The sequence below is a fragment of the Streptomyces sp. CB02400 genome (assembly GCF_001905725.1).
GTDB lineage: Bacteria > Actinomycetota > Actinomycetes > Streptomycetales > Streptomycetaceae > Streptomyces > Streptomyces atrovirens.
In genome coordinates this window covers 225134-280724 of sequence record NZ_LIWB01000011.1, presented here as the reverse complement: position 1 = coordinate 280724, position 55591 = coordinate 225134, and the positions used below count along the sequence as shown (strand labels likewise).

Here is a 55591-nt window from a genome sequence, read left to right as displayed (position 1 = left end):
AGTCTCCCCGGACGACCGGGACGGTTTCCACGAGTGGTACCGGGGCGATGAGTTCCGCGAGGTGACGGGGTACGACCCGTCACCGGAGTGCTCGCCGGTTCCGGGACCACCCAGGCCGCCGACGTCGTGAAGGACTGCGCCTACGCACGGATCCGGTAGATCCGGCGTGCGGCGGCCACGGGGGGCGGGCCTCATCGTGAGGCCCGCCCCCCGTGCCACTGACTCGCTTCGGAATCAGGACTTGGCGTAACGCTGCTTCAGAGCGCTGCGCTTGTTGGAGCCCTCGGCGTTCTTGCCCTTCTCGATGATCACCAGGTTGTGGTAAAAGTGCACGCCGACCACGTTGCGGTCCGTGTAGGTCGGCTCGTAGCTCTCGTCCACGAACTCCTCGTAGTTCAGCCCGTCCGTCAGACGCTTCAGCAACCCCATGCTGGTGTCCTTCGCGTCGAGGTCCTCGCTGCCCATCCATTCGGGCCAGTACGACGACTGCGTGTCCTCGACGGCGTAGATGCCACCGTCCTTGAGCAGGGGGAAGAGCGTCTCGAACGTCGTGATCACGTGCGGGCTGCGGTGGCTGCCGTCGTCGATGATGACGTCGATCTCGCCGATCTTCTCGGCGATGGCCTTCAGGGAATCGGGGTCGGACTGGTCACCGATGAAGGTCGTGATGCGGTCCTCGTCGACAAACGACTTGTCCTGGATGTCCATTCCGAAGATCTGCGCGTTAGGGAAGAAGGCCTTCCACATACGCAGCGATGCCCCGCCCTGGCCGGCCCGGTTGTATCCGCCGATCCCGATTTCCAGAAGGTTGAACTTCTTGTTCTTCAGGTGCTGGAGATGGCGCTGGTAGTGCCGCGTGTAACGGTGCGTCCCCCATTTGTCCGTCTTGAAGTGCACAGCCAGTTTGTTGAGGTCGTGGGAGATCGCGGCCAGTCCGGTCGGCTTGACCGGCGCGGCCGGCTTGCCCGTGATCTGCCGCTTCAACTGGCGCAGAACCCGCACGTTCTTCTCGCCCAACGCGGACTTCACCATTGGCCTGATCGACATCGCGAGACGTTCCTTTCACTGGGACAGCTCTTTGCGGATGAGGGGGAGTGCTTCCTGCTGGGCGGACTTCCGGTCCCGCACCGGTGGCGGGCCGTACGCGCCGTCGTCAAGGCGGGCTCCGAGGCCGGCTGTGCGCTCGGCGGCGTCCGCGCTCCGGGTGGGCTGCCCGCGCTGGTCGTCGAGGACGTCGACGGTGGGGCGGCGGGATTCGAGACTGATCATCGTCCGCACGAAGTTAGTGCCGTGGAGCCCGTAGAGCCAAGGGGTACGCACCACCGCGATCACATCGGGCAGTCCCTCCGTCACGGCCCGCTCACCGGAAAGCCCGGAGCGGCTGCAGGCGGTGCGCGGGTCGGTGGGGTGGTCCCGGTGCCGGGCGACGGCCTCGGCGGAGTCGTGGCGCGGGCGGTGGCCGAGTTCGTCGCGGGCCTTGGTCCGGTCGGCGGAGCAGCACGGGTCGTGGCCGTCGCCGTGCGTCGACTCCGGCCGGAGGTGGCCGAGTTCGAGGTCGTCGAGGGTGCCGACGCCGGTGAGCGCGTCCAGCGTGGTGCTCCTCGGCGCGCCGGACGCGGGCAGCGTGCGGGCGCAGCGGTCGGCCCCCAGCGGGTCGGCGATGTTGCCGGTGTCCTTCCGGTAACCCTGGATGGCCGTGCGGCGCACGTCGGCGCGGGGGGCGACCGGATACCGGACGGCGGGGGCGGTCAGCACCGCGTGGGCCGGTCCCGGAGGGTTTCCCCGGGGAATGCGGGCGGCCCGCGGACAGGATTTCGATCCGTCACCGACCGCGTCCGCGGGGGACTCTAAACCGTGGAAGGGCACGGGCTTGTCGGCCACGGGCACCAATTGCCCGGCCGAGGTGTGGGTGATCGGCCTCAGCCGGGTTCCGGCACCGCCGGACAGCACGAGAGCCTTCATTCGGCTCACCATAGTCGTGTTCCGGCGGTTGGAACATCATTTGCTTTACTCGTGCATCATGAAATCCCGCGAGAGGAGCGATGAGCCGCCCGGACGCGGTCTAATCATCGCCCCTTACGATGTTTCCCTCCACACTCGTGTTCGGGGTGGTGGAGGTGGTACCGCGGTCCACGGCGGGGAGGCAGGTGCGCAGCGGGTCCTTGCCGCGCAGTCGCCGGGCTCGCGCCCAGCCGGTCTCCGCCCGGCGGGGTCGGGGCTGGTCAGTGGTCTCCGAGGTCACGACTCATCATCTTCCTTCTGTCCGCTGCCCTCCGGGTCCCCGGCGTCGCGCCGGACAAACACCCGCCCGCCGTACAGGCTTCCGCCCCCTCGACGCCCCGGCCCGGTCGGGGAGTTCCCGTCCGGGCCGGCGTCCTCGTCAGGTGTTGGGCCGAGCCACGCTGATGTCGCCCAGGGCGGACTCCGGGTCACGCTCCATGGCGGTGTCGCCCAGCGAGACGACGCCGACGGGGCGTCCGTCCTCGACGACCGGGACGCGGCGCACGGCGTGTTCGCGCATCAGCCGCACCGCGTGGTCCAGGTCGTCGTCCGGTGCCACGGTCACCAGGTCGTCGCTGCACGCGCCGGCCACGGTGATGTCCTCGGGATCGCCGCCCCGGGAGACCGACCGCACCACCAGATCGCGGTCAGTGACCAGACCGCGCAGCCGGTCGCCGTCGGTCACCAGGACGGACCCGAGGTCGCGGTCGCGCATGATGCGGGCGACCTCCGCGACGGAGGTCTGCGGCCCGACGGTCACCGGCGCGCCGGTCATGATGTCGCGCACGTGCTGTGCCATGACGTTCCCTCTCTCCTGTCTCTCGGTGGCGTCCCGGGTACCCGGCGGGGCGGTACGGTCACCGGGCGCGGGCGTTCCCGGCCGGCGGACCCGGCGGCCGTCAGGGCCGCAGCACGAACTCCGCCCACACCTGCTTGCCCCCGCTGACCGGAAGGGTTCCCCAGGCGGCCGACACGGCCTCGACGAGGAGGATGCCGCGGCCTCCGGTGGCCTCCCAGCCGATGCTGGTGGGCTTCACGGGGGTGCGGGGCGAGGCGTCGGCGACCGCGAGGCGCAGCCGGTCGTTGACCAGGGAGATGTCGAGGCGGACCGGCCCTTCGGTGTGCACCAGGGCGTTGGTGACCAGTTCGGAGACGGCGAGCAGGGCGCCGTCGACGTCCGCGGTCACCCCCCAGGAGCGCAGGGTGCGCCGGGTGAAGCGGCGGGCGTGCCCGACCGCCTGGGGCACCCGCCACACCGTCCAGCTCTCCCGCAGCGGGCGGGAGGCCATGCCGTCGTAGCGCATCAGCAGCAGGGCGACGTCGTCGCTGCGCGGGGCCTTGCCGAGCAGGGCGTCCGCGACGGGCCCGAGGTGGGCGGGGTCGGCGGCGGACAGTTGCCGGGCGAAGCGGTCCATGCCCTCGTCGATGTCGGAGTCCGGGGATTCGACCAGGCCGTCCGTGGTGAGCGCGACCATCGTGCCGGGCCCCAGCCTGAGCGGGCTCATGGGGAAGTCGCTCTGCCGCACCACGCCGAGCGGGGGCCCGCCCTCGGCCTCCGCGATCTCCGTGCGGCCGTCCGGGTGGCGCAGCACCGGCGGCAGATGGCCGGCTCGGACGCACCAGGCGAAGCCCTCCTCCAAGTCGACGTCGACATAGCAGCAGGTGGCGAAGAGGTCGGTCTCCATGTCCATGAGGAGCCGGTTGGCGTGGGAGACCACCACGTCCGGGGGGTGTCCCTCGACGGCGTAGGCGCGCAGCGCGGTGCGCATCTGGCCCATGAGGGTGGCGGCGCCGGCGCTGTGACCCTGGACGTCGCCGATGACGAGGGCGACGTGGTTGTCCGGCAGCGGGATCACGTCGTACCAGTCGCCGCCGAGCTCCAGGCCGGCGGTGCTGGGCAGATAGCGGGCGACGGCGACCGCGCCGGGCAGCCGGGGCAGGCGGCGCGGCAGCAGCTGGCGCTGGAGCATGCCGACCAGTTCGTGCTCGGCGTCGAAGGCGCGGGCCCGCATCAGGGCCTGTCCGGCGAGGCCGGCGGCGGCGGTGAGCAGGGCGCGTTCGTCGGGGCCGAAGTCGTGCGGGGTGTCCCAGCCGATCAGGCAGGCGCCGGCTATCCGGTTCCCGGCGGGCAGCGGCAGCATGGCCAGGCCGCCGGGGCCGACCTCGGCGAGGGCGGTCTCCAGCGGTGAGCCCGCCGGCCAGATCCGGGCGCGTCCCTCGCGCAGGGCGGCGGCGAGGGTGGGCATGGTGCGCACGGGTGCGTCGGGCCACTCGGTGCGCCACTCCGCGCGCCACAGCTCCGGCCACGCCTCCGGCTCCGGCGGGTCCAGGACGGTGACGACGAGCCGTTCGTTCTCCAGCTCGGCGAGCGCGATGCGGTCGGCCCGCAACGGCCTGCGCAGCGCGGCGACCACGGCCTTGCCGACGTCGCGGACGGTGACCGCGGTGGCGAGCGCGGCGGCGAGGCGCTGGATCCGGGCCACGTCCGTGATGTCGGAGCGCAGTGTGGAGGCGTCGGCGACGGAGCCCACCAGCCGGGCGGGACGCTCCTCACCGCCCTGCACCAGCCGGCCGCGCAGCCGCAGCCACTTGGGCGGGCCGGTGGGCTGGAGCACCCGGAACTCCAGTTCGCGGTCGCCGATCGTCATGTGGTCGGCCTCGACGACGGACATCAGTGAGGGCAGGTCCTCCGGCACCGTCAGGCCCAGCAGGGTCTCCACCCGCCCGTCGAAGTCGTCCGGGTCGAGGCCGAACAGCTCCAGGATGTCCTCGCCGACCCGGACCCGCCCGGTGTCCATGGCGAGGCTGAAGCCGCCGGGCCGCAGGTCGGCACCCTCGGCGGTGACGGCCGGCGCGGGAAGGGCGAGGGCGTCGGCGACGAGGCCGAGGCAGAAGCGGTCGTCGGCGTCGAAGCCGTCGGCGCGCTCGCCGACCGCGAGCAGGCAGCCGCCGCCGTCCCCGCGCACGGGCAGCGCCGCCAGGAAGAAGTCGCGGCTGGGCACGCGCCGTGACTCGGCCTGCGCGGCGAGGTCGTCCGGGCCCAGCCACACCGGCCGCCCGCGGTGGGCCTCGGCCACCGGTGCGCGCCCGGCGACGGGGTAGCCGTCCCGCACCCCGCACAGGGTTCGCGGCACTCCGACGGACTCCGCCAGATACAGCAGTTCGCCGTCCGCACTGGGCCGGTACACGGCGGCGAACGCGGCACCGGCGAAGACGAGGGCCTGCTCCAGGATCCTGCGCACCCGGTCGGGCGACTCGGGGTCGGCCGCGATCGCCGTCAGGGCACCTTCCGCACGCAGCGTTCTCGTGCTGCGTCCCGCAGCGCCCTCACTGACCACGTTGGCCATTACAGCGCTTATGGGACACCCGCGCAGCCCCTGTGCGCGTTCGGCGGCCCCCGGAGTGCGCGGGGCGCGCACTGCCTCGGGCGGCCCTACGGACCGGGGTCCGGGGTATACGGAGGGTGCGCGGCCCCGCGGGGCGTACGGTCCCTTTCCCGTCGCTCGTCGTGCGCGACGGCCCGGCAGGGTGGAGATTGGGTCCCGGGGTCGGTGGCGCGGCCGTGCGAGGAGGTGGTCGGCGTGTCCGAGGGGCAGTCGTCCGGGCGGACACCGACGGGCGGGCGGGCGCCGGTCGGCCGTCCGCTGCTGTCCCTGACGCTGGCCTCGATGATGGACGAGGTGCACGCCCACTCCGGGGCCGTGTACCTGCTCTCGCCGGACCATCCGGTGCTGGAGATGGCGGTGATGGCGGGGCTGCCCCGCGCCTTCGCGGCCCCGTGGGAACGGGTGGGGCTGAGCGCGCCGATCCCGGTCTCCGACGCGGTGCGCGAACGACGGCTGGTGTGGGTGGGCGGCGAGGAGGAGATGGCCCGCCACTATCCCCGTATCGCCATGGTGCTGCCGTATCCCTTCTCGCTGGCCGCGCTGCCGGTGGCGACGGGGACGAAGGCGTACGGCGCGGTCTTCGTGACCTGGCCCGGCACGCATCCGCAGGAGCTGTCCGACTGGGAGCGCGATCATCTGACCGCCGCCTGCGACCGGCTCGCGGTGCGGCTGGAGCGGGCCGCCGAGCAGAGCCTGCCGCTGGCACCGGAGCCGGATCTGCTGGCGGCGCCGCTGGTGGGCGGCATGGCCGGCACGCTCGGCACGGTGGAGGCGGCACGGATGGTGTCCCGGCTGCCGTACGGCCTGTGCTCGCTCGATCTGCACGGGCGGGTCGGCTTCGCCAACGCCGCCGCCGCGGAGCTGCTGGGCGTTCCGGCGAACCGGCTGCTCGGGGCCCAGATGTGGGCGTCGGTGCCGTGGCTGAACGACCCCGTGTACGAGGACCGGTACCGGGCGGCGCTGTTCAGCCAGCACGTCACCTCGTTCGTCGCGCTGCGCCCTCCGGACGAGTGGCTGTCGTTCCGGCTGTATCCGAGCACCACCGGACTCAGTGTGCGGATCAGCCGGGCGCGGGCGGTGGCGGAGATGAACCGCGCGGCGCCGCGGTCCGGACAGGGGCAGCCGCGGCTGGTCACCATCACCCAGGTGCTGGGCCTGGCCGGGGCGCTGACCGAGGCGGTCGGGGTGCAGGACGTGGTGCAGCTGGTCGCGGACGAGATCGTGCCGGCGGTCGGCAGCCAGGGGCTGGTGATGCTCGGGTCCCGGGCGGGCCGGCTGCGCATCCTCGGCCACCAGGGGTACGCGGACGCGCGGGTGGTGGAGCGGTTCGACGGGATGCCGCTGTCGGAGCCGACTCCCGGCAGCCAGGTGCTGCGGTCCGGTGTGCCCGCCTTCTTCGAGAGCCGGGAGGAGGTCGAGCGCCTGTATCCGGCGCTGCTGGTGAACCCGTCCGAGTTCACGGCGTGGGCGTATCTGCCGCTGATCGCCTCGGGGCGCCCGGTGGGGACGTGCGTGCTGTCGTACGCGGCGCCGCACCACTTCACGACGGAGGAGCGGGCGGTGCTGACCAATCTGGCGGGGCTGATCGCCCAGGCGCTGGAGCGGGCCATGCTCTACGACGCCAAGCACCGGCTCGCGCACGGGCTGCAGGAGGCGCTGCTGCCGCACACGCTGCCGTCGCTGGCGGGGATCGAGGCGGCGGCCCGCTATCTGCCGGCCACCCAGGGCATGGAGATCGGGGGCGACTTCTACGACCTGGTGCCGACACAGGGGATGGCTGCGGCGGTGATCGGGGACGTGCAGGGGCACAACGTGACGGCGGCCGGGCTGATGGGACAGGTCCGTACGGCGGTACGCGCGTACACGGCCGTCGGGCAGGCGCCCGAGGAGGTGATGCGCAGCACCAACCGGCTGCTGCTGGACCTGGGTTCGGACCTGTTCGCCAGCTGTCTGTACCTGCGGCTCGATCCCGCGCACGGGCGGGCCGTGATGTCCCGGGCGGGTCATCCGCCGCCGCTGCTGCGCAGACCGGACGGGCGGGTGCGGGTGCTGGACCTGGCCGGGGGCCCGCTGCTGGGCATCGACGGCTCGGCGGCGTACCCGTCGACCGAGGTCGACCTCTCCCCCGGTTCGCTGCTCGTCCTCTACACCGACGGTCTGGTGGAATCCCCCGGCACCGACTTCGAGGACGCCGTCGCCGACCTGTGCCGCCGTCTCACCGACCTCGGCGACCTGCCCCTGGACGACCTCGCCGACGCCCTGGTCCAGCACGGCGCGGACGCGGAGAACCGGCTGGACGACATCGCCCTGCTCCTCCTACGGGCCCTCCCGCCCGACTGACCCGGCCCACCCGGTGCGACGACCGGGGACACGCCCCCCCGCACACGCCCCGACAGCCGCAGGCCCCCACGGCCGACGGCCTGCCACCGAAGCCCCGCCCGGCAGGACCACGGGCGTGCACCCCGGTCCCGCCCCCGGCGAACCGCTGGAGACACGCAACCCGGCCCGACCACTCCAGGGGCGCGGGGAACTGCGCACGGGGGTCTGGGGGCAGAGCCCCCAGGGACGGGACGGGACGGGACGGGGCGGCGGGGGCGAGAAAGGGCTCGGGAGCCCAGGGCGACACGGGCCGCGGAACCACGGGGGACGCCCCGACGGCGTGGCAGGCCCCGGCCCCGGCCCGCCACGTGGGTGGCGGGCCGGGGCCGGGGCCGCGCTCGGGGCGAGGGTGCGTCAGTGGGTTTCGCCCAGGCCGGAGCCGTCCTGGGCGCCCTGGCCCGCGGCGTCACCGGCGCCCGCACCGGCGCCGTCGCCGGTCTGGTCTCCCGCTCCGGCCTCTTCGCCGCCGATCTCCTGGCCGTCGGCCTCCTCACCGGCGGCGCCCGCGGCGCCGAGGGTCGCGCCGACCGCCGCCAGGGCCGTGGTGACCGGCTGGAAGAACGTCTCGCCGCCCGAGGTGCAGTCGCCGCTGCCGCCCGAGGTCAGGCCGACGGCGAGGCCGTCCCGGGTGAACATCGAGCCGCCGCTGTCGCCGGGCTCGGCGCAGACGTTCGTCTGGATGAGGCCGGTGACCGTGCCCTCCGGATAGTTCACGGTGGCGTTCAGACCGAGCACCTGACCGTCGGCGAGCCCGGTGGTGCTGCCCATCCGGAACACCTCCTGGCCGACGGTGGCCTCCGCGGCCCGGGAGATCGGGAGGGTCTGGTCACCGAGGTTGACCTCGCTCGGCGCGACGGTCGCGGGATCGTCGTACCGGACGAGCGCGAAGTCGCCCTCGCCGGGGAAGACCGCCTGGTCGACCGTGGCGATCGGCTGCCCGCCCTGCGCGTCGGACCACTGCTCGGCCGCGACACCGCAGTGACCGGCCGTCAGGAACGCCGGAGAGCCGTCGCCCGCGGTGACGTTGAAGCCGAGCGAGCAGCGCGCCCCGCCCGAGAAGATGGCGTCGCCGCCGGAGGCGAACGTCCTGAACGTGCCCGCGGACTTCTTGATGGTCGCCATGCCGGAGCCGAGGCTCTCGACGGTGGACTCCAGTCTGTTCCACTTGTCGCCGGTCACCGTGCTGTCCGCGGTGACGAGGATCTTGTTGGTGCGCGGGTCGACGGCCCAGGAGGTGCCCGGGATGGTCGCCTCCGACTTCAGCGTCCGCGCTCCGGCCTCCAGTTCGGTCATGCTGTTGTCGACCTCGCGGACGGCCGCGCCCGCCTTCTTGGCCTGCACGATCACGTTGTTGTTGTCACCCGGTACGACGTTGACGACGAGCTGCTTGTTGTCGCCGTCGTAGTAGGAGCCGGCGAACGCGTCGCCGAGGAGTCCGGCGAGCTGCGAGGCGAGATCCGAGGCATCGCCCGCCTTCAGGGTCTTCGGCGCCGCCGCGGCACCGTCCGACGCGCCGTCCTGGGACGCGTTCGCGTGGGGGAGCAGGATCGCGGCGGCGCCGAGCGCCACCACACCGCCCACCGCCATCGCGGCCTTGCGCTTCGGAATTCGCTTGTGACTCAAACTTCTCGACCTCCTGGGGGGACCGGAGTCGCGCCGGTGTTCGGCGTCTGTGGGGCGCCCGGACGGCTGTTGGTACGCACGGGCCGCGAGGGGCGTTCAATCCCGTCCGGTCGATCACGCTCGGCGACCGGACGTGAGCGGTCGGTGGCGATCACGTAGCGGAATCCCGGCTTCAGTGAATCTGCACATCGAATGCCCAAGCCGGTCACCGGAGCCGGGATTCGTCCACAGGCCGGCGGACCGGACCACGCCTTTGGGGCCGGTGTGCCGGATTCCGGCCACCGGGGCGCAAGTGGCCGGATGAGTCGATGCGGTGGGGCATGTGAAGAAGTCGCCGCCGAGCCGTGCCCGCGTCTGCACGCCTGTACCCCCGCGGAGCACAAGTTGCCTGGTGAGACGTTTGATTGATTGGAAGGCCGCGCCCGCCGCGTGCTTTGATCCATCGCACCGCAAGGCCGCTTCGGGCTCCCGGCGACGGGCGTTCGGCGCCCGCGGTCGCGGCCTTCATCTGTCACCGGAGGGGGCCGCTCCCCCCTTGTGAAATATCCATACGAAGGGAAGTTCCATCATGAACTCCACCCCCCAGGTCGAGACCGCCGAGATCTCCGACACCGACCTCGACAACGTCTCCGGCGGTCTGTCCGTGAACGCCGTGAACGCCCTCACGGGCGCGGTGGACGGCATCGCCCCGGTCTCCGGCCTGGTCGACACGGCCGTCGGCACCGTCGAGGGTGTCACCGGCCTGAACACCGCCCCGGTCACGAACCTGGTCGCCGGTCTCTGATCGCGCCTTTGTGCCGCCGAGTCCCGGAGCCGCCCGCCGGCTCCGGGACTTCGCGGTGCCTCCACGGTCCACGCGTCACGTCGCACAGTTCACTCAGGTGAGGGAAGACCCGTGCAGTTCCGCCAACAGGCCCTCGCCAGGCTCCAGTCACCGGAGGAGCTCGACCTGCCGGTGCGTTTCGCGCGCCCGCAGGGCTGGCTGGTGCTGTCCGTGACGGTGGTCGCGATGGCGGCCGCGTCGGTGTGGGCGGTGACCGGCTCGGTGTCCTCCACGGTCGGCGCGCCCGCCGTCCTCACGTACGGGCAGGGCAGTTACGTCCTGCAGAGCCCCGTCGCCGGCCAGGTCACCGCCGTCCTCGCGAAGGAGGGCGAGCGGCTGCCCGCCGGCTCCCCCGTCCTGGAGGTCCGCACCGAGCGGGGCGACGAGGTCGTCCGCACCCTCGACGCGGGCCGCGTCACCGCGCTCGCCGCCAGTACCGGGCAGATCATCTCCACCGGTGCGAACGTCGCCGCCGTGGAGAAGGTCGCCCGCGCGAAGGCCCCGCTGCGGGCGACGGTGTACGTCCCCGCCGAGAGCGCCGCCGGCATCCCCGCGCACGCCTCCGTCGACCTGACGGTGCAGTCGGTGCCGAGCCAGGAGTACGGCGTGCTGCACGGCGAGGTGAAGTCGGTGGACCGCACGGCGCAGTCCGCCCAGCAGATCGCCGCGTTCCTCGGGGACGCCCAGCTGGGCGAGCAGTTCACGAAGAAGGGCAGGCCGGTGGCGGTCACCGTCGAGCTGGAGAAGTCGTCCGGCACGGAAAGCGGTTACGCGTGGTCCTCCGCGGACGGTCCGCCGTTCGAGCTGACCTCGATGACCCTGGCCACGGGTTCGATCCGGCTGGCCGATCAGCGTCCCGTCGATTGGCTGCTCCCGTGACCACCGCCCAGGAGACTCGCGGCAGACGCCGTGCCGCCCCGCCGAAGCGCAAGGTGCCCAGGTCCCGGGCGAAGACCGTCCGTACGCCCACCGTGCTCCAGATGGAGGCCGTGGAGTGCGGTGCCGCCTCACTCGCGATGGTGCTCGGCCACTACGGCCGCCATGTCCCGCTGGAGGAGCTGCGCATCGCCTGCGGCGTCTCGCGGGACGGCTCGCGCGCCAGCAACCTGCTGAAGGCGGCCCGCGGTTACGGGCTGACCGCCAAGGGCATGCAGATGGATCTGGCCGCCCTCGCCGAGGTGACGGCACCGGCCGTCCTGTTCTGGGAGTTCAACCACTACGTCGTCTACGACGGCATGGGCCGCCGGTTCGGCCGCCGCGGGGTGTTCGTCAACGACCCCGGCAAGGGACGGCGGTTCGTCCCCCTGGAGGAGTTCGACGGCAGCTTCACCGGTGTCGTGCTGGTGATGGAGCCCGGCGAGGGGTTCACCCGGGGCGGGCGCAAACCGGGCGTGCTCGGCGCGATGCCGGCCCGGCTGCGCGGCACCGCGGGCACCATGCCCGCCGTGGTGCTGTCGAGTCTGCTGCTGGTGGCGGTGGGCGCGGCGGTGCCGGGGCTCAGCCGTACCTTCATCGACGAGTTCCTGATCGGCGGCCGGACCTCGATGCTGGGCGTGCTGTTCACGTCCATGGGCGCGTGCGTGCTGCTCACGCTGGTGCTGACCTGGCTGCAGCAGGGCAATCTGCTGCGCGGCCGGCTGATCTCCTCCACCCTGTCCAGCGCCCGCTTCCTGCGCCATCTGCTGCGGCTGCCGGTGACGTTCTTCGCCCAGCGCAGCCCGGCCGACCTGGTGCAGCGGCTGCAGTCCAACGACGCGGTGGCCGAGACGCTGGCCCGCGATCTCTCGGCGGCGGGCGTGGACGCGGTGGTGGTCGTGCTGTACGCGGTGCTGCTGTACACGTACGACCCGCAGCTCACGTTCGTGGGCATCGGGGTGGCGCTGTTGAACATCGTGGCGATGCGGATCGTCATCCGGCTGCGCGCGACCCGTACGGCGAAGCTGCGGGCGGACAACGCGCGGCTCACCAACACGGCGTACACCGGTCTGCAGTTGATCGAGACGCTGAAGGCGACCGGCGGGGAGGACGGCTACTTCCGCAAGTGGGCCGGGCAGCACGCCACCACGCTGGAGGAGCAGCAGCGGCTCGGGGTACCGAGCGCCTGGCTCGGCATCGTCGCGCCGACGCTCGCCACGCTCAACAGCGCGCTGATCCTGTGGATCGGTGGCATGCGAGCGGTCGAGGGGCACATCTCGGTCGGTCTGCTGGTCGCCTTCCAGGCGCTGGTCGCCCGTTTCACCGCCCCGCTGACCCGGCTCAACGGGGTGGCGGGCCGGATCCAGGACTTCGCGGCGGACGTGGCCCGGCTGAAGGACGTGGAGAACTTCCGGGCGGACCCGCTCTACGGCCGTCCCGGCACCGGCGAGTCGACCCGCCGGCTGCACGGCCATGTCGAGCTGCAGAACCTCACCTTCGGCTACAACCCGCTGGACAAGCCGCTGCTGACCGGCTTCGACCTGACCGTCGGTCCCGGCCGGCAGGTGGCGCTGGTGGGCGGCTCGGGCAGCGGCAAGTCCACGGTGTCCCGGCTGATCTCGGGACTGTACGCACCCTGGGAGGGTGTGATCCGGATCGACGGACAGCGCATCGAGGACATCCCGCGCGGGGCGCTGGCCTCCTCCGTCTCCTTCGTCGACCAGGAGGTGTTCCTCTTCGAGGGCACCGTCCGCGACAACGTGGCGCTGTGGGACCCGTCGATCCCGGACGAGGCGGTGGTGGAGGCGCTGAAGGACGCGGCGCTGTACGACGTGATCCTGCGCCGGCCGGGCGGCATCCACAGTCCGGTCGAGCAGGACGGCCGGAACTTCTCCGGCGGTCAGCGCCAGCGCCTGGAGATCGCGCGGGCGCTGGTGCGCCGGCCGAGCATCCTGGTCCTCGACGAGGTGACCAGCGCGCTGGACGCGGAGACCGAGCTGGTGGTGATGGACAACCTGCGCCGGCGCGGCTGTGCGTGCGTGGTGATCGCGCACCGGCTGAGCACGGTGCGCGACAGCGACGAGATCGTCGTCCTGGACCACGGCACGGTCGTGGAGCGCGGGCGGCACGAGGAGCTGGTGGCGCGCGGCGGCGCGTACGCGGCGCTGGTCAGGGAGCGATGAGATGACAGCCGTGCACGAGGGTCAGGGCGGCGACCTCGTCCTGGGCGCGCTCGGGTCGCTGGGCACACCGGTCGACTGCTCCGGGTTCGGCCGGCTGGACCTGGAGGGGCCACAGGTGCTGTGGCTGATCGCGTCCGGCGCCGTGGACCTGTTCGCGGTGGACGCCGAACAGCAGGGTCACTGGCACCATCTGGGCCGGCTGGAGGCGGGCTCCCTGGTGCTCGGCCCGGTGGCGGGTCCGGCGCACACGCTGGTGGCGCGTCCGCTGCGGGACTGCGTGGTGCACCGCATCGGACTGCGCGAGCTGTACCAGCCCGCGAGCACCCAGACCTGGTCGTACGACGAGTACGGCAACCCGCAGTACGTACCGCCCACGACGAGCCCGCTGGAGTACGCGCTCGCGCTCGGGGTGGGCCGTGGTCTGGCGGTGCTGTTCCAGGCGCCGATGGCCACGGAGCGGGCCACCGCGCCCGGCGACGACGACGTGTTCTGGATGCAGGTCCCGCCGGGCAGTGTGCAGTACGGCTCGCTGTACGGGGCGGAGGCCGCCGCCGATCTGCTGATGGACCCGGCGCTGTGGCAGAGCATGGTCGACCAGCAGTACCGGCTGATGACCACGCTGGACCGGTGGATCGAGCAGCTTGAACAGACGCACGAGACGCGGACGGCGGAGGGCATCGCGGCCGGTGAGGCGGTGCGTGCCCAGGCCGACCGGACGCTGCTCGCGGCGATCGGCAAGCGGTCGGGGCAGCGCACGACGACGGCCGACGCGGACGCCACGTACGCGGCCTGCGAGCTGGTGGCACGGGCGGCCGGGATCCCGCTGACCGCGCCCGAGCGGTCCGGCACCGGCGGGGAACGCCTCGATCCGGTCGAGCGGATCGCCCTGGCCTCCCGGGTGCGCACCCGTGTCGTACGGCTGGACGGCCGCTGGTGGCGGGACGACGTGGGGCCGCTGGTGGGTCACCGGGCCCTGTCGGGGGCGCCCGTGGCGCTGCTGTGGCGGCGCGGCGGCTATGTGGCGGTGCATCCGGCGACCGGCAGGGAGACCCCGGTCGAGAAGGCGAACGCCGAGGAGTTCGAGCCCCGCGCGGTGATGTTCTACCGTCCGCTGCCCGAGCGGCGGCTGAGCCCGCTGCGGCTGCTGCGGTTCTGCATGACGGGTACGCGGGGTGATCTGACGGGTCTGCTGCTGAGCGGTCTGGTGACGGTGGCGATCGGGGCCCTGGTGCCGCTGGCGACCGGCAAGGTGCTCGGCGAGTTCGTGCCGAAGGCGCAGACCGAGCTGATCGTGCAGGTGTGTCTCGCGGTGATCCTGAGCAGTGTGGTGGCCGCCGCCTTCATGCTGCTGCAGAACCTCACCCTGCTGCGTCTTGAGGGCCGGGTGGAGGCGACCCTCCAGCCGGCCGTCTGGGACCGGCTGCTGCGGCTGCCGACCACGTTCTTCACCGAGCGTTCGACGGGTGAGCTGGCGAGCGCGGCCATGGGCATCAGCGCGATCCGCCGCACGCTGGCCGGGGTCGGTCCGACGGTGGCCCAGTCGGTCACCGTGGGCGCGGTGAACCTGGGGCTGCTGCTGTGGTTCAGCGTGCCGATGGCGCTGGCCGCGCTCGGGATGCTGGTGGTCGTCGCGGGAGTGTTCCTGGGGCTCGGGTTGTGGCAGGTGCGCTGGCAGCGCCGCCTGGTGGTGCTCACCAACAAGCTGAACAACCAGGCCTTCCAGACGCTGCGCGGACTGCCGAAGCTGCGGGTGGCGGCGGCGGAGAACTACGCGTACGCCGCGTGGGCGTCGGAGTTCGCCCGCAGCCGTGAGCTGCAGCAGAAGGCCGGTCGGATCAAGAACCTGACGGCGGTGCTGGGCGCGGTCTACCTGCCGCTGGTCACGCTGGCGATGTTCATGCTGCTGGCCGGGCCGGCCCGCGGCTCGATGACGGCGGCGGAGTTCCTCACCTTCAACACGTCGGTGACGATGGTGCTGACCTCGGTCACCCAGCTGACCGGGGCGTTCGTCTCGGCGGTCGCCGCGCTGCCGCTGTTCGAGCAGATCAAGCCGGTGCTGGACGCCACGCCCGAGGTGCGCGCGGCGAGCACCCGGCCGGGCCCGCTGTCCGGGGCGATCGAGGCGCGGCGGCTGTCCTTCCGCTACTCCGACGACGGTCCGCTGGTCCTGGACGACGTGTCCTTCGAGGCGCGGCCGGGCGAGTTCGTGGCGGTCGTCGGCCCCAGCGGCTGCGGCAAGTCCACCCTGCTGCGGCTGCTCATCGGCTTCGACCGGCCGGTGTCCGGCAGTGTGCTGTACGACGGCCAGGACCTGGCCGCGCTCGACCGGTCGGCGGTGCGGCGGCAGTGCGGTGTGGTGCTCCAGCACGCACAGCCGTTCACCGGGTCCATCCTGGACGTCATCTGCGGCACCGAACCGTACACGCCGGAGGAGGCCATGGCGGCGGCGGAGATGGCGGGGCTGGCCGAGGACATCAGGCGGATGCCGATGGGACTGCACACCATCGTGTCGGGCAGCGGCGCGGTCTCCGGGGGCCAGCGGCAGCGGCTGATGATCGCCCAGGCGCTGATCCGCCGGCCGCGGATCCTCTTCTTCGACGAGGCGACCAGCGCCCTGGACAACGAGACGCAGCGCACGGTGATCGAGAGCACCAAGGCCCTGGAGGCGACCCGGATCGTCATCGCGCACCGGCTGTCGACGGTGCTCGACGCGGACCGGGTGGTGGTGATGGAGGGCGGCAAGGTGGTCCAGCAGGGCCCGCCCGGCCGGCTGCTCGCCGACACCGGCGGGCGGCTGCACGAACTGGTGCGGCGGCAGATGGCGTGACGGAAACCGTCAACGGACGGTTACCGTCCGGTCACACCTGTGGCGCGTCTTCGCCGTACGCGGGGGTCCGTCCGTTGCTCCGCGCGGTAAATGGGTACCCACGGGCCATGCGAACCAGCGTGATGGATGTCGGATCGAAGACCGTCAGACTCGTCGTGGCGGACACGGCGGGCGGGGCGCCGCTGCCGGTGCACACGGCGAAGTGGCCGCTCAGGCTGTCCGAGCAGGTCACGCCCGGGGAGCCGGTACCGGAACAGGCCGTGGAGCGCCTGGTGGACGCCGTCGCCGCGGCGGACAGGACCGCCGCGCGATGGGGTGCGTCGGGTCCCCTGGCGTTCGCGACCGCCGTGGTGCGCAGTGCCCCGAACCGGCAGGAGGTGCTGAGCACGGTCCGGGCCCGGACCGGCGTCGACCTGTGCACACTGCCCGGCGAGGTGGAGGCCGAGCTCACGTTCCTCGGGGCCCGGCGCTGGATGGGCTGGCGCTGCGGGCCGCTGGCGCTGCTGGACATCGGCGGGGGTTCGCTGGAGGTCGCCTTCGGGCGCGGCCGGCTGCCCGACTTCGTCGCCTCGCTGCCGCTGGGGGCGGGCCGGCTCACCCACGAGTACTTCGCGGAGTCGGACCCGCCGTCCCCGGAGCAGGTGCGGGCGCTGCGCCGGCGGGTGCGCCACCAACTGCGGGACGTGGCGGCCCGGATCCGCTGGGAGGGACCCCGTACGGCGGTGGTCACCTCCCGCACCTTCCAGCAGCTGGGGCGGCTGTGCGGGGCCGCGCCGGGGCGGCACGGCCCGTTCGTGGAGCGGGAGTTGTCCTGCGCCGACCTGCGGGTGGCCATCGACCGGCTGGCCGCCCTGCCCGCCGCCGAACGAGCCCGGCTGCCCGGGATCTCCGCCCCGCGCTCCGCGCAGAGCCTGGCGGGCGCGGTCGTGGGACACACGGCGATGAAGCTGACCGGCCTGGGGACGGTGACGATCTGCCCCTGGGCGCTGCGCGAGGGGGTGCTGTTGCGCCACATCGAGGACGGCCCCTCCTGGTGGGCGGAGATCATCCGCCTCAACGAGAAGGAGACGGCGGCCGACGGCCCCGTACCGCTGCGCGTCGCCACCGCGCGCGGCTGACCCGGACGTACGACGAGAGGAGACACCCCGTGTCCGAGCGGGACGACCACGAGAAGCCCGAGACCGCCGTCGAGGAGGTGCTGCGCGAGGTCGAAAAGGCCGAACGGCGCCCCGAGGACTCCCCCGGACGACGCCGTCACCGGGGCGAGGCCGGGGAGGCCATCACCCCGAACACCGAGGCGCAGGAGGAATCCCAGGGCGACTGACACCGGTCCGGCGGATCATGCCGGAGACGCGGGGCCCGGCACGCCCTCCCCCGCTGCCTATGGGCGTGGGCGGTGCCCCCCGCGGTGTTGTCGTCGGTTGCCGACTTCCCCACACTCGGCTTCGCTCGCGCGGAAGGGACCTCCTGGGCGGGGACCCTCATCGCGTCGACGCCCTCCTCCGCCTCGCGGCCGGACGCTCCCCCACGCCCGGCTTCTCCCCACGCCCGGCTTCGTACAAGCGGAAGAGACCCCATGCGCGGGGCCCCATCGCGTCGACGCCCTCCTCCGCCTTACGGCCGGACGCTCCCCCACGCCCGGCTTCACTCGCGCCGGAGAGACCCCCATGCGTGGGAGGAACCCCCATCGCCCCCGTTCGCCTGGGCCGCAAGGCGCCGCCGGTTTCCTTCGGCTTGATCCGCCGGGCAGGCCCTGGCGCCGTTTCCCTACTCCGGCGGCGGGCCGAGGGGACGGGCCGCCAGGGCCTGGGCTACGCCCAGCAGGTTGGCGGCCATGGCTCGGCCCGTCCTGCGGGACCAGTCGTGGCCGCTTCCGCCTTCCAGGAAGCTCGGTCCGGGACCAGGGCCCTGGTTCCAGTAGGTCCACGCCTGGCCGGGGATGGTGTAGCCGATGTCCTGAAGGCCGCCGGTGATCTCGCTGATCACATGGTGCGCGCCGTCCTCGTTGCCGGTGACGACGACGCCCGCGACCCGGTTGTAGGCGACCGGCCGGCCGTCGTCGTCCGTCTCGGACAGCATGGCGTCCATCCGCTCCAGGACCCGTTTGGCGACCGACGACGGCTGCCCGAGCCAGGTCGGCGAGGCGATGACGAGAATCTCGGACGCGAGGATCTTCTCGTGGACGCCCGGCCAGGCGTCGCCCTCGTGCACGGCCTCGCTGACCACTCCCGGAGCGATGTCCAGGTCCACCGCGCGGACGACGTCGACCTCCACCCCGTCCTTCTCCAGGTGTTCGGTGACGGTCCGGAACAGCGCCTCGGTGTTGGAGGTGTCCGGTGACTTCTTGAGGGTGCAGTTGATCACTAGTGCCTTCATATGGACACGGAGTACCCCGCGGGCGGCCGGTTGCCACGCGGACGGGGGTGCCGCTGGGCCGTCCGGGTACCCGGGGTGCATGGAACATCCCTGTGAAGAACCCCGGCTGCCCGCACCGCGCGGCCCCCTGAGCAGCGCCGTCGAGGACCACCTGCGGGGCACCGGCCCGCTGCCACCGGACGAGGAGGTCGCCGCCGCCCCCGTGTACGGCGACGACCTCCAGCTCGCCCTGTACCTGTGCTACGAACTCCACTACCGCGGGTTCGCGGGCGTGGCGGCGGACCGCGAATGGGACCCGGAACTGCTGCGCGTCCGCGCCGCCCTGGAGGACCGCTTCCTCACCGCGCTCCGCGCGGACGCCCGGCGGCACGACGACGTCGACGAGGCGCTCGCCGGGATCCTGGTGGAACCGGTGGACGGCACGGGCGTCAGCCACTTCCTGCGCGACAAGGGCGAATTGTGGCACGTCCGCGAGTACGCCGCCCAGCGGTCCCTGTACCACCTGAAGGAGGCCGACCCGCACGCGTGGGTGCTGCCCCGGCTGTGGGGGCGGGCCAAGGCGGCGATGGCGGCGGTCGAGTTCGACGAGTACGGCGGCGGCCGCGCCGACCGGGTGCACGCCCGTCTCTTCGCCGACCTGATGACCGACCTGGGGCTGGACACGGCGTACGGCCGTTATCTGGACGCGGCCTGCGCCGAACTGCTCGTGACGGTGAACCTGATGTCCCTCTTCGGACTGCGCCGCTCCCTCAGGGGCGCGCTGGTGGGCCACTTCGCGACGGTCGAGATCACCTCGTCGCCCGGCTCTCGGCGGCTCGCCGAGGCGATGCGCCGCACGGGCGCGGGGCCCGCCGCCGAGTACTTCTACGACGAGCACGTGGAGGCGGACGCGGTGCACGAGCAGGTGGTGCGCCACGAGGTCGTCGCCGGGCTGCTGGAGGTGGAGCCGCACCTCGCGGCGGACATCGCCTTCGGCGTCGACGCCACGGTGTTCGCCGAGGACCGCCTCGGCGAGAGGCTGCTCGCGGACTGGGGCGCGGGCCGCTCGTCACTGCGCACTCCCCTGTCCCAGGAGTTCGCCCATGCTTCTTGACGGCGGGGGTACCCGGCGGTCCGTGAGCCCACTGGCACCACCGGGCGTGTACGCCCCTCAGGAGGACACCGAGCTGCTGGCCGGCGCCCTGTACGACGAACCCGTCCCCGCGGGCGCGGACGTTCTCGACGTGGGCACGGGGTCCGGCGCGCTGGCGGTGAGGGCCGCCCGGCGCGGCTGCCGGGTGACCGCGGTCGACGTCTCGCGGCGGGCGGTGTGCGCGGCCCGGCTGAACGCGCTGCGGGCCGGTGTGCCGGTCCGGGTCCGGCGCGGCAACCTGTTCGCGCCGGTGCGGGGTGAGACGTTCGATCTGATCCTCGCCAATCCGCCGTACGTTCCGGCGCCCGGCGGCGGCTCGCTGCCGCGGGGCGCGGCCCGGGCCTGGGACGCGGGCGATGACGGACGGCTCGTCCTGGACCGGATCTGCGGGGAGGCGCCCGCGCTGCTGCGGCCGGGCGGTGTCCTGCTGCTGGTGCAGTCGGCGCTCAGCGACCCCGGGCTGACGGTCGGCCGGCTGCGGGCGGCCGGGACGAAGGCCGCGGTGATCCGGCGCCGGCACATCGCCTTCGGCCCGGTGGTACGGGGCAGGGAGCGCTGGCTGCGGGAGCGGGGCCTGCTGTCCGGGACCGAGGACACGGAAGAACTGGTGGTGATCCGTGCCGAACTCCCCGTCTGACACCCCGCGTCGCGTCACCGTCCAACGCAGGGGGCCGCTGCTGGTGGAGGGCCCGGTGGAGGTCGAGCTGGAGGACGGCACGGTCGTCACCTCCGACCGCTTCCGAGTGGCCCTGTGCACCTGCCGTCGCAGCCGGCGGTATCCGTGGTGCGACACCAGCCACCGGGACCGGGCGTGAGTCCTGGGGCCGAGGGCCCGTGAGAAGCCCGGAGGCCGGCGGGCGGCCCCACTCCGCCCGCCGGCCTCCTTGCGCGGGATCGCACGTTCCGCGGGAGGGCCGGTACTCCCCAGTCCGCCGGCCGCCGCGCGGTCACGGGAAACCGTGCGATCCCGGTCTCAGAACGCGAAGACGCTCGAACCGTGAGCGTTCATCACGCACGCGTTGGAGAAGATCCGCTCGTAGGAGACGCGCTGCCCTTGCCACACCCCGTCGACGGTGACGAGCACCGGGTCGTACTGCTTGGTGCAGAAGACGCCCTCCCGCATCGTCAGGGCGTCGAGGTCGCCGTCGAGGCGGTTCATCTCCGCACAGGCCGCGTCCGCGGCCGGGTGGGTGCCCGAGGGTCCGGGGGCACAGGTCAGGGTGACCGCGCGTTCCGGCGTGACGGTCATCGCGCTGTCGCCGTGGCCCACGGTGAGTACCAGGGCCGAGGGGGCGTAGAGCGCGGACGGGGCGGTTCCCTCGGCGGCCTGCGCCACCCCGGACAGGGGTACGCAGACGGCTGCGGCCGTGAGGCCGAGGGTGGTGGCCCAGCGCGCGGTGTTCCGCATTGTGTGCATCCTTCCGCTCGTGTCGACAAGGCATGTCGACGGGTCGCCGGCCCGTGCTCGGTCGGTGCCGAACCGGCGTGCCGGAGTCTGCCGAGTCCGCGCCGGAACTTCACGTCGGACATGCGGATTTCGGTAACCTTGCGTGTTGAATCAGTGGCGTGAAGTCACGGAGAGCGGAGCCGTGCGCCTTGTAACCGCACGGACGGCGAGCGCGCGAAGTGGCCAGATGGCCGGAATGCGGCAGCTCGGCAATCGGCCTGAAACATTCCGATTCCGCTCTCGGCAGACCGTTCCGCGACGCCTTGTGTTCATGGACAGGGCGAGTAATCGTCATTACATGATTACGGCAGAGCAGCGAGAGCAACTGCGGGGCTGGTTCACCGGCCGGCTCCCCGACGATCTCTTCGAGGAGCTGACCGAGGTCACGGTCGACCGCGAGGAGATCACCGTCATCGGCCGCATTCCCGGCCCCCGGCCGGCCGAGGGCGCCTCGCCGGCCGAGCGGGAGGCGGCCGTCGAGGGCCGCGTCCAGGAGTTCCGGGAACGCACCCGGGACGACCGGATCGCGGTCGCCCGGGACGCCGAGCACCGCTTCGGCCGGAAGGTCTCCTGGGGCGTGGAGTGCGAGGGACACCGCGCCCTGTTCACGCACGTGGCCGCGCCCGTCATGACCCGGCTGCGGCAGCCGGAGCGGCAGGTCCTCGACACCCTCATCGCGAGCGGGGTGGCCCGCAGCCGCAGTGAGGCGCTGGCCTGGTGCGTACGGCTGGTCCAGCGGCACACCGACGACTGGCTCACCGAGCTGCGCGAGTCGCTGGAACACGTCCAGCGGGTGCGGGCCCAGGGGCCGGACACCGAGCCCGAGGAGGCGGAGCCCGGCACCGACGGCGGGTGAACGGCGTTGTCGGTGGCGTTCGTTACGGTGCGCGCATGACTCGATTCGTATTGGTGGCCGGTGCCTGGCTCGGGGCGTGGGCGTGGGACGAGGTGGCGGCCGAACTGCGCGAGGCGGGGCACGAGGCGTATCCGCTGACGCTGTCCGGGCTCGCGGAGAAGCAGGGGGTGCCGGCGGGGCAGCAGACCCATGTGCGGGACATCGTGGGCGAGGTGGAGCGGCTCGGTCCGCGGGACGTCGTCCTCGTGGGGCACAGCTACTCCGGCGTGCCGGTCGGCCAGGCGGCCGAGCGGATCGGCGACCGGCTGCGGAGGGTGGTGCTCGTCGACGCGAACGCGCCCGTGGACGGGGAGTCGTTCCTGTCCGGCTGGCCGAGCGAGGAGGTACGGAGGTCGATCGAGGCGCACGACGGCCAGTGGCCGCCGCCGGCCGCGGACGACTGCGCGGGCCAAGGCCTGACGGACGAGCAGACAGCCCGGTTCATCGCCGGGTCGACCCCGCACCCGGGTGCCACGCTCACCGAACCGGCCGTGCTGGAGCGGTCGCTCGGCGAGCTGCCGACGACGTACGTCAAGTGCCTGCTGGACGGGGAGGAACCCCTGCCGGCCGTGGCGGAGCTGCTGAAGAGCGACAAGTGGGAGCTGGTGACGATGGACACCGGGCACTGGCCGATGTTCTCCCGGCCGCGCGAACTGGCCCGGATCCTGCGGGAGGCGGCCACCGGCCGCTGATCCACGGCCGCCCGGCGCTGGACGCGCCCCGCGCATACCGGCCAGTATGCTCCGGGACGACGCGGCTCGAGGAGACAGGGCGGGGCGGATGGCGAAGCACTGGGCCGACTTCCAGTACGAGATCTACTTGAACGGGATGACGGGTGCCGTGCCCCGGCTGCCGACCGATCTGACCCGGCTGGAGGAGCTGACCGAGCAGCGGCTGGGCCCGGGTCCGGTCGGGTATGTCGCCGGCAGCGCGGGCGACGGCAGCACCGCCCGCGCCAACCGGGCCGCGCTCGACCGCCGCCGGATCGTGCCGCGCATGCTGCGGGACGTGCACGAGCGTGATCTGTCGGTCGAGGTGCTGGGCAGGTCGCTGCCGGCGCCGCTCGCGCTGGCGCCGGTCGGAGTGCTGTCGATCATGCATCCGGACGCCGAGTCCGCCGCCGCCCGGGCGGCGGCCGCGCAGGGTGTGCCGTTCGTGCTGTCGTCCGCGTCCAGCACGCCGATGGAGCAGGTCGCGGAGGCGATGGGCGAGGCGGAGCGCTGGTTCCAGCTGTACTGGCCGAAGGACGTGGAGGTGGCCCGGAGCTTCCTGGACCGGGCGGAGGCCGCCGGGTTCACGGCGCTGGTCGTCACCCTGGACACTCCCCTGCTGTCCTGGCGTCCGCGCGACCTGGACCAGGCGTACCTGCCGTTCCTGCACGGGGTGGGCACCGCGAACTACTTCTCGGACCCGGCCTTCCAGGCGGGTCTGGTCAAGCCGGTGCACGAGGACCCGGACGCGGCGGTGATGCACTTCGTCGGCATGTTCGCCGACCCCGCCAAGTCCTGGCCGGACCTGGCGTTCCTGCGGGAGAACTGGGACGGGCCGATCGTCCTCAAGGGCGTGCTCCACCCCGACGACGCGCGGCGCGCCGCCGACTCCGGGATGGACGGTGTGGTGGTGTCCAACCACGGCGGGCGTCAGGTGGCCGGGGCGATCGCCGCGGCGGACGCGCTGCCCGGCGTGGTGGAGGCCGTCGGCGACCGGCTCACCGTGCTCTTCGACAGCGGGGTGCGCACCGGCGACGACGTCTTCAAGGCCCTCGCCCTCGGCGCACGGGCGGTCCTGCTGGGGCGTCCGTACGTCTACGGGCTCGGCCTCGACGGACAGGCGGGGGTGGAACACGTGATCCGCTGCCTGCTCGCCGAACTCGACCTCACCATGGCCCTGTCGGGCCACGCCACCCCGGCCGCGATCGGCCCCGACGCCCTCACGGAGACCACCGTCTGACCCGGCCGGGACGGGGTGTCCTCCCCGCCCCGGCCGCACGGCTCACGTCACCGGTTCCGCCAGCCCGGCACGGCGGGCCGCCGGGGTGTGGGTGCCGCTGATGGACAGGGAGTCCGCGTCCGTCCGTACCGGTTCGGCCGCCCAGCGCTGGTCCACGGTCCGGTCGCGCACCTTGACGACGATGTCGGCGTTCGCGTCAGGGGTCGCCGGGGCGAGGGCCAGTTGGACGTCCCAGCGGGGCACCAGTTCGCCCCGCGCGGTGAGGTCGTACCGTACGTCGGCGCCCCGCTGGTCGCCGGGGTCGGCGCAGGTGCCGAGGACGACGACACCGGCGTCCTTGTGCGAGTCCAGGCACAGACCGGGGTCGGCCACGCTGCGCAGCAGCCCGTCGTCCTCGTACGTCCACTGCTGGGTCCACACCGAGGAGCAGTCCGCCAGGCGGGTCCCGGAGCCGTCCCGGGGCTCGCCCCGGGTGTCGAGGCACAGGCCGGAGGCGACGTTGCGCAGCCGCGTCCGTCCCGGTGCGGTGGGGAGCCCGGCGGCGCCGGGCGGGGACGCGGACGGCACGGCCGCGCGGCCGCCCGCCGCTCCGGTGGAGCCCGTCGGGTCGGCGGCACCGCCGTCCGGGGTGGAGGACCCGGCGATGAGCACGCTCACCAGCACCCCGGCCGAGACCGCGCCGATGCCGGTGAGCAGGGTCCTGGTGGAGCGCACCGGGTCCGGGAAGGCGATGCCCGCCAGACGGGCGGGAACGGGGATGCGGGACAGCACGCGGTGCCGGCCGCCGGACGGCCCGTCCCCGCCCCGGCGCCGGCGGCGGGCGGCGCGTCCGCCTCGCGGGCCGGCCGTCGTGCGCCCCGGACGCGAGTCGAGGTAGCGCCGGGCCCCCCACCCGAGTACCGCCTCGGCGATCAGCGGGCCCAGGCCGCCCTCGAAGTGGCTCAGTTGCTCGGCCGCGTTCCGGCAGTGGCGGCACTCCGCCAGATGCTGCCGGACGTCCGGCAGCAGGGCCCCGCCCCGGCGGATCGGGACGTCGAGGAGGCGGTTGTAGAAGCGGCAGTCCTTCGTCGGTGCCAGTTCCTGATGGGCGTGGACACAACCTTGACGGAATTTGTCACGTGCCTGTTCGAGTGCGCCCGATGCGACGGCGAGGTCCATGCCGAGCAGACCGGCCGGTACGGAAATCGGCTCGGCCTCGACCTCGACGTGCCAGAGCAAACAGCGCGCGCGTGCGGGCAGCGACCGGAATGCCCGTTGAGCGAGTGAGCGATTTTCCGGAGTCATGGTGTTCGCCGCGCGCATGCCGCGCCCGCCGGCCGGTTTCTGCAGCTCCGGCATAACTCCGGTTATTCGGTCGTCCGCGGCCCACTCGCGGACCGTGTCCCGCACGGCCACCAGCAGTACGGGCCGGAGCGCGACGGCCGATTCGCCGACGGCGACCCGGTCCAGTGCCCGGTGCAGGGCGGCCGCGGTGACCATGGCGGCGAGCTGCCCCGACGACGCGAGGCAGACGGCCGCGTAGTCGTGCATCGACTGCCAGTGCCGCGCCGTCAGCAGCGCGACGGAGCGGGCGGCCTCGCCCTCCGGACGGTTCCGCAGCCGGGCGGCGAGGAACTCGTCGGATTCCCCCGGATCCCCGCCGGGCGGGGGATACGGGGGTCGAGGGGGGTGGGGGGTGTGCACTGAGATGGTTCCTTCCCACAGCGCATGTGCCATTCGAGGGTTTCCGACGCCGAAAAGGAAGACCGATTGGTGCATACCTTTTGGCGGGGCACGGGGGGCGCGAATTCACCGACGGTGAATCGGACCCGGTTCATCAACTCGCGTGCGTCCCCGGCCATTACCCCCCGCACGGGTGGCTCACTCTCGCACAACCCGCACTCGGCCAACAAGGCGCCTGAGCAACATCCGCGCGTTGACAGAAAGTCAGAAAGGAAGTCCGGCCCGCGGCCCTCGCCCCGGTTTTCGGCGCGGGTTTTCACGCCGTTCACATCCGGCCCGGCACAAGGGGTGTCCGGGAGGGCCCCCGGCGTCCCGCGCGGCCCGGCCGGCGCGGTTCAGATCTGCCAGGAGCGCAGCCGGTCGGCCGCGCCGTAGACGTCCGCCTCGCCGGAGATCAGGTCGCGCGCCAGATCGACCAGGGCGCCGTAGGGCGGGTCGATGCCGACCCCGCTGACGAACATGTAGGCGACCGCCGTGGCACAGGCGAAGCGGGCGTTGGCCGAGGGCAGCGGCCGGAGCACGGCGAGGGTGTGCAGCAGGGCCGCCGCCCGCCAGGCCGGGTCGGAGTCGACGCCCAGCCGGGGCGGGTCCACGCGATGGCGGGCGACGGCCGCGACGAGGGCGGAGAAGTCGTTGACGGTGGGCTGGTCCGGGAGGACCTCCTCGTGCCGCTGGAGCAGCCAGGGCACGTCGATGTGGAGCACGGGTGCCATCGGTCAGGCGGCCCGCCCCGCGCCCCTGGCGGAGGGTTCGTCGTCCGGGAAGGCGGCGGCGAATTCGTCGGCGTGGGAGGCGAAGAACCGGCGGAAGGCCTCGGCGCCCTCCTGAAGGGCGCGGTGGCGGGCTATGTCCGCCGCGGCCGCCTCCCGCACGAGCGCCTTCATGGACGTACCGCGTTCCTTGGCGATCTGCCGCAGGTCCTCGAGCTCGCGGTCGCTGAACTCCACGTTGAGAGCTGGCATGCCCTCACGGTACCGCTCGGGTACTGAATCGTAAATATGCGCAGGTCAGACGGTACGCGAGGGGGTACCGACAGGGGGCCGGCGGCCGAGTGGCCGCCGGCCCCCGCGGGGAGGGGTGTCAGCCCTGGTCGGCCACGAAGGAGGCCATGCGGGTCAGAGCCGCGTTCCAGTTGATGGTGTGTTCGTTGGTGGACCAGGACTGGATGTCGTCGATGAAGCAGAACTGGCCGACGCAGCCCTGGAGTTTCGACTGGGCGAAGGGGTCCTGGATGCTGGAGTTGGGTCCGCCGGAGAGCGTGCCGGCGGGCGGGTTCGGCAGGTTCGGGTCGAGCTGGGCGGCGTACCAGCGGCTGTGCTGGTTGTGCGCGTTGACCTCGCCGTAGCCGGTGACGTACGACATGTTGAGGGCGTTGCGGCCCAGGATGTAGTCCATGCTCTGCAGCGCGCCGTCCCGGTACTTCCGCGCGCCGGTGAGGTCGTAGGCGGTGGCGAGGACGACCGCGTTGTTGAGGACCTGGTGGCTGGAGCCCCAGTCGTAGACGTTGCCCTCGGGCGCGTACGGCATGCCGTACGGGTGGGCCTTCAGCGTGGCCAGGTAGCCGTCGGCGCCCTCGACGACGGAGCGGCGGACCTTGTCGCGGCCGGGGAGCCGGTTGGGCACGGTGGCGAGGTCGAGCCGGCCGGCCGCGGCGGTGCGGGCCCAGTCGAAGCCGAGCGGGCCGAAGATGTCGGCGGTGTGCACCGGGGAGTTCAGGACGTACTCCTTGAACTGACGTTCCCCCGTGGTGATGTACAGCTCGGCGGCCGCCCAGTAGAACTCGTCGGCCACGGTGTCGTCGTTGTAGGCGCCGCCGCCGATGCCGTCGCTGGGGTCGGCGAGGACGTCCGGGTGGGCGAGGGCCGCCGTCCAGGCCTTGCGCGCGGCGGCCAGGGTCTCGGCCGCGAACTCCTTGTCGTAGGAGCGGTACAGCCGTGCCGCCTGGGCGGCCGTGGCCGCGAGGTTCAGGGTGGCGGCGGTGGTCGGCGGGTGCAGTTCCCGCTTCTGCGGGTCGTCGCTGGGCAGCAGCGGCAGTCCGGTCCACTGTTCGTCGTGGATCTTGTGGTGGGCCATGCCGGCCAGCGGCTCGCCCTCGGGTACCTGCATCTTCAGCAGGAACTCCAGCTCCCAGCGGGCCTCGTCGAGGATGTCCGGGACCTTGTTGCCGCTCTCCGGGATGTTCAGCGTGCCGTCGCCGAGCTTGTCCGCCTCGCCGGTGCGGGCGTGCCGGGCGCGCTCGTAGGTGCTGAGCACCTCCCAGGTGCTGATGCCGCCGTTGACGACGTACTTGCCGTGGTCGCCGGCGTCGTACCAGCCGCCGGTGACGTCGAGGGTGTAGTCGCAGACGCCTGGCTGACAGGGCACGTCGCCGTCACCCTGGTTGGGAGCGACGTCCACGTGACCGGCCGGACGGCCGTAGCCGGGGCGCAGGTCGTCGCGGATCTCGGTGCCGCTGCGCTGGGTGTAGTAGTACTTCGCCGAGTCCAGCCGCAGCCGTTCGTACGCGCTCGCGTCGATGTCGAAGGGCCGGCTGGTCTCGCCGTCCACGACCAGGGTGTAGCCGGTCCCCCGCTTGCGGTGGCCGCCGAAGTCGATGGAGTGGACGTTCTGCCCGGAGGAGCCGTCGGTGCCGCGCGGCACGGTCCAGCCGCGCCGGACGACCCGGCCGTCGTCGTCCTTCAGCTTCCAGGGCAGCCGCTCGCCGGCGTCGGTGACCAGGGTGGCGTTCTTCGGCCCGGAGGGCAGATAGGCGACCTGGTTGACGCGGACCCGGGGCCCGGTGTCGGGCTCGTACGGCTCGGGGGCGACCCCGCCCAGCAGGGACACGTCGTCCACGCAGAACCGCCAGGGGTCCGCGCTGCCGCCTAGCTGGAAGCCGACCTGGCCCTGCGCGGTGTCGACGGGCGAGGTGAAGGTGTACGAGTAGGTGTTCCCCGAGACACTGAGCTGCGGGGAGACCTCGTAGTAGGTGTCGTACGGGTCCACCTGCAGGCCGACGATCGCCCGCACGACACGGTCCGCGGGCGAGCCGGTCGCGCTGAAGGAGAAGCGGTACGACTCGCCCTTCACCAGGGTGATGTCGTTCTGGCCGACGGCCGCGTCCCAGCGGTTGGTGGTGCCGCCGGGGACGTCGGCGCACAGGCGGCCGTCGGACGGGCCCGCGGTGACGTTGGCGGAGGCCCACCAGGGGTCGGTGCCGGTGTCGAAGGTGCCGTTGCGGACCTGCTCGACCTCGTCCGCCCCGGCCGGGGCGGCGGGCAGCGCGGTGAGCGCGGTCGCCAGCAGGCCGGTGAGGGACAGCAGAGCGGTTCTGCGTCTGTTCACGTATGGGCTCCTCTTGGGGAGGTGCGGAGATTTTGGGAGCGCTCCCATTTCCGTGCGCAGAACATGGTTGTGGCAGGTGTGACGTTCCGTCAACGGTTGGAACAGGACTGGCGACGCTCACCCGGAGCGGAGGTTCGCAGTCCGCGCCGGGCCGCGACCCACTAGGCTGGAACTCAGGCGATACACCGGTTCACGGTGAGTGTGCGCGATGGAGTGGCGACAATGAGGCCGGACGACCCGTTCGACGATGCCGTGACGGCCCGGGCCGTCATCGCCGCCGACGGCACGCTCGCGCGGTGGAGCGAGGGTGCGCGCCTGCTGCTGGGGCACACGGCGGAGGAGGTCGTCGGCCGTCCGGCCGCCGAGCTGCTGACCGGGGGTTCGGGCCTGCCCCGGCTCCCGGCCGCCCGCTGGAGCGGCACCCTCGCCCTGCGGCACCGCGACGGCTCCACCGTCACGGTGTGGGTGCTCGCCCACCACAGACAGCCGGCGGACGACGGTCCCGGTGACTGGCTCGCCGTCACCCCGCTGGAGGCCACGGACCAGGAACTGCCCGACGATCCGCTGGTCAGGACGGCCGTGTTCCAGTCGCCCTGCGCCGCGATGGTCTTCGACGAGGAGCTGCGCCTGCGCGGGATCAACGACGCCATGGCCCATCTCCTCGGCCTGCCCGCCCCCCATCTGCGAGGGCTCAGGCCCACCGACATCGGCGGCCGGCCGCAGCACACCGAACTCGAACGGCACCTGCGCCAGGTGCTGCGCACCGGCCGGCCGCACGACATGCAGACGTACATGAAGGCCACCGGCGAGAGCCGCGCGCACGCCTGGCTGGCCCGGCTCGCCCCGCTCACCGACCGGTCCGGCCGGGTGCGGGGCGTGTGCGCGACGGCCCACGACCTCACCGAGCAGTACCGGGCGCGGGAGCGGCTGCAGCTGGTCAACGAGGCCAGCATGCGCATCGGCACCACCCTGGACGTCACCCGGACGGCGCAGGAGCTGGCCGAGGTGTGCGTGCCCGCGCTCGCCGACTTCGTCAGCGTGGACCTGCTGGAGCCCGAGGAGCCCGGAGGTGAGCCCACCGGCCCGCTGAGCACGCCGGTCTCGCTGCGCCGGGTCGCCCATCAGTCCCTCACACCGGGCAGCCCAGAGTCGGTCGCCCGCACGGGCGAGGTGGTCGTCTACCCGGCCGCCGCGCCCCAGGCCGACTCGCTGATCGCCGGCCACAGCATCGTGGCCTCGGTGCCCTCCGGCGATCTCGACCCGTGGCTCGCGGTGGACGAGGCACGCGCCCGGCAGGTCCGGGAGTACGGCGTCCACTCCATGCTGTCCGTCCCGCTCCAGGCGCGCGGCACGACGCTCGGGGTGGCCGCCTTCACCCGCTTCACCCGTCCCGAGTCGTTCACCCACGACGACGTGCTGCTGGCCGAGGAGGTCACCGCGCGCGCCGCCGTCTGCATCGACAACGCCCGCCGCTACTCCCGCGAACGCGAGACCACCCTCGCGCTCCAGCGCAGCCTGCTGCCCCGCACCCTGCCGCGCACGGCCGCCGTGGAGGCGGCCACCCGCTATCTGCCGGCCTCGCGCTCCGGTGTGGGCGGTGACTGGTTCGACGTGATCCCGCTGTCCGGGATGCGGGTGGCCATGGTGGTCGGGGACGTCGTCGGGCAGGGCATCCAGGCGTCCGCGACCATGGGCCGGCTGCGCACGGCGGTGCGCACCCTCGCCGACATCGACCTCGCGCCCGACGAACTGCTCACGCACCTCGACGACCTGGTGCTCCACCTCTCGCAGGAGTCGGGCGGCGACCCCGGGTCGGGCGAGGTCGGCGCGACCTGTCTGTACGCGGTGTACGACCCGGTGTCACGGCGCTGCACCCTGTCCCGCGCGGGGCATCCCCCGCCGGTCCTGATCCCGCCGGGCGGTCCGGCCCGACACCTCGAACTGCCCTCCGGGCCGCCGCTGGGCCTGGGCGGGCTGCCCTTCGAGTCGGTCGAGCTGGAACTGCCCGACGACGCGGTGCTGGCGTTCTACACCGACGGGCTGGTCGAGTCCCGCGGACGGGACACCGAGGCCGGTCACGCCCTGCTCCGCGAGGCGCTGTCCAACGCCGCCGGCCCGCTCGACGAGACCTGCGACCGAGTCCTGCACACCGTGCTCGCGCCGGGCGGCGCCACGGACGACGTGGCCCTGCTGCTGGCCCGTACCCACGGTCTGCCGTCCGCGCAGGTCGCCACCTGGGACATCCCCGCCGATCCGGCGCTGGTCGCCCCCATCCGCAAGCAGGTCCTCGACCAACTGGCCACCTGGGCGCTGACCGAGGCGTCGTTCACGGCGGAGCTGGTGGTGAGCGAGCTGGTCACCAACGCCATCCGGTACGGCGCCCCGCCCATCCGGCTGCGGCTGATCCACGACGCCTCGACGCTGATCTGCGAGGTGTCCGACACCAGCCACACGGCGCCGCACCTGCGGCGGGCCAAGACCTGGGACGAGGGCGGCCGGGGCCTGCTGCTGGTCGCCCAGCTCACCCAGCGCTGGGGCAGCAGACACACCGCCGACGGCAAGACCATCTGGTCGGAACTGGCCCTGGTGGACGAGATGTGACACGAGGTGAACCATGGCGAACGGGTCACGGCACGCGACGGCGGTGGCGGCGGGTGGGCTGGTCCTGCTGGGCGCACTCGCCTCCTGCGGCACCGAGAGCGGGACCGCGGGCCCTTCCCCGCGGCCCTCCGCGTCCGCCGGACGGACGGCCGGGGACTCCCCGCACAGCGCCGTCCCGAGCGACGCCGCCGGTTCCACGAACGACCGGTCCCCGACGTCCGCCGGGCACACGGACCGCCCGGCGTCCCGGTGCCGCACCGCCGAGCTGAGCGCCGCCGTCGGCCGGATGGACCCGGGTGCGGGACAGCGCAACTTCCCCGTCGTGCTGACGAACGTCTCCTCCCGCACCTGCACCCTGTACGGCTATCCGGGCGCCGCCTTCGTGGACGCGGCCGGTGAGCGGCTGGGCCGGGACCCGGAGCGCACCCCCGGCGACCCGGCGACCGTCACGCTGCGGCCCGGCGCCAGTGCCTGGGCGGGGCTGCGCTACGCGAGCCCCGGCGTCAGCGGCGCCCGTACGGCCACCCCGGCGGCGCTCCTCGTCACCCCACCGGACGAACGGGAAGCCCTGAAGGTGCCGTGGAAGGCCGGCGCGGTCCCGGTGTCCGGCAACGCGTCCTCGGTGTTCCTCACGGTGCTTCAGCCGGGCACCGGTCCCTAGGGGGTGTCGTTCGGGTCTTGCCGGGGTCATGGGTCCTGACACGCACGTCTGCGGCGTTGTCGTCGGTTGCCGACGCTCCGCGTCGACGCCCTCCTCCGCCTTGCAGCTGCCCGCACCGGACCCCGCTCGACCGGCCACAAGGCGCCGTCGCCTGAAGCCGGCCTGATCCGAACGACACCCCCTGGAGCCCTCTCAGTGACCGGCCACCGGGTGCGGGGCGTAGGGCTGCCGGAGCTCCTCCAGCTCCTTTTCGGTCAGCTCCAGTTCGACGGCGGCCACGGCGTCCTCGATGTGGTGGGGCCTGGCCGCGCCGACGATGGGCGCGGTGACCGTGTCCTGGTGGAGCAGCCAGGCGAGGGCGATCCGGGCGCGCGGTACGCCGCGCCGTTCGGCGATGCGGGTGACCGCCTCGACGACCGCACGGTCCCCTTCCTGGTACAGGGTGCTGCCGAACACGTCGGTGGCGCTGCGCCCGGTGGTGGCGTCCCAGTCCCGGGTGAGCCGGCCCCGGGCGAGCGGGCTCCAGGGCAGGACGCCCACGCCCTGGTCGGCGCAGAGCGGCAGCATCTCGCGCTCCTCCTCGCGGTAGAGGAGGTTGTAGTGGTTCTGCATGGACACGAACCGGGTCCAGCCGTGCCGTTCCGCCGTGTACTGCGCCTTGGAGAACTGCCAGGCGTACATCGAACTGGCCCCGATGTAGCGCACCTTGCCCGCCTTGACGACGTCGTGCAGCGCCTCCATCGTCTCCTCGACCGGAGTCCCGGGGTCCCAGCGGTGGATCTGGTAGAGGTCGACGTAGTCGGTGCCGAGGCGGGTGAGGCTGTGGTCCAGCTCGGTCATGATCGCCTTGCGGGACAGACCGCCGCCGTTGGGGCCGGGCCGCATCCGGCCGTGCACCTTCGTGGCGAGCACGATGTCGTCCCGGCGGGCGAAGTCGCGCAGCGCCCGGCCGACGATCTCCTCGCTGGTGCCGTCCGAGTACACGTTCGCGGTGTCGAAGAAGGTGATGCCCGCCTCCAGCGCCTGCCGGATCAGCGGGCGGGACGCCTCCTCGTCGAGGGTCCACTCGTGGTTGCCGCGGCCGGGCACGCCGTAGGTCATGCACCCCAGACAGATCCGCGACACGTCCAGACCCGTCGAGCCGAGCTTCACGTACTGCATCGTTGCTGCTCCTGTCTGCGGGAACGGTTGTCGCCAGGGGGAGCGTACGTGTTGGTGCGCACTCGAAGCCGGGTGCCGGCCCGTCGGTGTCCGGGGGCGGAAAACCGATTGCCCGCGCCGGACCGAAGGCCCCAGGATCCTGCCATGCCTACGAGCCCTCTCCCGCTGCCGCCGTCCGCCACCGCCCCCGCGGCGGGCCGACAGCAGCAGCCCGGCCCCCGGGGAGGTCCGGCACCGTCGCGCTCATGACGGCCGCCCTGCTCGCGGGGCTGCTCGCCGGTTACGGCATCGCCGTCCCCGTGGGCGCCGTCGGGACCTACCTGGTCTCCCTCACCGCCCGCACCACCCTGCGCACCGGGGTCTGCGCGGCCCTCGGCGTCGCCACGGCCGACGGGCTGTACGCCCTCGCGGCCACGCTCGGCGGTTCGGCCCTCGCGTCGGCGCTGCGACCGGTCCTGGGGCCGCTGCGCTGGGTCTGTGTGCTGGTGCTGCTGGCGCTGGCGGCGTGGGGCGCGGCCGGCGCCGTACGCCGGTACCGCGGCCGGCGGCTCACCGCCCGCCCGGGGACCGCTCCCCCGGGCGCCGCCCGCGCGTATCTGTCGCTGCTCGGGATCACCCTGCTCAACCCCACCACCGTGATCTATTTCGCGGCGCTGGTGCTCGGCTCGCGGAGCGGTGAGGCCGCCGGGCCGGTGGAACAGAGCGTGTTCGTGGCGGCGGCCTTCGCCGCGTCCGCGAGCTGGCAGGTGCTGCTCGCCGGCGGCGGCGCCCTGCTGGGCCGGTCGCTGACCGGCCACCGGGGCCGGCTGGTGACCGCGCTGGTGGCCTCCGCGGTGATGACGGCCCTCGCGATCCGTATGGCGGTGGCCCCCGGCTGACGGTTCACGGGCCCGGCAGGGATGAACCCCGCGTGCGGTGGTGTTGTCGATGTGATCGAGTCGGACGCAGGACACGAGGACGATGGGACGGATGCCATGCCTCTCGAAGGCGAGTACGAACCCAGCCCGACGCAGTGGGTGCGCGAACAGGTGGAACGGTACGAGAGTTCGGGCGGCACGCAGGGGACGACCCTGATGGACACGGGCCTGCCCGTCGTCCTGCTGACCAGCCGGGGTGCGAAATCCGGCAGGCTGCGCAAGACCCCGCTGATGCGTGTCGAGCACGAGGGGCGGTACGCGGTGGTGGCCTCGCTGGGCGGGGCGCCCAAGCACCCGGTCTGGTACCACAACGTCAAGGCCGACCCGCGTGTCGAACTCCAGGACGGGCCCGGGAAGTGGGACATGACGGCCCGTGAGGTCACGGGGGCGGAGAAGGACGAGTGGTGGAAGCGCGCGGTCGCGGCCTATCCGCCGTACGCCGACTACCAGAAGAAGACGGACCGCGAGATCCCGGTCTTCGTGCTGGAGCCGGACGGGCAGCGGGGCTGAGTCCCGGAGAATTTCCCGTGTTCCGGAGTGCATGAAGCTCCGGGATCCGGGCACGCGTGGTTCAGGCCCCGCCGCGTTCCCCCGTCGCGGCGGGGCTTTCCCATGCCTCCCGCGCCTCCGGATCCCCCCGTTCGGTGACGTCGAGGAAGATCTGTTCCGCCTCGGGCACCTCACGGGCGACGGCCCGCTTGATGCGTACGGCGACCTCCTCCACCCGCTCGCTGTCCATCCCGGGCACCAGGTCGACGCGGGCCGCCACCAGGGCGGTGTCCAGGCCCGTCTTCATCGTGAAGAGCGCCTCCACGCTGTCGATCTCGGGCTGCTCCCCCAGCAGCTCCCGGATCCGGTCGCTCGCCTCCGGGTCGGCGGCCTCGCCGATCAGCTGGTCGCGGGCGTCGCGGCCGAGCCGGAAGGCGACGTAGACCAGCAGCACCCCGATGGCGAGCGAGGCGGACGCCTCCCACACCACCTGTCCGGTGATCATGTGCAGCGCCATGCCCACGATGGCCAGGGTGACGCCCACCACCGCGGTGCCGTCCTCGGCGACCACCGTGCGCAGCGCCGGATCACGCAGTCCGCTGCCCAGGCCGCCCTGCCGGCGCACCTGGTGCAGGGCGCGCAGCAGGGAGCCGCCTTCGGCGAGCAGGGCGACGCCGAGCACGACCAGTCCGGCGACATAGCCGCTCAGCTTCTCGTCGCCGCCGTTCCTGAGGGCCTCGATGCCCTGGAAGAAGCTGAAGCAGCCGCCCATCACGAAGATCCCGACGGCGGCGAGCAGCGACCAGAAGAACCGCTCCTTGCCGTAGCCGAACGGGTGACGGCGGTCGGCCGGGCGCCGGCTGCGCCGCAGCGCGGCCAGCAGGAACACCTCGTTCAGGCTGTCGGCGACCGAGTGCGCCGCTTCCGACAGCAACGCGGGCGAGGACGCGGCCAGTCCGCCGACGGCCTTGGCGACGGCGATCACCAGATTGGCTGCGAGCGCCACCAGCACGGTGATCCGGGTTCTGCGATCCGATCGAGTACTCACCCTCGGCCGATTGCCCCGGTCGGCCCACGCCACACCGTGCCGTCGGCGGAAAACGGGGAACGCGGTCACAGGGACGTACCGACGGCGGGAAGGAGACCACCATGGGCGGCCGCGACGACGGGGGCGGCGGCAACAGCGCGTACGGCAGGAAGGCGTTCAAGCGGTCGAAGGCCCACTTCGCGGACCGGATCACGGCGGACGGGCGGGACGGGTGGCCGGTGGAGGCCGGGCGCTACCGGCTCGTGGTGAGCCGCGCCTGCCCGTGGGCGAGCCGGGCGCTGGTGTCCCGGCGGCTGCTCGGGCTGGAGGACGCGCTCTCCCTGGCCGTCGCGGACCCGGTCCAGGACGACCGGAGCTGGCGCTTCACCCTGGATCCGGACGGCCGCGACCCGGTGCTCGGCATCCGGTACCTGAGCGAGGCGTACGACCGGCGGGAGACGGAGTACCCGGGCGGGGTGAGCGTGCCGGCGGTCGTGGACGTGCCCAGCGGGGAGTTGGTCACCAACGACTACCAGCGGATCACCCTGGACCTCGCGACGGAGTGGACGGCCCTGCACCGCGAGGGGGCGCCCGACCTGTATCCGCGGGCGCGGCGCGACGAGATCGACGCCGTGGCGGAGGACGTCTTCCGGGACGTCAACAACGGCGTGTACCGGGCGGGGTTCGCCACCGGCCAGGAGGAGTACGAGGCCGCGTGCACGGCGGTGTTCCGGCGGCTGGAGCTGCTGGCGCGGCGGCTGGAGGAGCAGCGGTACCTGGTCGGCGACACCATCACCGAGGCGGACATCCGGCTGTTCACCACGCTGGTGCGGTTCGACGCGGTGTACCACGGCCACTTCAAGTGCAACCGGTGGAAGCTGGCGGAGAACCGGGTGCTGTGGGCGTACGTCCGCGATCTGTACCAGACGCCCGGCTTCGGCGACACCGTGGACTTCGACCACATCAAGCGGCACTACTACCAGGTGCACACCGGCATCAACCCGTCCGGCATCGTGCCCCTCGGTCCCGACCTGGCCGGCTGGACGGCGCCCCACCACCGGGAGGAGCTGGGCGGCCGGCCGTTCGGGGACGGCACTCCGCCCGGTCCGGTGCGGGCCGGCGAGGAGGTGCCGGCACCGGGGCGCCCCTGAGCCGCCCGGCCCTCCCCGACGATCCATCCACCGACGAGACGACGCAGCCGACCTAGGAGATCCACGTGGCGAAGAAGAGCAAGAAGGCGAAGAAGAAGCTGCCCCTGGCGTACAAGCCGATCGGCTTCGCGCTGGGCTGGACCAGCGGCACCGTGGCGGGGATGGCGTTCCAGAAGACCTGGAAGGTGATCCGGCACGAGGACGACGCGCCGGACGCGCTGGACCGGGACCGCCGCTGGGGAGAGATCCTGCTGGCCGCGGCGATCCAGGGCGCCATCTTCGCGGTGGTGCGCAGTGCCGTGGACCGGGCCGGCGCCAAGGCCATCGAACGCTCCACGGGCACTTGGCCGGTCCCGGACAAGGGCGGCCGCGACTGACGTGTCCGTACGGCCGGCCCGCCGTCCCCCGTGGCGGCGGGTCAGCCCTGCTTGGGCGCCGTCGACGTGCCCCGGCGGATGGTGAAGGAGTGGCCCGCCGGGTCGGCGTAGCCGCGTTCCCCGGTGGGTCCCGAGGCGTCGCCCGTCTCCATCGGGCGCCCGCCCAGGCCCACGATCAGACGTTCCACCGCGTCCAGGTCGTCCACCACGAACTCCAGGTGCGCCTGGAGGGAGTTCTCCGGGCGGGGCCAGCTCGGGGCGGTCGCGTTCACGTCGCGGCGCAGTGCCAGCCGGAAACCGTCGGCGGCCCGGATCTCCACCCGGTTGACGTGGGCGTCGACGTCCTCCGCGCCCAGCAACTCCTTGTAGAACTCGGCGAGTTTCTCGGGTTCGGCACAGTCGAGCACCACCACGCCGGCCGTCACCAGGGTCATGTCTCCTCCGCGGGAGTCCGGGCGCGGGGCGCTCCTGCCCCGCCCTGTACGTGACACCTGTCCCCGCTCGCCGGATTCAGTCATGTTCACGTGCGGGCGCACGCGCCTCAACCGGCGTACGCAGTAACGGAGATCACCAGCGGTCACGGCGTAGATCATTTAGGCTCGTAGCGCTTCTCGATTCAACTCGCGTATCACGAAGCCGAGTTCGCGTGTGCGGGTGGCCGTCGCCGTGGCCGCCCGCTCGCAGGGCGGGGGGACTCTGCGTTCCGTCTCCCGAAAGGAAACACATGTCTCAGGACGTCCGGTTCGATCTCCCCTTCGACACCCCCGTCAGCGACCATCTGGAGTACGCGCGGGCGCGGCATCTGCGCTGGGTGTGGGAGACGGGGCTGGTCCGCAGCCGGGCCGGTTTCGAGGAGTACCGGTCCTGGGACCTGCCCCAGGCCGCCGCCCGTACGTATCCGTACGCCTCGGCCCAGGACATGGTCGTCCTGATGAACTGGTTCTCCCTGGCGTTCCTCTTCGACGACCAGTTCGACGCCGGACGGCCCGACCGGGCGGAGCGCATAGCCGAGGTGGCCCGGGAACTGATCGTGACCCCGCTGCGGCCGGCGGGGAGCACACCCAGGGTCGCCTGCCCCATCACGCTGGCCTGGGCTCAGGTCTGGGCGCATCTCTCGGATGGCATGTCCCTGACCTGGAAGACGCGGTTCGCGGCCTCCTGGGGGCGGTTCCTGGTGGCTCACTGCGAGGAGGTCGACCTGGCCGCCCGGGGGCTGGCCGGGACGCTCGACCTGGACGAGTACGCGGCCTTCCGGCGCCGTACCGTCGGCATCCACCACAGCATCGACGCCGGCGAGCGCAGCCGCGGCTTCGAGGTGCCGGCGCAGGCGATGGCTCATCCGCTGATGGAGCGGCTGCGCGATCTGGCCGCGGACACCATCGGGTTCATGAACGACATCCACTCCTTCGAGCGGGAGCGGCGCCGCGGTGACGGCCACAACCTCGTCGCCGTCCTGCACCGGGAGCGGGGCTGCTCCTGGGAGGAGGCCGCCGCCGAGGCGTACGCCATGACGACCGCGTGCCTGGCGGAGTACGTCGAGCTGGAGGCGCGGGTGCCGGGGATGTGCGACGAGCTCGGGCTGGACGCGGACGGGCGCGACCGGGTGCGCCGGGGTGTGGAGGCCATCCAGCACTGGATCAACGGCAACTACGAGTGGGCGCTGACCACCGGCCGGTACGCGGCGGCGAAGGAGGGCCCGGTGGCCACCGCGGAACAGGCCGGGCGGGGCTCGGTGGACGATCTGCTGACCGTGTGAGACGGCCGTGCCGCCCGGCCGCCGGGGCCGGGCGGCGGCGTCATCCGCCGAACTCGACGGGCAGGGCGTCCAGTCGGGACTCCCAGGTGGAGGCGGTCGAGCTGAGCTCCTCCGGTTCCACCGCCAGCCGCAGTCCGGGCAGCCGGTGCAGCAGGACGTCGACGGCGATCTCGATCAGGGACTGTCCGATGTTCTGTCCGGGGCACTCGTGCGGACCCGAACTGAACGCCAGGTGTGCCTGGTTGCCCTGGACGGACACTCCGGCGTCCGGACGGATCTCGGGGTCCCGGTTGCCCGCGGCGAGCCCCAGCACCAGCAGATCGCCCTCCTGGACGCGGTGGCCGCCGAGCTCCAGGTCGCTCGCGGCGAAGCGGCCCGGCAGGACGGCCAGCGGCGGGCTGTCCCACATGACCTCCTCCACCACCTCGGAAACGTTCAGCCGGCCGCTGATCAGCCCGGAGAGCCGCGAGGTGTCGGTGAGGACCAGTTGCAGCACCCGGGCCAGCAGATTGCTGGTGGTGGTGTGCGCGGTGATCAGCACCAGCCGCAGATGGCTGACGACCTCGTCCTCGTCGAGCCCGGCGCGGTGCTCCAGCAGGGCGGTGGCGAGGTCGCTGCCGGGCTCGGAGCGTTTGCGTACGACGAGTTCGCCGAGTATCTCCTGGATGCGCGCGTCGTGGACGAGGGCGTTCTCACTGCCTCCCAGGACCTGGGCGCAGGACTCGACCAGGTCGCGCCCCTCCGCCTCGGGCAGCCCCAGCAGGCGGCTGATCACCAGCATCGGCAGGTACTCGGCGTAGTCGTGCACCAGGTCGGCGCGCCCGGTGTGCGCGAACGCGTCGATCTGCTTGTTGGCGTAGTGCGTGGCGTGCCGGCGGATGCCGCGGCCGGCCGCCGCCTGGAGGGCGTCGGTGACGGCCGCGCGGAGCCTGCGGTGCGGTTCGCCGTCCTGGGAGACGCAGTCGGGACGCCAGCCGAGCATCGGGATCAGCGGTGAGTTCTCGTCGACCCGGCCGTCGGTCCGGTCCCGCCAGACGCGGGCGTCCCGGGTGAACTGGCGGGGGTTGTCCAGCACCCGGCGGGCGTCCCGGTAGCCGATCACCAGCCAGGCCGGCACCTCGCCCTCCAGGAGCACGGGGGCCACCGTGCCGTGCTCCTTGCGCAGCCGTTCGTAGATGCCGGCCGGGTCGGTGGCCGCCTCCGGCCCGTACAGCCGGGTGAGCTCCGCGCCGTGGTGGGCGACGGGACAGCCGCGGGGGGCCTCGGGGGCGTTCACCGGGACTCCACGGCGACGGCCGAGCGTTCCCTCAGGTGCCGGACGAGGGCGACCAGCACGTCACGGCTGGAGGCGCGGTCACGGGCGTCGAAGGAGACCACCGGGATGTGCGCGGGGATGTCCAGGGCGTCCCGTATCTCCTCGACCGGGTAGTCCTTGGAGTCGGGGAAGACGTTGAGGGCGACGACGAACGGCACCTTCTGCCGCTCCATCTCCTCGATCGCCCGGAAGCTGGAGGCCAGCCGCCGGGTGTCCACCAGGACGACCGCGCCGAGCGCCCCCTTGAACAGCCCGTTCCACAGGAACCAGAACCGCTCCTGTCCGGGCGTGCCGAACAGGTACAGCACCAGGCTGTCGCTCAGGCCGATCTTGCCGAAGTCCAGGCTGACGGTGGTCTGCGACTTGTCGGCGACCCCGATGAGGTCGTCGACACCGGCGCCGGCCTGGGTGAGCGTCTCCTCGGTGGTGAGCGGCCTGATGTCGCTGACCGAGCGGACCATGGTGGTCTTCCCGGTGCCGAAGCCGCCGGCGATCATCACCTTCACCGAGCGGATGTCCCCGCCCCCGTGTCGGCCGGGCCGGTCAAAGCCTTTCAAGTCCACTGAGTACCTCCTCGAGGAGCGCGAGGTCGGGCCCGCGCCCGGCGACGTGTGCCGGGACGGGGTCACGGGCTTCGACCCGGCCCGCGTCCAGCAGGTCCGACAGCAGCACCGCGAGAATGTTGAACGGCAGCCCGAGGTGGGCGCCGAGTTCGGCGACCGAGAGCGGCTCACGGCAGCGCCGGACGATCTCCTCGTGCTCGTGCTGCGGGCCCGGGACGGGGCCCGGGCGGGAGACGACGAGGGTCGCCACGTCGAGGCCGGCCGCCGAGCCGCCCGGTCCGCTGCGCCCTCCGGTGAGGACGTAGTAGCGCTCGAGACCGGGCGGGTCCGCCGGCCGGCGGGGAGCACTCATCCAGAGTGCTCCTCCAGGCGCGGAGTGGTCCCGAGGAGCTCGCCCATTCTGCGGGCGAGGTCCCTCATCTGGTGTCCGAGCAGGCCCTGGTCCAGGCCCTCCCGGGCGAGGACGCCGAGGTAGGTCTCCACGCCGGCGCGGACCACGAAGAGGTGGCCGCCGTCGACCTCGATCATCGCCAGCCGCAGCTGTCCCGCGTAGGCGGGGAACTGCTCGGCGACCGGCTGGGCCAGGGCCTGCAGGCCGGCCACCACCGCCGCGAAGCGGTCGACGTCGTCTGGGTCGTCCGCCCCGTAGGAGGTGATGGCCTTGCCGTCGCTGGAGGCCACGAGGGCGAAGCGGATCTCCTGGATGCTCTCGACGAGGTCGCGGAGCGCCCAGCTCACGTCGGTTCCCTGCTGCGTCATGTGGTCTGGTCGCTCTCTTCGGTGCGGTGCTCGGTGGACTCACGTCCGGTGGGGGTGTCACGGTCGCCGGGCGTCCGGGGCTCCGGGTCGCCGGCGCGTCCGGCGGTGGCGAAGGCGGCGAGGCCGGCGAAGGAGGCGTCCGGCGGTACGGAGGCCGCGTCGGCGCCCGTCACCGGCCCGGCCGGTGCGAGTGGCCGCGGGGCGTCGGCGCCGGTCCGCCCGGAGCGGCGGCGGGGCAGTCCGCCGGGGGTGGTGTCGGCGGACTCGGCGGATCCGTCCGGGGCCGGTCCGGCGCCGGCGGCCGGCGGCTCCGGGCCGGGCTCGGCGGCGGGGGTCTCCGTGACGGCGGTCGCGGGCAGCGGGCTGAAGTACTTGTGCGGTACGACGACCACCACGGAGGTGCCGAGCCAGGGGGAGTCCGCGAAGGTGACGCGGATGCCGTAGCGGCGGGCGAGGACGCCGACGACCCGCAGGCCGATGTTGGCGTCCTCGGTGATGCCGCCGATGCCCGCCCCGGGCGCGGTGCCCGCGAGGGCGTGTTCGGCCGCGCGCTTCTTCTCCTCGCTCAGGCCCTTGCCGGAGTCCTGGATCTCGATGCCGACGCCGTTGGGTACCTCACGGCCGGAGACCACCACGGGTTCCGAGGGCGGTGAGTAGCGGGCCGCGTTGTCGAGCAGATGGGCGAAGATCAGCGTGAGGTGGTCCACCAGCCCGCCGTCCACACCGAGTTCGGGGAGCCGGCTCAGCCGGACGCGGTGGAAGTCCTTGATCCGGCCGATGCCGCCGCGCACCACGCTCAGCAGCCGCTGCGGCTCCTGCCACTGCCTGCCGGGCCGGTCGGAGCCGCCGAGGACGCCGATGCTGGCGGCCAGGCAGTCGGCGGGGCCGATCTCCTGGTCGAGCTCCATCAGCCCCCGGGCGACGGCGGGCAGCCGGCCGTGTTCGCCCTGCATCTCGTGGAGCCGGCCGCGGAGCTTGCTGGTCAGTACGTGGATGCGGTTGCCGATGCTGATGACGGCCTGTTCGGCGGAGGTGGAGCGGTCGAACTCCTCCTCCAGGCCGATCAGCGAGGTCCGCAGCAGCTTGCGGAGTTCGGTCTGGAGGGCGGCGTCGGCCTCGGCGGACCGGTCGACGCCGGGCAGCAGGTCGTCGATGGCGTCACCGGCGCGCAGCCGTCCGATCGCCTCCGGGAGCTGCTCGTCGGCGAGGCGGGCGACCGCGGAGAGCTGGTGGGCCAGTTGCTCCCGCCGGGTCTCGGTCTCTTCGGCGAGCCGTGCCTCGTAGTCCCTGGCCTGTCCGGCCAGCCGTTCCTCGAACTCCTGCTCCCGCTCGGCGCGTTCGGCGGTTGATCTCCGTTCCTGGTCCGCCATGTGCTGCTGCCACCGCCGGGTGTGCTCGGCCTGCGAGGTGCGGTGGGTGTCCTCCGCGCGCAGGAGCCGGACCCGGTACCGGAGCACGAGCCGTACGCACATGGAGCAGGCGGCCGTCGCGGCGGCGCCGAGGACGGCCGTGGTGATCCGGTCCGAACCCATCGACGTGGCGGCGATCGTCCCGCCGCCGAGGCCGAGCGGCATCAGCCACCAGCCGTGCCAGGCGACAGGGGCCCGCGCCGCCGGTGGCGGGGTGGCGAGTTCCATCCGCATCCTTCGAAGCAACATGGGGGGTGTGCAAGGGGGATGTGCGAGGGGGCCGCACGCATGAGTACGCACCGCGGAGCGACCTGTCGCGAAGTGGTCAACTCGCGGCGCCTGTAAGGAGCTTATCGGTTCGGCAGCCCTGTGGATCAAGTTCGTCCGCTGCCGGAAGTGAGGATTCCGTCACGCTCCGACGAGGCTCGCCGGGGCCGGCCGGCCGGTTCGAAAGAAGTCGGTCGCAATTCGAAGACATATGTCAAACGAACATGCTCAAATGCACTCGACCGAAGGTAACTTGCAGGGTGTGAACCGGTGTTGGAACCGGTTCGCTCCCCCGTTGCACGGAGCAGGCTGGAGGCGATGGCGTCGTGCGGTACGAACCTGCACCGCTGACCCGGCATCTGCGCGTCCGCCACGACCGGGGACACACGGTGCTGGAGCTCCGCGGTGAGATCGACATCGCCGCGGCCGCGGAGATCGTCCCGCACCTGGACATGGCGACCGCCGAACCGGACGCCCGGATCGTGATCGACCTGACCCACGTCGAGTTCTTCGACCTCTCCGGGCTGCGCCTGCTGTACCGGGCCCGGCAGCGGATCGCTGACGGACCCGGCAGGCTGCGCCTGGTGTGCGCCCACCCGCTGACCCTGCGCATGCTGCGGATCACCGGCACGTCCCGTCTGCTGCCGCCGTGGCCGACCCTGGACGCGGCCCTGGAACGGCCCGAGCCCCCCTCAGGACCTGCCTGACCACCGGGTCCGAGGCCTGACGCCCACCGTGCGCCCCCGCGTGCTCCCGGTGCGGTCGTCCGTTCCTCGACTTCCTTGTCTGTACGGGGAACTGAGGGGCATTCGGTCAGGGAGGAAGGAGGGCCGTCGCCATGACGACTCCGACGACTCCCGTGAAGGGACGGATCGCGCGCGTACCCGGATGGGCGAAGGTGCTCGGCGCGGTGGTGCTGCTGCTCGTCGTGCTGTTCGCCGGGATCCGGCTGAGCCTGCTGCCGGGACTGAAGGACCTGTTCGGCACGGAGACCGAGGACCGCTCCGGGCCCGCGCTCCTGGAGTCCATCCAGGACATCAGCCGCTACGACGCCGCCTCGGGCAACTTCCAGGTGGTGGTGGACCTGGAGAAGGACGCGAAGTTCCTGCCGGACGCCGTCCGCGGCAGCCGCACGCTGTACGTGGGCGCGGGCACCGTCGACGCCTATGTCGACCTCGGGAAGCTGGACGAGGACGACGTACGGGTCGACGACGACCGTACGTCCGCCACACTGCGGCTGCCCCACGCCCGCCTGGGCAAGCCGGCCCTGGACCCCGAGCGCTCCTACGCCGTGTCCAAGCAGCGCGGGCTGTTCGACCGGCTCGGCGACCTCTTCTCGGACAACCCCAACAGTGAGCAGGCCGTCCAGAAGCTCGCCGTGCGGCACATCGGCGACGCGGCGGAGGAGAGCGGACTCACCACCCGGGCCGAGACCAACACCACGGAGATGCTCGAAGGGCTGCTGCGCTCCCTGGGGTTCGAGGAGGTGCGGGTCAGCTACGGCGAGTGACCCGCACGGCCGGGGGTAACCGGCGTATCACGTACGGAAGTTGACGACTGGAGGACAGAATGGCCCGCGCCGTCCCGCATCCGCGCTCCCTGTTCCACCGGCGTCCGCGGCCGTCCGGGCGCGGCACCGCGGAGGGCGGCCCGGGGCATCCGCTGCCGTTGCTTCCGCGGTTGCTGGCGATGCTGTGCGCCTTCGTCTTCATGGTCGTCTTCGCCGTGGTCCTGGCCCGGCTCACCCTGCACCCCTCCCCCGCCTCGGAGGCGCTGACCCACACCAATCTGCATCCGGGCCGCTCGCTGAGGGCCTATCTGGACCAGCCCGCGCTGCGTGACGCCGTACGCCAGATCGGCGGCAACATCCTGCTCGGCGTGCCCTTCGGTGTGCTCGCACCGGTCGTCGCACCGCGCACGCGCGGATTCCTGCGGGTGCTGGTGCTGACGGCCGTCGTGATGCTGCTGGTGGAGTTCGCGCAGGGCGCCCTGGTGACCGGACGCGCCTTCGACATCGACGACGTCATCCTGAACACCGGCGGAGCGCTGCTCGGTTACCTGCTGATGGGCCGCCGCCTGAGCCGAGCCGTACACGCCCGCCGCCCGAAGGCCTGACCTCCTAGGGCCGCTGCTTCTGGTCCTGAGGGGTCCATGGGGCTCCGCGCAGGGTCCAGGTGAACTTGTCGCCGCCCACCCAGCGGACCACGTCCGGGTCGTCCAGGTCGTGGACCGTGATCCCGAACGCGGCGGCGGCGTGCAGCACGTCGGTGACGGTCCTCGCCTCGCCGACCACCTGTCCGTCGATCTCCACGATCCGGAACGGCGGAGTCCCGGGCTGTACCCCGAGCACCATGATCCGCGGGTGCGACATGTACGGGCTCGCGCTTTCGGTCATGCATCGAGGGTAGAGCGCAAACGGTGCGAACGCGGCGTGCGGGTCCGCCTCCGTTCAGGGCCGCCGCCAGTCGTCGCTCGTCAGGTGCGACCCGGCCTGCGGTCCCATCCGGAGCATTCCGCCGTCCACGCTCCAGGAGGCACCGGTGACGTACGAGGCGTCGGGTCCGGCGAGGAAGGCGATGACCGCGGCGACCTCACGGGCGTCGCCGGGCCGCCCGAGAGGGACGCCGGGGCGGCTCTCGGTGTGGGGGTCGGTGTCCTCCTGGCCGGTCATGGGCGTGGCGATCTCGCCGGGAGCGACCGCGTTGACGGTGATGCCGTGCTCGGCGAGTTCCAGTGCCATCACCTGGGTGAGCAGTCCGAGGCCGCCCTTGGCGGCGCAGTACGGCGCGGCGCCCACGCGGGGCTGGTGCTCGTGCACGGACGTCACGTTCACGATGCGGCCCCCGTCGCCCTGCCGGATCATGTGCCGCGCCGCCTTCTGCCCGCACAGGAACGGGCCGATCAGATCGACGTCGAGGACCTCGCGCACCTTCGGGAGCTCCAGGTCGAGGAAGGGCGTCATGGTGCCCGTACCGGCGTTGTTGACCAACACGTCGACGCGGCCCAGGCGGTCGCACAGCTCGTCGACGGTGTCCGCGGCGGCGGGCAGCCGGGTGAGGTCCAGGGGCGCCACCTCGGCCCGCCGCCCGTGCGCCCGCACCTCCCGCGCCGTCTCCTCGGCGCCCTCGCGGTCGCTGTGCCAGGTGATGCCCACGTCCATGCCCGCGGCGGCCAGGCGTACGGCGGTGGCCCGGCCGATGCCGGAGTCCGCGCCGGTGATCACGGCGGCCCTGCCGCTCGGGGTGGTGGGGACGGACATGCGGGCCTCCTGGTCGTCGACGGCGGGTGCGGGACATCGCAGTACCCCCGCAGTACGAGGCCAACCCCCGCGTCCGCGCCTTCCGCACCACGGCACGCGCACGCTGTCGGAGCCGGGCGGGGAGCAGGCGCCCGGCTGTCCGCGGAAGCCGGGGGACGGGGCGGGCCGGGGGCCGGCGGGCCGCGCGGCGGCACGGCTCGGGCACGAGTGGGCCGTGCCGACGGCCCGCTCATCACGGCTGACCGTGACGCGCGGGCTGTCGGCCGACCGTGACGGCAGGGCTCAACGAGCTGTGGGCACCGTTCCGGCTGCTGACCGGGCGTGGCCGGCCCAAGCGGCTCGGCCCGCCGTTCCGGCTGCTGCATCGGACGGTGGAGGCCGGTCACCGACGCGCACACGCCGACTGGGCCGGCAGGTCCTCGGGGGCGCCCGCGCTCAGGAGCGCGAGGTGCCGCCGGACAAGGTGGTCACCACCTGGTCCGTGGACGAGCCGTCGGCGTGGGCCCGGGAGCGGAAGGTGCCTTCCGGAGTGGCGGGCGGCTGAGGTGGTACCCGTATCACCCCCTCGAGAAAGGACCGCGTATGGAACGGGCTGCCGTGTTCGACGTCGACGGCACTCTGGTCGACACCAACCATCTGCATGTGACGGCCTGGTGGGAGGCCTTCCGGCAGGCGGGGCACCGGGTGCCGATGCACGCCGTCCACCGGGCCGTGGGGCTGCCCTCCTCCGACCTGGTCGCCCATCTGCTGGGCGAGGACCGGGACACCGGCCGCGACGACGAGCTGAGCGCGGCGCACAAGGCGCTGTACGGACAGTACTTCGACCGGCTGCCCGCGCTGCCGGACGCCGGCCGGCTGCTGAAGCGGCTGCACCGGGACGGCTGGACGGTGGTGCTCGCCACCTCGGCGGGCGGTGCCGAGCTGAGCGCGCTGCGCCGGGCGATCGACGCGGACGAGGCGATCGGCGCGACGGCGAGCGCCGACGACGTGGCGGAGGGCAAGCCCGCGCCGGAGCCCGTCGAGCACGCCCTGGAGCTGGCCGGGGTGCCCGCGGAGCGGGCGGTGTTCGTCGGTGACACGGTGTGGGACATGCGGGCGGGCAGCCGTGCCGGGGTGCGCTGCGTGGGCGTGCTGTGCGGCGGCATTCCGCGCGCCGACCTGGAGGAGGCCGGCGCGGACGCGGTCTACGACGACCCGGCCCATCTGCTGACGTCCCTGTCGGACAGCCCTCTGGCATGACGCAGGGCATGGCACGGGTGCGGGAAAGGATCGGGCGGGGCGACGCCGGGGGGCGGATGGCCCCGGTGGCGCGGGTGCGGGACGCCGTGCGGTGGGACGCGCGGTCCGTCGGCCGCGCGGCGCGGGCCGCGTGGCGGGGGCCGGGGCGGGAACGGGACCTGCTCGTCCAGTCCCTGAAGGCCGCCGCGGCGGCGCTGCTGGCCTGGCTGCTGGCGCGGGTGTGGCTCGACGACCCGATGGCCCTGATGGCGCCCTGGGTGGCGCTGGTCCTGGTGCAGGCCACCGTCTACAGCTCGCTGATGCAGGCGGCGCGGCAGTTCACGGCGATCTGCGTGGGAGCCCTCGTGGCGTCGGGGGCGCAGGCGGTCACCGGCGACACCACGGGCGCCCTGGCGCTGTCCGTGCCGGTGCTGGTGCTGCTGTCGAACTGGCCGCGCTTCGGCGACCAGGGCATCTACGCCGCCACCACGGCCGTCTTCACGATCGCCACGGGGACGGTGAGCGCGGTCGCCGTCGGGCACCGGCTGGGGCAGGCGGCGCTCGGCGCGGTCATCGGTGTCGCCGTCAACGCGCTGGTCCTGCCGCCGATCCATCTGCGGGACGTACGGGAGAACCTGGCGGCGCTCGCCCGCGAGGCGGGGGACGTGCTGCACGCCGTCGCCGGGGATCTGCGCGAGGGCGAGTGGGACGCGCAGACCGCCGCGGGCCGGCTCGGCGCCGCGGCGCGGCTGCAGAGCCGTCTGGAGGCGCTGCGTTCGGCCCGCGGCTGGAGCAGGGAGAGCCTGCGGCTGACCTCGGGCGCCCTGCGCGCCCTGCACCGGGCGCCGACGGCGGCGCTGCCGCCGGAGCACGAGGACGAGCGGTTCAGCCGCGTCACCGGGCATGTCACGGCGCTGACCCGCACGCTCGCGGTGGCCGCCGACGAGGACCGTACGCCCGCCGCGCCGGACGCCGCGGTGCTGAGCTGCTACGCGGAACTGCTGGAGCTGATCGGCGACGCCTGCCACGCGGAGGCCGACCGGCTGCAGGGCGGCGGCACGCGCGTGGACGCCCTCCTGGACGAGCGGACCGAGGCGGTGATGCGGGAGCTGCACGAAAGGCTCCAGGACGGGCTGCGCGAACAGGCCGGGCAGGGCGCCGCGCGGACGGCCGTCCTGGGCACGCTGGTGCTCCAGGCCGAGAACCTCTGGGCCGACCTCGACAGCGGCGCGCGGGACCGGTGACACACGTCACGCCCACAAGCTGCCGGACGCGGAACACCGAGGGGTGGTTCCCCGTTGAACAGACCGTGGGTGCGGACGGGACAGTGTCCCCGGGCCTCACCATTCGCCCACAGGGACGATCGTTCGGCTGAAGCCCTGTGGAGCCTTTCGCCGAGAGGCGACCGCCGCCCGTGCCCACCACCGAGCCGCCCCGGCCGTGATTCCCCCGTCGCGGTCGGGGCTTCCCTCTGCCCCGCTCCGGGCGTCGTTCGACTTCGAGAGCGCTCCAATCCGTAGCGTGACGGGCATGAGCGACAACAGCACCACCGCACAGCACCCCATCGGCTCGGGCTTCGGTGCCCGCAGCACCGCGGACGACGTCCTCGAGGGCGTCGACCTGACCGGACGGCTCGCGCTGGTCACCGGCGGCTACTCCGGACTCGGCCTGGAGACCACCCGCGCCCTCGTCAAGGCCGGCGCCCGGGTCGTCGTCCCCGCTCGCCGCCCCGACTCCGCGCGGGAGGCGCTGGACGGCCTTGAGCGCGTCGAGGTGTCCGAGCTGGACCTCGGCGACCTGGAGAGCGTGCGCGCGTTCGCCGACCGCTTCCTGACGTCCGGGCGGACCCTGGACATCGTGATCGGCAGCGCCGGGATCATGGCCTGCCCTCAGACCCGGGTCGGGCCCGGCTGGGAGGCCCAGTTCGCCACCAACCACCTCGGGCACTTCGCCCTCGTCAACCGTCTGTGGCCGGCCGTCGAGCCCGGCGGCGCCCGCGTGGTGTCCGTCTCCTCGCGCGGGCACCACGCCTCCGGCATCCGCTGGGACGACGTCCACTGGGAGCGCGGCTACGACAAGTGGGAGGCGTACGGGCAGGCGAAGACCGCCAACGTGCTGTTCGCCGTGCACCTCGACCGCCTCGCCCGGGACCGCGGCGTCCGTGCCTTCTCCCTCCACCCGGGCGGCATCCTCACCCCGCTCCAGCGGCATCTGCCCCGGCAGGAGATGGTGGAGCGGGGCTGGATCGACGAGCAGGGCAACCCGCTGAACCCCGAGGGCTTCAAGACCCCGCAGCAGGGCGCGGCCACCCAGGTCTGGGCCGCCACCTCGGCGCGGCTGGACGGCATGGGCGGGCTCTACCTGGAGGACTGCGACGTCGCCGAGCCGGCCCGCTCCGACGATGCGCGCACCGGGGTCAAGGACTGGGCGGTCGACCCGGAGCAGGCGGCCCGCCTGTGGGAACTCTCGGCCCGTCTGACGGGCGTGAACGCCTTCGCGTGAGGGGTACTCGGCCGGTTCCGCGGAGCAGCGGCCGAGAGGAGCGGAAGGTGAGCAGCACAGCGGGCAAGAGGGTCGTCGTCACGGGCGCCACCGGCAACGTCGGGACCAGCGTGGTGCGGGTCCTCTCGCAGGAACCGGAGGTCGGCTCCGTACGGGGCCTGGCACGGCGGATCCCCGACCTGTCGCTCCCGAAGACCGAGTGGTCGGCGGTGGACCTGGCCTCGGACCGGTCCGATCTCGTCGGGGAGTTCACCGGCGCGGACGCGGTGGTCCATCTGGCGTGGGCGTTCCAGCCGACGCACGATCCGGCGGCCACCTGGCGCACCAATGTGCTGGGCAGCATGCGGGTGTTCGACGCGGTGGCCGAGGCGGGGGTGCCGGCGCTGGTGCACGCCTCGTCGGTCGGGGCGTACTCGCCTGGCCCGAAGGACCACGCGGTGGACGAGTCGTGGCCGACGCACGGCTGGCCGGACGCCGCGTACTGCCGGGAGAAGGCGTACCTGGAGCGGGCCCTGGACACGTTCGAGCGTGATCATCCGGGGACGCGGGTGGTACGGATGCGGCCCGCGTTCCTCTTCAAGCGGGAGTCGGGGAGCGAGCAGCGCCGTATCTTCGGCGGCCGTTTCCTGCCGGGGCAGCTCGCGCGGCCCGATCTGCTGCCCGTCCTCCCGGACGTTCCGGGGCTGCGGGTGCAGGCGCTGCACACCGACGACGCGGCCCACGCCTACCGGCTGGCCGTGCTGTCCGCCGAGGCGCGGGGCGCCTTCAATCTCGCCGCGGAGCCGACGGTCGACGCGGAGCTGCTCGGGGAGATGCTCGGGACGCGCCGGGTGCGGCTGCCGCGTACCGCGGCCCGCTCGGCGGTCGCCGCCGCGTGGGGGCTGCGTCTGCTGCCGGCGTCGCCGCATCTGTTCGACGCCGTGCTGAGGCTGCCGCTGATGGACTGCACGCGTGCGCGCGTGGAGCTCGGCTGGCGGCCGGAGCACACGGCGACGCAGGTGGTGGAGGAGTTCCTGCTGGGCATGGAGCAGGGCGCCGGGGAGGACACGGAACCGATGCGGGGCCGCAAGGTCGGCTGAGCACCGGGTTTCACCGGTCCGCGCGGAGGTACCCGCGAGGGTCGCGTACGAACGAAGGGAGAGCGCCGTGACCGACCACCGCCTCGAAGGACCCGGTGAGAACGGCGCCGGTGTCCCCCGCGACCTGCCCGACCAGCAGGCCGGCCCCGGTGAGGACCCCTGGGAGGTCGCGCCCGCCACGGCGGAGCGGGAGAGCGAACGGAAGGCCGACGAGTCGGAGGAGCCCGAGTCCGGCGAGGCCGAGTCCGACGTGCCGGACACGGACGAGGCCGGTACGGGCCGTCAGGGCGCCCCGCACTCGGCGTCCCCCAACCCGGAACAACCCGTACCGGACGAGTCCTCCGCATAACCGGCCCGCACGGGGCAGACCGGTGCCGTCCGCGTCGCGCACGGCCGTTCCGCCGTGGGTCCGCGCCGCCACGCAGGGCTGTCGCGCCGGGCCGCGCGACCCCTTAGCGCGGGGTGCGTTCCTGGAGGGCCGTGTGCCAGGCGGGGGGTGGGGACTGCGGGTCCGGGTCGGGGCGGCGGCCGCCGCGGGCGAAGAAGTCGGCGAGCGGCAGGATCGCGGCGCCGACGGTGACCGCGTCGGGGCCGAGCCGGCCCAGCTCGATCGTCACCTTCTCGGCCGGGTGGCGCAGCGCGTACGACAGGGCGTGCCGGTGCACGGCCGGCAGGAAGCGGGAGCCGAGCTGGAGGCCGGCCCAGCCGCCCATGAGGATGCGCTCGGGCTGGAAGAGGTTGATCAGGTCGGACAGGCCCGCGCCCAGGTACTCGGCGGTCTCCTCCAGCACGGCGAGCGCGACGGGGTCGGGGGCGTTGTCGTCGGCCGGGTAGGCGGCGGCGAGCATCGTCGTCAGTGCCGTCTCCTCGTCCGTGCCCCCGGGCACCCGGCCGCCCTCCTCGCGCCACCGGGCGAGCAGCGACTCGGCGCCCGCGTACGCCTCCAGGCAGCCGAGCGCGCCGCAGCGGCAGCGGCGTCCCCTGACCCGTACGGTCAGGTGTCCCCATTCGACCGCCCGGCCGTGTTCCACCTCGGGCGTGACCAGGCAGGCGCCGACGCCGGAGCCGAAGAGGACGACGAGGGCGTTGCGGGCGCCGCGTCCGGCGCCGAACCACATCTCGGCCTGGCCGAGGGTCTTGGCGCCGTTGTCGATGAAGTACGGCACCGTGTCGGGCAGCGGGGACCCGGCGCGCAGCAGGGACTCCAGGGGGACGGCGTCCCAGCCGATGGTCTGGCCGTGCACGACGGCGCCCCGGTCGGGGGTGTGCTCGACGATGCCGGGGACGCCGATGCCGACGCCGAGCAGCCGCTCGGGGGCGAGGCCGGCGCCGGCGAGCACCTCGGCGATGCCGGAGCGGATGTGGTCGACGATGACCTCGACCTCGTAGCGCTGCTGCTCCAGCGGGCGTTGCGCGCGGGCGAGCTCGGTGAGGGTCAGGTCGAACAGTTCGACGCGGACCCGGGTCTCGCCCACGTCGACGCCGATCATGTGGCCGCTGCCCGGTGCCACCCGCAGCAGGGTGCGCGGACGGCCGCCGTCGGAGTCGACGCTGCCGGCCTCCTCCACGAGGCCGTCGGCGACCAGGTCCGCGACGACGTTGCTCACCGATCCGGAGCTGAGCCCGGTCGCGGGGCCGAGCTCGAAGCGGCTCAGCGGGCCGTCGAAGTACAGCCGTTGCAGCACGGCCGTGCGGTTGGCCCGCCTGAGGTCGCGCACCGTGCGCCCGTTCCGCCCCGCCATGTGGCTCCTTCCGAAACCCTGCCCGACCTGCAACATACCGCTGGGAACCGGCTGGGCGCGACTTTCCAGCACCCTTATTTCATGATGTGAACTAACAGGGGTGGCGGATCTCCTCCAACGCGGCCTCCAGTTCCGGGGCGACGGTGGCCCGAAGCCATCGTTCGTGCTCGTCCCCGCTCGCCCGCGGAACCGTCTCGGTGAGCATGATCAGGTAGAGGTAGGCGCGGTAGAGGGCGAGCCGGACGCGGGCCGCCGTGTCGAAGACGGCCCGGCCCCCGGCCTCCCCGTATCCGGCGAGAAACGCCTGATCCGTCCTGATGTCGCCGAGCAGCGCGAGGGAGACGAAGTCGGCGAGCGGGTCGCCCCAGAACATGCGCTCCCCGTCGATGAGCCCGCCGATCCGGGCCTCCCCCGCCGCCGGGCGCTCCACCAGGATGTTGCCCGGCCACAGGTCGAAGTGGACGAGGACCGGCACGGTGACCTCGTCGAGCGCCCCGGCGGCGGTACGGATCACGGCGGCCACCTCGTCGACGGGGCGCGGCAGCCGGGCACCGTAGTCCCGGGCGTCGGCGAGGACGGCGTCGGTCATCGCGGTGAACGCGGTCCGCCAGTCGGGGGCGAGCGGGCCCAGGGCGCCGGACGGGTAGCCGAACCCCGGTCCGGTCACCCGGTGCAGCCGGGCCACCTGACGGCCGAGCTCCGTGCGCAGCGCCGCCCGCTCCCCGTCGGCCGGCTCCGCCCGCGTCCAGGGCTCCCCCGGACAGGCGGTCATCAGCAGGTACGGTACGGAGGTGTCGCCGCCGACGGACACGGCGTGCGGGGCGGGTACGCCGGCCTCGGCGGCTCCGGCGCAGAAGTCCGCCTCGGAGACGAGCAGGCGCCGCTCGTGCCGGAGGCCGGGGACGGCTGGCGCTGGCGGGACCTTGAGCACATAGCGGCTGCCGTCGACGAGGAGGAGTTCCTCGACGGTGTTGTAGGTGCCCCCGCTCAGCGGGCGCACCCCGGTGAGCGCGTCGGGCGGCAGTCCCGCCTCCGCGAGCACCCGGCGGGCCCGCTCCCAGGAGTCCCCCATCGTCCGCACCCCTCCCCTTCGGCGACTGCGGTACAGCGTACGGAACGCGCGGGGCCACGGTCTTCGGGAAAAATCGCTGGCTCCCCCGACACCGGATATCTACCCTGATCCAGAAACCTAGACCCCCTAGGTTTCGAAAGAGCACGCCAGGAGACGACCCCCATGAGAGCACTCACCGAGCAGGACATCCGCGGTTCGTTCATCAACTGCTCGAAGGGTGAGGCCAAGCGGCTGGCCGTACCACGCGACCTGGGCGAACGCCCCTGGGACGATCTCGACTTCCTGGGCTGGCGCGATCCGGGCGCACCCGACCGCAGCTATCTCGTCACCGAGCGGGAGGACCGTCTCGTCGGGGTGGCCATGCGCTTCCAGCCGGCCCAGCGCGGCTTCCTGCACCGCAGCATGTGCTCCCTGTGCCTGACGACCCATCCGCGCGGCGGTGTCGCCCTGATGACCGCGCGCAAGGCGGGCCCGGCCGGCCGCGAGGGCAACTCGGTCGGCGCCTACATGTGCACCGACCTCGCCTGCTCCCTCTATCTGCGCGGCAAGAAGGTCCCGGAGACCGGTGCCCGCTTCGAGGAGAGCCTCACCCTGGAGGAGCAGATCGCCCGCACCAGGGGCAACCTGTTCGCCTTCCTCGACAAGCTGTAGGCCCGGCCCGCCTTCCCCCGGGGGACTGCCGTCACCGGTGAACACGTTCGTTGCGTCCGGGGAAGGGGAACCGTCCGAGGATGCAAGTGGTACGTGAGATGACCGCGCCGGCCGTCGAGTTCGTCAAGCGGCGCCGGGACCCGGTGACCGTGCAGATGGTGCGGTCGGCGGCCGCGGCGACCGTCGCCTACGTCATCGCCCTGCGGCTGAGTCCGGAGACCGCCCCGCTCACCGCGCCCCTGACCGCGCTGCTCGTCGTCCAGGTCACCCTGTACTCCACCCTCACCACAGGGGTACGCCGGGTGAACTCCGTGGTGGCCGGGGTCGTGGTGGCCATCCTCTTCAGTCTGCTGGTGGGTCTGACCTGGTGGAGCCTGGGCCTGCTCATCCTGGCGTCGCTGCTCGTCGGCCATCTGGTGCGGGTGGACGAGTTCGTGCCCGAGGTGGCGATCAGCGCGATGCTGGTGCTCGGGGTGACCACGCACGGGGACACCGCCTGGGCCCGGATCGTGGAGACGCTGATCGGAGCGATCGTCGGGATGGGGTTCAACCTCCTGCTCGCCCCGCCCGTGTGGGTGGAGGAGGCCGGCGAGTCGATCGAGGAGCTGGCGCGCCGGGTGCGGCAGCTGATG

54 protein-coding genes and 2 pseudogenes (1 of these 56 only partly in view) are annotated in these 55591 nt (G+C 73.0%); 31 read left to right on the top strand and 25 right to left on the bottom strand.

The genetic code is table 11. The annotated features are described in order from the left end of the window. Nucleotides 1-234 precede the first annotated feature (234 nt). The 6 genes and pseudogenes from AMK33_RS25845 to AMK33_RS25825 form a co-directional block, all read right to left on the bottom strand. Entirely contained in the window at nucleotides 235-1047 is an 813-nt protein-coding gene (locus AMK33_RS25845) for a class I SAM-dependent methyltransferase (RefSeq protein ID WP_073935343.1), read from the bottom strand. A gap of 15 nt (nucleotides 1048-1062) precedes the next feature. After that, the gene (locus AMK33_RS25840) at nucleotides 1063-1755 is read right to left on the bottom strand and encodes a sugar nucleotide-binding protein (RefSeq protein ID WP_079194963.1); all 693 of its coding nucleotides are present in this window, start codon (nucleotides 1753-1755) and stop codon (nucleotides 1063-1065) included. Next, a pseudogene (locus AMK33_RS44025) lies at nucleotides 1744-1962 on the bottom strand (sugar phosphate nucleotidyltransferase); the annotation flags it as partial. The gene AMK33_RS25840 and the pseudogene AMK33_RS44025, both read right to left, overlap by 12 nt. Nucleotides 1963-2062: 100 nt before the next feature. After that, the gene (locus AMK33_RS44020; protein ID WP_073935341.1) at nucleotides 2063-2242 is read right to left on the bottom strand and encodes a hypothetical protein; all 180 of its coding nucleotides are present in this window, start codon (nucleotides 2240-2242) and stop codon (nucleotides 2063-2065) included. A gap of 138 nt (nucleotides 2243-2380) precedes the next feature. After that, nucleotides 2381-2800 (bottom strand): CBS domain-containing protein, encoded by a 420-nt coding sequence (locus tag AMK33_RS25830; RefSeq protein ID WP_073935340.1) that lies wholly within the window; start codon nucleotides 2798-2800, stop codon nucleotides 2381-2383. Nucleotides 2801-2900: 100 nt separating this feature from the next. Further along, entirely contained in the window at nucleotides 2901-5348 is a 2448-nt protein-coding gene (locus AMK33_RS25825; protein ID WP_073935339.1) for a SpoIIE family protein phosphatase, read from the bottom strand. Between the two features lie 234 nt (nucleotides 5349-5582). On the opposite strand from AMK33_RS25825, the gene AMK33_RS25820 reads away from it, so the two are divergent. Continuing rightward, nucleotides 5583-7727 (top strand): SpoIIE family protein phosphatase, encoded by a 2145-nt coding sequence (locus AMK33_RS25820; protein WP_073935373.1) that lies wholly within the window; start codon nucleotides 5583-5585, stop codon nucleotides 7725-7727. Between the two features lie 393 nt (nucleotides 7728-8120). Here AMK33_RS25820 and AMK33_RS25815 read toward each other — a convergent pair whose 3' ends face one another. Beyond that, nucleotides 8121-9389, bottom strand: a complete 1269-nt coding sequence (locus AMK33_RS25815) for a S1 family peptidase (RefSeq protein ID WP_073935338.1) — start codon at nucleotides 9387-9389, stop codon at nucleotides 8121-8123. A gap of 568 nt (nucleotides 9390-9957) precedes the next feature. Here AMK33_RS25815 and AMK33_RS25810 point away from each other — a divergent pair. The 6 genes from AMK33_RS25810 (at nucleotide 9958) to AMK33_RS42960 (ending at nucleotide 17461) form a co-directional block, all read left to right on the top strand. Beyond that, on the top strand, nucleotides 9958-10173 hold the full coding sequence (locus tag AMK33_RS25810; protein WP_073935337.1) for a hypothetical protein: 216 nt from the start codon (nucleotides 9958-9960) through the stop codon (nucleotides 10171-10173). Between the two features lie 111 nt (nucleotides 10174-10284). Further along, nucleotides 10285-11091 carry an HlyD family efflux transporter periplasmic adaptor subunit gene (locus tag AMK33_RS25805; protein ID WP_073935336.1) on the top strand — a complete coding sequence of 269 codons (807 nt, stop codon included), beginning with the start codon at nucleotides 10285-10287 and terminating at the stop codon, nucleotides 11089-11091. Then, the gene (locus AMK33_RS25800; RefSeq protein WP_073935335.1) at nucleotides 11088-13310 is read left to right on the top strand and encodes an NHLP family bacteriocin export ABC transporter peptidase/permease/ATPase subunit; all 2223 of its coding nucleotides are present in this window, start codon (nucleotides 11088-11090) and stop codon (nucleotides 13308-13310) included. Before AMK33_RS25805 ends, AMK33_RS25800 begins: the two co-directional genes overlap by 4 nt. Nucleotide 13311: 1 nt before the next feature. After that, a complete protein-coding gene (locus AMK33_RS25795) occupies nucleotides 13312-16137 on the top strand; it encodes an NHLP bacteriocin export ABC transporter permease/ATPase subunit (protein WP_073935334.1) in 2826 nt (941 codons plus the stop codon). A 107-nt stretch (nucleotides 16138-16244) separates the two neighbouring features. Next, nucleotides 16245-17255, top strand: a complete 1011-nt coding sequence (locus AMK33_RS25790) for a Ppx/GppA phosphatase family protein (protein ID WP_073935333.1) — start codon at nucleotides 16245-16247, stop codon at nucleotides 17253-17255. A 29-nt stretch (nucleotides 17256-17284) separates the two neighbouring features. Beyond that, nucleotides 17285-17461, top strand: coding sequence for a hypothetical protein (locus AMK33_RS42960; protein ID WP_167748590.1), 177 nt, complete (start codon nucleotides 17285-17287; stop codon nucleotides 17459-17461). Nucleotides 17462-17904: 443 nt separating this feature from the next. On the opposite strand, the gene AMK33_RS25785 is transcribed toward AMK33_RS42960, so the two are convergent. Further along, a complete protein-coding gene (locus AMK33_RS25785) occupies nucleotides 17905-18513 on the bottom strand; it encodes a flavodoxin family protein (protein WP_073935332.1) in 609 nt (202 codons plus the stop codon). Between the two features lie 79 nt (nucleotides 18514-18592). On the opposite strand from AMK33_RS25785, the gene AMK33_RS25780 reads away from it, so the two are divergent. The 3 genes from AMK33_RS25780 to AMK33_RS25770 are packed head-to-tail and all read left to right on the top strand — an operon-like array spanning nucleotide 18593 to nucleotide 20460. Beyond that, nucleotides 18593-19606 (top strand): iron-containing redox enzyme family protein, encoded by a 1014-nt coding sequence (locus AMK33_RS25780; protein WP_073935331.1) that lies wholly within the window; start codon nucleotides 18593-18595, stop codon nucleotides 19604-19606. Next, nucleotides 19596-20282 (top strand): HemK2/MTQ2 family protein methyltransferase, encoded by a 687-nt coding sequence (locus AMK33_RS25775; RefSeq protein ID WP_073935330.1) that lies wholly within the window; start codon nucleotides 19596-19598, stop codon nucleotides 20280-20282. The genes AMK33_RS25780 and AMK33_RS25775 overlap by 11 nt, the downstream gene beginning before the upstream one ends. Next, nucleotides 20263-20460, top strand: coding sequence for a CDGSH iron-sulfur domain-containing protein (locus tag AMK33_RS25770; RefSeq protein ID WP_073935329.1), 198 nt, complete (start codon nucleotides 20263-20265; stop codon nucleotides 20458-20460). Before AMK33_RS25775 ends, AMK33_RS25770 begins: the two co-directional genes overlap by 20 nt. Nucleotides 20461-20618: 158 nt before the next feature. Here the strand turns inward: AMK33_RS25770 and AMK33_RS25765 are convergent, their stop codons facing one another. Next, nucleotides 20619-21053: a subtilase-type protease inhibitor gene (locus AMK33_RS25765; protein ID WP_073935328.1), complete on the bottom strand. Its 435-nt coding sequence runs from the start codon at nucleotides 21051-21053 to the stop codon at nucleotides 20619-20621. 337 nt (nucleotides 21054-21390) lie between these two features. Between AMK33_RS25765 and AMK33_RS25760 the strand changes: the two genes are divergently transcribed. From AMK33_RS25760 to AMK33_RS25750, 3 genes are all read left to right on the top strand, one after another. Beyond that, complete coding sequence (locus tag AMK33_RS25760; protein WP_073935327.1) at nucleotides 21391-21948, top strand: hypothetical protein; 558 nt, start codon at nucleotides 21391-21393, stop codon at nucleotides 21946-21948. A gap of 35 nt (nucleotides 21949-21983) precedes the next feature. Continuing rightward, nucleotides 21984-22679, top strand: a complete 696-nt coding sequence (locus AMK33_RS25755) for an alpha/beta fold hydrolase (RefSeq protein ID WP_073935326.1) — start codon at nucleotides 21984-21986, stop codon at nucleotides 22677-22679. 88 nt (nucleotides 22680-22767) lie between these two features. Further along, complete coding sequence (locus tag AMK33_RS25750; protein WP_073935325.1) at nucleotides 22768-23937, top strand: lactate 2-monooxygenase; 1170 nt, start codon at nucleotides 22768-22770, stop codon at nucleotides 23935-23937. A 42-nt stretch (nucleotides 23938-23979) separates the two neighbouring features. Here the strand turns inward: AMK33_RS25750 and AMK33_RS25745 are convergent, their stop codons facing one another. The 4 genes from AMK33_RS25745 to AMK33_RS25730 form a co-directional block, all read right to left on the bottom strand. After that, entirely contained in the window at nucleotides 23980-25620 is a 1641-nt protein-coding gene (locus AMK33_RS25745; RefSeq protein WP_073935324.1) for an RICIN domain-containing protein, read from the bottom strand. 374 nt (nucleotides 25621-25994) lie between these two features. Next, complete coding sequence (locus AMK33_RS25740; RefSeq protein ID WP_073935323.1) at nucleotides 25995-26372, bottom strand: toxin Doc; 378 nt, start codon at nucleotides 26370-26372, stop codon at nucleotides 25995-25997. 3 nt (nucleotides 26373-26375) lie between these two features. After that, nucleotides 26376-26621, bottom strand: a complete 246-nt coding sequence (locus AMK33_RS25735) for a hypothetical protein (protein WP_030863804.1) — start codon at nucleotides 26619-26621, stop codon at nucleotides 26376-26378. 118 nt (nucleotides 26622-26739) lie between these two features. Next, nucleotides 26740-28983 (bottom strand): glycoside hydrolase family 9 protein, encoded by a 2244-nt coding sequence (locus AMK33_RS25730; protein WP_073935322.1) that lies wholly within the window; start codon nucleotides 28981-28983, stop codon nucleotides 26740-26742. A gap of 222 nt (nucleotides 28984-29205) precedes the next feature. Here AMK33_RS25730 and AMK33_RS25725 point away from each other — a divergent pair, with 222 nt between their 5' ends. After that, nucleotides 29206-31584, top strand: coding sequence for a SpoIIE family protein phosphatase (locus tag AMK33_RS25725; protein WP_073935321.1), 2379 nt, complete (start codon nucleotides 29206-29208; stop codon nucleotides 31582-31584). A 13-nt stretch (nucleotides 31585-31597) separates the two neighbouring features. Further along, nucleotides 31598-32245, top strand: coding sequence for a DUF4232 domain-containing protein (locus AMK33_RS25720; protein WP_073935320.1), 648 nt, complete (start codon nucleotides 31598-31600; stop codon nucleotides 32243-32245). Nucleotides 32246-32437: 192 nt separating this feature from the next. Here AMK33_RS25720 and AMK33_RS25715 read toward each other — a convergent pair whose 3' ends face one another. Next, complete coding sequence (locus AMK33_RS25715) at nucleotides 32438-33406, bottom strand: aldo/keto reductase (protein ID WP_073935319.1); 969 nt, start codon at nucleotides 33404-33406, stop codon at nucleotides 32438-32440. Between the two features lie 245 nt (nucleotides 33407-33651). Here AMK33_RS25715 and AMK33_RS25710 point away from each other — a divergent pair, with 245 nt between their 5' ends. After that, complete coding sequence (locus AMK33_RS25710; protein WP_073935318.1) at nucleotides 33652-34284, top strand: LysE family transporter; 633 nt, start codon at nucleotides 33652-33654, stop codon at nucleotides 34282-34284. A gap of 96 nt (nucleotides 34285-34380) precedes the next feature. Beyond that, nucleotides 34381-34833, top strand: a complete 453-nt coding sequence (locus AMK33_RS25705; protein WP_073935317.1) for a nitroreductase family deazaflavin-dependent oxidoreductase — start codon at nucleotides 34381-34383, stop codon at nucleotides 34831-34833. A 61-nt stretch (nucleotides 34834-34894) separates the two neighbouring features. Here the strand turns inward: AMK33_RS25705 and AMK33_RS25700 are convergent, their stop codons facing one another. Further along, nucleotides 34895-35860 (bottom strand): cation diffusion facilitator family transporter, encoded by a 966-nt coding sequence (locus AMK33_RS25700; RefSeq protein ID WP_235618196.1) that lies wholly within the window; start codon nucleotides 35858-35860, stop codon nucleotides 34895-34897. Nucleotides 35861-35961: 101 nt separating this feature from the next. Here AMK33_RS25700 and AMK33_RS25695 point away from each other — a divergent pair, with 101 nt between their 5' ends. Further along, on the top strand, nucleotides 35962-36990 hold the full coding sequence (locus AMK33_RS25695; RefSeq protein ID WP_073935315.1) for a glutathione S-transferase family protein: 1029 nt from the start codon (nucleotides 35962-35964) through the stop codon (nucleotides 36988-36990). Nucleotides 36991-37055: 65 nt separating this feature from the next. After that, nucleotides 37056-37367 (top strand): DUF4235 domain-containing protein, encoded by a 312-nt coding sequence (locus tag AMK33_RS25690; protein ID WP_030863828.1) that lies wholly within the window; start codon nucleotides 37056-37058, stop codon nucleotides 37365-37367. 41 nt (nucleotides 37368-37408) lie between these two features. Here the strand turns inward: AMK33_RS25690 and AMK33_RS25685 are convergent, their stop codons facing one another. Further along, the gene (locus AMK33_RS25685) at nucleotides 37409-37801 is read right to left on the bottom strand and encodes a VOC family protein (RefSeq protein ID WP_073935314.1); all 393 of its coding nucleotides are present in this window, start codon (nucleotides 37799-37801) and stop codon (nucleotides 37409-37411) included. 290 nt (nucleotides 37802-38091) lie between these two features. On the opposite strand from AMK33_RS25685, the gene AMK33_RS25680 reads away from it, so the two are divergent. Continuing rightward, the gene (locus AMK33_RS25680) at nucleotides 38092-39123 is read left to right on the top strand and encodes a 7-epi-alpha-eudesmol synthase (protein WP_073935313.1); all 1032 of its coding nucleotides are present in this window, start codon (nucleotides 38092-38094) and stop codon (nucleotides 39121-39123) included. Between the two features lie 40 nt (nucleotides 39124-39163). On the opposite strand, the gene AMK33_RS25675 is transcribed toward AMK33_RS25680, so the two are convergent. From AMK33_RS25675 to AMK33_RS25655, 5 genes are read right to left on the bottom strand one after another with little or no spacing between them, the layout of a single operon-like run. Next, entirely contained in the window at nucleotides 39164-40399 is a 1236-nt protein-coding gene (locus tag AMK33_RS25675; protein WP_073935312.1) for a cytochrome P450, read from the bottom strand. Further along, complete coding sequence (locus AMK33_RS25670) at nucleotides 40396-41001, bottom strand: GTP-binding protein (RefSeq protein ID WP_073935311.1); 606 nt, start codon at nucleotides 40999-41001, stop codon at nucleotides 40396-40398. The genes AMK33_RS25675 and AMK33_RS25670 overlap by 4 nt, the downstream gene beginning before the upstream one ends. Next, nucleotides 40982-41353, bottom strand: a complete 372-nt coding sequence (locus tag AMK33_RS25665; RefSeq protein ID WP_073935310.1) for a DUF742 domain-containing protein — start codon at nucleotides 41351-41353, stop codon at nucleotides 40982-40984. Before AMK33_RS25665 ends, AMK33_RS25670 begins: the two co-directional genes overlap by 20 nt. Then, nucleotides 41350-41760: a roadblock/LC7 domain-containing protein gene (locus tag AMK33_RS25660; protein ID WP_030821389.1), complete on the bottom strand. Its 411-nt coding sequence runs from the start codon at nucleotides 41758-41760 to the stop codon at nucleotides 41350-41352. The genes AMK33_RS25665 and AMK33_RS25660 overlap by 4 nt, the downstream gene beginning before the upstream one ends. Continuing rightward, nucleotides 41757-43397: a sensor histidine kinase gene (locus AMK33_RS25655; RefSeq protein ID WP_073935309.1), complete on the bottom strand. Its 1641-nt coding sequence runs from the start codon at nucleotides 43395-43397 to the stop codon at nucleotides 41757-41759. The genes AMK33_RS25660 and AMK33_RS25655 overlap by 4 nt, the downstream gene beginning before the upstream one ends. Nucleotides 43398-43762: 365 nt before the next feature. Between AMK33_RS25655 and AMK33_RS25650 the strand changes: the two genes are divergently transcribed. The 3 genes from AMK33_RS25650 (at nucleotide 43763) to AMK33_RS25640 (ending at nucleotide 45551) form a co-directional block, all read left to right on the top strand. Next, a complete protein-coding gene (locus AMK33_RS25650; RefSeq protein WP_073935308.1) occupies nucleotides 43763-44143 on the top strand; it encodes an anti-sigma factor antagonist in 381 nt (126 codons plus the stop codon). Nucleotides 44144-44274: 131 nt separating this feature from the next. Further along, nucleotides 44275-44946, top strand: coding sequence for a DUF4230 domain-containing protein (locus AMK33_RS25645; RefSeq protein ID WP_073935307.1), 672 nt, complete (start codon nucleotides 44275-44277; stop codon nucleotides 44944-44946). A 59-nt stretch (nucleotides 44947-45005) separates the two neighbouring features. Further along, entirely contained in the window at nucleotides 45006-45551 is a 546-nt protein-coding gene (locus AMK33_RS25640) for a VanZ family protein (RefSeq protein ID WP_073935306.1), read from the top strand. A gap of 4 nt (nucleotides 45552-45555) precedes the next feature. Here the strand turns inward: AMK33_RS25640 and AMK33_RS25635 are convergent, their stop codons facing one another. Together AMK33_RS25635 and AMK33_RS25630 are read right to left on the bottom strand one after the other, a co-directional pair. Continuing rightward, nucleotides 45556-45831 carry a hypothetical protein gene (locus AMK33_RS25635; protein ID WP_073935305.1) on the bottom strand — a complete coding sequence of 92 codons (276 nt, stop codon included), beginning with the start codon at nucleotides 45829-45831 and terminating at the stop codon, nucleotides 45556-45558. A 54-nt stretch (nucleotides 45832-45885) separates the two neighbouring features. Beyond that, nucleotides 45886-46695: an SDR family oxidoreductase gene (locus tag AMK33_RS25630; protein WP_073935304.1), complete on the bottom strand. Its 810-nt coding sequence runs from the start codon at nucleotides 46693-46695 to the stop codon at nucleotides 45886-45888. Between the two features lie 178 nt (nucleotides 46696-46873). On the opposite strand from AMK33_RS25630, the pseudogene AMK33_RS44015 reads away from it, so the two are divergent. From AMK33_RS44015 to AMK33_RS25605, 6 genes and pseudogenes are all read left to right on the top strand, one after another. Next, a pseudogene (locus AMK33_RS44015) lies at nucleotides 46874-47239 on the top strand (hypothetical protein); the annotation flags it as partial. Nucleotides 47240-47277: 38 nt separating this feature from the next. Beyond that, nucleotides 47278-47934 (top strand): HAD family hydrolase, encoded by a 657-nt coding sequence (locus AMK33_RS25625; protein WP_073935303.1) that lies wholly within the window; start codon nucleotides 47278-47280, stop codon nucleotides 47932-47934. Nucleotides 47935-47990: 56 nt separating this feature from the next. Continuing rightward, on the top strand, nucleotides 47991-49157 hold the full coding sequence (locus AMK33_RS25620; protein WP_235618197.1) for an FUSC family protein: 1167 nt from the start codon (nucleotides 47991-47993) through the stop codon (nucleotides 49155-49157). A 286-nt stretch (nucleotides 49158-49443) separates the two neighbouring features. Next, nucleotides 49444-50415, top strand: coding sequence for an SDR family NAD(P)-dependent oxidoreductase (locus tag AMK33_RS25615; protein WP_073935302.1), 972 nt, complete (start codon nucleotides 49444-49446; stop codon nucleotides 50413-50415). Nucleotides 50416-50462: 47 nt separating this feature from the next. Further along, a complete protein-coding gene (locus AMK33_RS25610; RefSeq protein WP_073935301.1) occupies nucleotides 50463-51494 on the top strand; it encodes an SDR family oxidoreductase in 1032 nt (343 codons plus the stop codon). 67 nt (nucleotides 51495-51561) lie between these two features. After that, a complete protein-coding gene (locus tag AMK33_RS25605; protein ID WP_073935300.1) occupies nucleotides 51562-51843 on the top strand; it encodes a hypothetical protein in 282 nt (93 codons plus the stop codon). 103 nt (nucleotides 51844-51946) lie between these two features. Here AMK33_RS25605 and AMK33_RS25600 read toward each other — a convergent pair whose 3' ends face one another. Continuing rightward, nucleotides 51947-53236, bottom strand: coding sequence for an ROK family transcriptional regulator (locus AMK33_RS25600; protein WP_073935299.1), 1290 nt, complete (start codon nucleotides 53234-53236; stop codon nucleotides 51947-51949). 91 nt (nucleotides 53237-53327) lie between these two features. Continuing rightward, a complete protein-coding gene (locus tag AMK33_RS25595; RefSeq protein ID WP_073935298.1) occupies nucleotides 53328-54308 on the bottom strand; it encodes a phosphotransferase family protein in 981 nt (326 codons plus the stop codon). A gap of 162 nt (nucleotides 54309-54470) precedes the next feature. On the opposite strand from AMK33_RS25595, the gene AMK33_RS25590 reads away from it, so the two are divergent. Together AMK33_RS25590 and AMK33_RS25585 are read left to right on the top strand one after the other, a co-directional pair. Next, nucleotides 54471-54959, top strand: coding sequence for an FBP domain-containing protein (locus AMK33_RS25590; RefSeq protein WP_073935297.1), 489 nt, complete (start codon nucleotides 54471-54473; stop codon nucleotides 54957-54959). Nucleotides 54960-55039: 80 nt separating this feature from the next. Continuing rightward, nucleotides 55040-55591, top strand: the beginning of a protein-coding gene (locus AMK33_RS25585; RefSeq protein WP_073935296.1) for an FUSC family protein. 684 nt of this gene lie beyond the right edge of the window; only the first 552 of its 1236 coding nucleotides appear in the window; it begins with the start codon at nucleotides 55040-55042; the stop codon falls past the right edge of the window.

What these genes read in the sequence shown, in the direction of transcription:
- AMK33_RS25845 (WP_073935343.1), bottom strand. Translation starts at nt 1,047, where the DNA reads ATGTCGATCAGGCCAATGGTGAAGTCCGCGTTGGGCGAGAAGAACGTG.
- AMK33_RS25830 (WP_073935340.1), bottom strand. Translation starts at nt 2,800, where the DNA reads ATGGCACAGCACGTGCGCGACATCATGACCGGCGCGCCGGTGACCGTC.
- AMK33_RS25825 (WP_073935339.1), bottom strand. Translation starts at nt 5,348, where the DNA reads ATGGCCAACGTGGTCAGTGAGGGCGCTGCGGGACGCAGCACGAGAACG.
- AMK33_RS25810 (WP_073935337.1), top strand. Translation starts at nt 9,958, where the DNA reads ATGAACTCCACCCCCCAGGTCGAGACCGCCGAGATCTCCGACACCGAC.
- AMK33_RS25795 (WP_073935334.1), top strand. Translation starts at nt 13,312, where the DNA reads ATGACAGCCGTGCACGAGGGTCAGGGCGGCGACCTCGTCCTGGGCGCG.
- AMK33_RS25790 (WP_073935333.1), top strand. Translation starts at nt 16,245, where the DNA reads ATGCGAACCAGCGTGATGGATGTCGGATCGAAGACCGTCAGACTCGTC.
- AMK33_RS25785 (WP_073935332.1), bottom strand. Translation starts at nt 18,513, where the DNA reads ATGAAGGCACTAGTGATCAACTGCACCCTCAAGAAGTCACCGGACACC.
- AMK33_RS25780 (WP_073935331.1), top strand. Translation starts at nt 18,593, where the DNA reads ATGGAACATCCCTGTGAAGAACCCCGGCTGCCCGCACCGCGCGGCCCC.
- AMK33_RS25775 (WP_073935330.1), top strand. Translation starts at nt 19,596, where the DNA reads ATGCTTCTTGACGGCGGGGGTACCCGGCGGTCCGTGAGCCCACTGGCA.
- AMK33_RS25765 (WP_073935328.1), bottom strand. Translation starts at nt 21,053, where the DNA reads ATGCGGAACACCGCGCGCTGGGCCACCACCCTCGGCCTCACGGCCGCA.
- AMK33_RS25760 (WP_073935327.1), top strand. Translation starts at nt 21,391, where the DNA reads ATGATTACGGCAGAGCAGCGAGAGCAACTGCGGGGCTGGTTCACCGGC.
- AMK33_RS25755 (WP_073935326.1), top strand. Translation starts at nt 21,984, where the DNA reads ATGACTCGATTCGTATTGGTGGCCGGTGCCTGGCTCGGGGCGTGGGCG.
- AMK33_RS25750 (WP_073935325.1), top strand. Translation starts at nt 22,768, where the DNA reads ATGGCGAAGCACTGGGCCGACTTCCAGTACGAGATCTACTTGAACGGG.
- AMK33_RS25740 (WP_073935323.1), bottom strand. Translation starts at nt 26,372, where the DNA reads ATGGCACCCGTGCTCCACATCGACGTGCCCTGGCTGCTCCAGCGGCAC.
- AMK33_RS25735 (WP_030863804.1), bottom strand. Translation starts at nt 26,621, where the DNA reads ATGCCAGCTCTCAACGTGGAGTTCAGCGACCGCGAGCTCGAGGACCTG.
- AMK33_RS25725 (WP_073935321.1), top strand. Translation starts at nt 29,206, where the DNA reads ATGAGGCCGGACGACCCGTTCGACGATGCCGTGACGGCCCGGGCCGTC.
- AMK33_RS25720 (WP_073935320.1), top strand. Translation starts at nt 31,598, where the DNA reads ATGGCGAACGGGTCACGGCACGCGACGGCGGTGGCGGCGGGTGGGCTG.
- AMK33_RS25715 (WP_073935319.1), bottom strand. Translation starts at nt 33,406, where the DNA reads ATGCAGTACGTGAAGCTCGGCTCGACGGGTCTGGACGTGTCGCGGATC.
- AMK33_RS25710 (WP_073935318.1), top strand. Translation starts at nt 33,652, where the DNA reads ATGACGGCCGCCCTGCTCGCGGGGCTGCTCGCCGGTTACGGCATCGCC.
- AMK33_RS25705 (WP_073935317.1), top strand. Translation starts at nt 34,381, where the DNA reads ATGCCTCTCGAAGGCGAGTACGAACCCAGCCCGACGCAGTGGGTGCGC.
- AMK33_RS25695 (WP_073935315.1), top strand. Translation starts at nt 35,962, where the DNA reads ATGGGCGGCCGCGACGACGGGGGCGGCGGCAACAGCGCGTACGGCAGG.
- AMK33_RS25685 (WP_073935314.1), bottom strand. Translation starts at nt 37,801, where the DNA reads ATGACCCTGGTGACGGCCGGCGTGGTGGTGCTCGACTGTGCCGAACCC.
- AMK33_RS25680 (WP_073935313.1), top strand. Translation starts at nt 38,092, where the DNA reads ATGTCTCAGGACGTCCGGTTCGATCTCCCCTTCGACACCCCCGTCAGC.
- AMK33_RS25665 (WP_073935310.1), bottom strand. Translation starts at nt 41,353, where the DNA reads ATGAGTGCTCCCCGCCGGCCGGCGGACCCGCCCGGTCTCGAGCGCTAC.
- AMK33_RS25660 (WP_030821389.1), bottom strand. Translation starts at nt 41,760, where the DNA reads ATGACGCAGCAGGGAACCGACGTGAGCTGGGCGCTCCGCGACCTCGTC.
- AMK33_RS25655 (WP_073935309.1), bottom strand. Translation starts at nt 43,397, where the DNA reads ATGGAACTCGCCACCCCGCCACCGGCGGCGCGGGCCCCTGTCGCCTGG.
- AMK33_RS25645 (WP_073935307.1), top strand. Translation starts at nt 44,275, where the DNA reads ATGACGACTCCGACGACTCCCGTGAAGGGACGGATCGCGCGCGTACCC.
- AMK33_RS25640 (WP_073935306.1), top strand. Translation starts at nt 45,006, where the DNA reads ATGGCCCGCGCCGTCCCGCATCCGCGCTCCCTGTTCCACCGGCGTCCG.
- AMK33_RS25635 (WP_073935305.1), bottom strand. Translation starts at nt 45,831, where the DNA reads ATGACCGAAAGCGCGAGCCCGTACATGTCGCACCCGCGGATCATGGTG.
- AMK33_RS25630 (WP_073935304.1), bottom strand. Translation starts at nt 46,695, where the DNA reads ATGTCCGTCCCCACCACCCCGAGCGGCAGGGCCGCCGTGATCACCGGC.
- AMK33_RS25625 (WP_073935303.1), top strand. Translation starts at nt 47,278, where the DNA reads ATGGAACGGGCTGCCGTGTTCGACGTCGACGGCACTCTGGTCGACACC.
- AMK33_RS25620 (WP_235618197.1), top strand. Translation starts at nt 47,991, where the DNA reads ATGGCCCCGGTGGCGCGGGTGCGGGACGCCGTGCGGTGGGACGCGCGG.
- AMK33_RS25615 (WP_073935302.1), top strand. Translation starts at nt 49,444, where the DNA reads ATGAGCGACAACAGCACCACCGCACAGCACCCCATCGGCTCGGGCTTC.
- AMK33_RS25600 (WP_073935299.1), bottom strand. Translation starts at nt 53,236, where the DNA reads ATGGCGGGGCGGAACGGGCGCACGGTGCGCGACCTCAGGCGGGCCAAC.
- AMK33_RS25595 (WP_073935298.1), bottom strand. Translation starts at nt 54,308, where the DNA reads ATGGGGGACTCCTGGGAGCGGGCCCGCCGGGTGCTCGCGGAGGCGGGA.
- AMK33_RS25590 (WP_073935297.1), top strand. Translation starts at nt 54,471, where the DNA reads ATGAGAGCACTCACCGAGCAGGACATCCGCGGTTCGTTCATCAACTGC.